The organism is Streptomyces sp. UF-297, from assembly GCF_058245575.1.
In genome coordinates, this window is sequence record NZ_JBSIBZ010000033.1 from 1 (window position 1) to 55,181 (window position 55,181).

52 protein-coding genes (1 of these 52 running past the window's edge) are annotated in these 55,181 nt (G+C 72.5%); 22 read left to right on the forward strand and 30 right to left on the reverse strand.

Going from position 1 to position 55,181, the window contains the following annotated elements; all coding sequences use genetic code 11:
• Positions 1 to 231: 231 nt before the first annotated feature.
• On the forward strand, positions 232 to 942 hold the full coding sequence (locus AC4IJH_RS20025) for a DUF4232 domain-containing protein (protein WP_490853142.1): 711 nt from the start codon (positions 232 to 234) through the stop codon (positions 940 to 942).
• Positions 943 to 1,023: 81 nt separating this feature from the next.
• Positions 1,024 to 1,254, forward strand: a complete 231-nt coding sequence (locus AC4IJH_RS20030; protein ID WP_490853143.1) for a DUF6458 family protein — start codon at positions 1,024 to 1,026, stop codon at positions 1,252 to 1,254.
• A gap of 46 nt (positions 1,255 to 1,300) precedes the next feature.
• On the opposite strand, the gene AC4IJH_RS20035 is transcribed toward AC4IJH_RS20030, so the two are convergent.
• Positions 1,301 to 3,106, reverse strand: a complete 1,806-nt coding sequence (locus AC4IJH_RS20035) for an NHL domain-containing thioredoxin family protein (RefSeq protein ID WP_490853144.1) — start codon at positions 3,104 to 3,106, stop codon at positions 1,301 to 1,303.
• A gap of 64 nt (positions 3,107 to 3,170) precedes the next feature.
• Between AC4IJH_RS20035 and AC4IJH_RS20040 the strand changes: the two genes are divergently transcribed.
• From AC4IJH_RS20040 to AC4IJH_RS20065, 6 genes are all read left to right on the forward strand, one after another.
• The gene (locus tag AC4IJH_RS20040) at positions 3,171 to 3,665 is read left to right on the forward strand and encodes an LURP-one-related/scramblase family protein (protein ID WP_490853145.1); all 495 of its coding nucleotides are present in this window, start codon (positions 3,171 to 3,173) and stop codon (positions 3,663 to 3,665) included.
• A 138-nt stretch (positions 3,666 to 3,803) separates the two neighbouring features.
• On the forward strand, positions 3,804 to 4,877 hold the full coding sequence (locus AC4IJH_RS20045) for a hypothetical protein (RefSeq protein ID WP_490853146.1): 1,074 nt from the start codon (positions 3,804 to 3,806) through the stop codon (positions 4,875 to 4,877).
• Between the two features lie 121 nt (positions 4,878 to 4,998).
• The gene (locus AC4IJH_RS20050) at positions 4,999 to 5,385 is read left to right on the forward strand and encodes a hypothetical protein (RefSeq protein WP_490853147.1); all 387 of its coding nucleotides are present in this window, start codon (positions 4,999 to 5,001) and stop codon (positions 5,383 to 5,385) included.
• A 1-nt stretch (position 5,386) separates the two neighbouring features.
• Positions 5,387 to 6,199: a hypothetical protein gene (locus tag AC4IJH_RS20055; RefSeq protein ID WP_490853148.1), complete on the forward strand. Its 813-nt coding sequence runs from the start codon at positions 5,387 to 5,389 to the stop codon at positions 6,197 to 6,199.
• 132 nt (positions 6,200 to 6,331) lie between these two features.
• Complete coding sequence (locus AC4IJH_RS20060) at positions 6,332 to 7,345, forward strand: hypothetical protein (RefSeq protein WP_490853149.1); 1,014 nt, start codon at positions 6,332 to 6,334, stop codon at positions 7,343 to 7,345.
• 159 nt (positions 7,346 to 7,504) lie between these two features.
• Entirely contained in the window at positions 7,505 to 8,500 is a 996-nt protein-coding gene (locus AC4IJH_RS20065) for an FKBP-type peptidyl-prolyl cis-trans isomerase (RefSeq protein ID WP_490853150.1), read from the forward strand.
• Between the two features lie 106 nt (positions 8,501 to 8,606).
• On the opposite strand, the gene AC4IJH_RS20070 is transcribed toward AC4IJH_RS20065, so the two are convergent.
• Together AC4IJH_RS20070 and AC4IJH_RS20075 are read right to left on the reverse strand one after the other, a co-directional pair.
• The gene (locus AC4IJH_RS20070; RefSeq protein WP_490853151.1) at positions 8,607 to 10,802 is read right to left on the reverse strand and encodes a hypothetical protein; all 2,196 of its coding nucleotides are present in this window, start codon (positions 10,800 to 10,802) and stop codon (positions 8,607 to 8,609) included.
• 418 nt (positions 10,803 to 11,220) lie between these two features.
• Positions 11,221 to 12,021: a carbon-nitrogen family hydrolase gene (locus tag AC4IJH_RS20075; protein WP_490853152.1), complete on the reverse strand. Its 801-nt coding sequence runs from the start codon at positions 12,019 to 12,021 to the stop codon at positions 11,221 to 11,223.
• 156 nt (positions 12,022 to 12,177) lie between these two features.
• Between AC4IJH_RS20075 and AC4IJH_RS20080 the strand changes: the two genes are divergently transcribed.
• Positions 12,178 to 12,999, forward strand: a complete 822-nt coding sequence (locus AC4IJH_RS20080; RefSeq protein WP_490853153.1) for a maleylpyruvate isomerase family mycothiol-dependent enzyme — start codon at positions 12,178 to 12,180, stop codon at positions 12,997 to 12,999.
• Positions 13,000 to 13,018: 19 nt separating this feature from the next.
• Here the strand turns inward: AC4IJH_RS20080 and AC4IJH_RS20085 are convergent, their stop codons facing one another.
• The 4 genes from AC4IJH_RS20085 to AC4IJH_RS20100 form a co-directional block, all read right to left on the reverse strand.
• Positions 13,019 to 14,335: an MFS transporter gene (locus AC4IJH_RS20085; protein ID WP_490853154.1), complete on the reverse strand. Its 1,317-nt coding sequence runs from the start codon at positions 14,333 to 14,335 to the stop codon at positions 13,019 to 13,021.
• Complete coding sequence (locus tag AC4IJH_RS20090; protein WP_490853155.1) at positions 14,332 to 15,030, reverse strand: GntR family transcriptional regulator; 699 nt, start codon at positions 15,028 to 15,030, stop codon at positions 14,332 to 14,334. The genes AC4IJH_RS20085 and AC4IJH_RS20090 overlap by 4 nt, the downstream gene beginning before the upstream one ends.
• 169 nt (positions 15,031 to 15,199) lie before the next feature.
• Positions 15,200 to 15,526, reverse strand: coding sequence for a hypothetical protein (locus AC4IJH_RS20095; RefSeq protein ID WP_490853156.1), 327 nt, complete (start codon positions 15,524 to 15,526; stop codon positions 15,200 to 15,202).
• 109 nt (positions 15,527 to 15,635) lie between these two features.
• The gene (locus tag AC4IJH_RS20100; RefSeq protein ID WP_490853157.1) at positions 15,636 to 16,064 is read right to left on the reverse strand and encodes an NUDIX hydrolase; all 429 of its coding nucleotides are present in this window, start codon (positions 16,062 to 16,064) and stop codon (positions 15,636 to 15,638) included.
• 335 nt (positions 16,065 to 16,399) lie between these two features.
• Here AC4IJH_RS20100 and AC4IJH_RS20105 point away from each other — a divergent pair, with 335 nt between their 5' ends.
• Positions 16,400 to 16,573, forward strand: a complete 174-nt coding sequence (locus tag AC4IJH_RS20105; protein WP_490853158.1) for a hypothetical protein — start codon at positions 16,400 to 16,402, stop codon at positions 16,571 to 16,573.
• A gap of 83 nt (positions 16,574 to 16,656) precedes the next feature.
• Here AC4IJH_RS20105 and AC4IJH_RS20110 read toward each other — a convergent pair whose 3' ends face one another.
• The 3 genes from AC4IJH_RS20110 to pdhA (AC4IJH_RS20120) are packed head-to-tail and all read right to left on the reverse strand — an operon-like array spanning position 16,657 to position 20,317.
• Positions 16,657 to 18,084 (reverse strand): dihydrolipoamide acetyltransferase family protein, encoded by a 1,428-nt coding sequence (locus AC4IJH_RS20110; protein WP_490853159.1) that lies wholly within the window; start codon positions 18,082 to 18,084, stop codon positions 16,657 to 16,659.
• 23 nt (positions 18,085 to 18,107) lie between these two features.
• Positions 18,108 to 19,091, reverse strand: a complete 984-nt coding sequence (locus tag AC4IJH_RS20115) for an alpha-ketoacid dehydrogenase subunit beta (protein WP_490853160.1) — start codon at positions 19,089 to 19,091, stop codon at positions 18,108 to 18,110.
• A 2-nt stretch (positions 19,092 to 19,093) separates the two neighbouring features.
• Positions 19,094 to 20,317 carry a pyruvate dehydrogenase (acetyl-transferring) E1 component subunit alpha gene (gene pdhA, locus AC4IJH_RS20120; protein WP_490853161.1) on the reverse strand — a complete coding sequence of 408 codons (1,224 nt, stop codon included), beginning with the start codon at positions 20,315 to 20,317 and terminating at the stop codon, positions 19,094 to 19,096.
• 328 nt (positions 20,318 to 20,645) lie between these two features.
• On the opposite strand from pdhA (AC4IJH_RS20120), the gene AC4IJH_RS20125 reads away from it, so the two are divergent.
• From AC4IJH_RS20125 to AC4IJH_RS20135, 3 genes are all read left to right on the forward strand, one after another.
• Positions 20,646 to 21,305 carry a response regulator gene (locus AC4IJH_RS20125; RefSeq protein ID WP_490853162.1) on the forward strand — a complete coding sequence of 220 codons (660 nt, stop codon included), beginning with the start codon at positions 20,646 to 20,648 and terminating at the stop codon, positions 21,303 to 21,305.
• Positions 21,306 to 21,476: 171 nt separating this feature from the next.
• A complete protein-coding gene (locus AC4IJH_RS20130; RefSeq protein WP_490853163.1) occupies positions 21,477 to 21,893 on the forward strand; it encodes a pyridoxamine 5'-phosphate oxidase family protein in 417 nt (138 codons plus the stop codon).
• A gap of 24 nt (positions 21,894 to 21,917) precedes the next feature.
• On the forward strand, positions 21,918 to 22,976 hold the full coding sequence (locus tag AC4IJH_RS20135) for a phosphotransferase (protein ID WP_490853164.1): 1,059 nt from the start codon (positions 21,918 to 21,920) through the stop codon (positions 22,974 to 22,976).
• A 60-nt stretch (positions 22,977 to 23,036) separates the two neighbouring features.
• Here the strand turns inward: AC4IJH_RS20135 and AC4IJH_RS20140 are convergent, their stop codons facing one another.
• Positions 23,037 to 24,653 (reverse strand): protein kinase domain-containing protein, encoded by a 1,617-nt coding sequence (locus AC4IJH_RS20140; RefSeq protein ID WP_490853165.1) that lies wholly within the window; start codon positions 24,651 to 24,653, stop codon positions 23,037 to 23,039.
• 404 nt (positions 24,654 to 25,057) lie between these two features.
• Between AC4IJH_RS20140 and AC4IJH_RS20145 the strand changes: the two genes are divergently transcribed.
• Entirely contained in the window at positions 25,058 to 26,755 is a 1,698-nt protein-coding gene (locus tag AC4IJH_RS20145; RefSeq protein ID WP_490853166.1) for a Stk1 family PASTA domain-containing Ser/Thr kinase, read from the forward strand.
• A gap of 88 nt (positions 26,756 to 26,843) precedes the next feature.
• Here the strand turns inward: AC4IJH_RS20145 and AC4IJH_RS20150 are convergent, their stop codons facing one another.
• The 12 genes from AC4IJH_RS20150 to pdhA (AC4IJH_RS20205) form a co-directional block, all read right to left on the reverse strand.
• Positions 26,844 to 27,410: a bacterial proteasome activator family protein gene (locus AC4IJH_RS20150; RefSeq protein WP_490853167.1), complete on the reverse strand. Its 567-nt coding sequence runs from the start codon at positions 27,408 to 27,410 to the stop codon at positions 26,844 to 26,846.
• 106 nt (positions 27,411 to 27,516) lie between these two features.
• On the reverse strand, positions 27,517 to 30,369 hold the full coding sequence (locus AC4IJH_RS20155; protein ID WP_490853168.1) for an ABC transporter permease family protein: 2,853 nt from the start codon (positions 30,367 to 30,369) through the stop codon (positions 27,517 to 27,519).
• Complete coding sequence (locus tag AC4IJH_RS20160; protein WP_490853169.1) at positions 30,366 to 31,121, reverse strand: ABC transporter ATP-binding protein; 756 nt, start codon at positions 31,119 to 31,121, stop codon at positions 30,366 to 30,368. Before AC4IJH_RS20160 ends, AC4IJH_RS20155 begins: the two co-directional genes overlap by 4 nt.
• Before the next feature lie 55 nt (positions 31,122 to 31,176).
• Positions 31,177 to 31,866 (reverse strand): PadR family transcriptional regulator, encoded by a 690-nt coding sequence (locus AC4IJH_RS20165; RefSeq protein ID WP_490853170.1) that lies wholly within the window; start codon positions 31,864 to 31,866, stop codon positions 31,177 to 31,179.
• Between the two features lie 87 nt (positions 31,867 to 31,953).
• Positions 31,954 to 32,766: a hypothetical protein gene (locus AC4IJH_RS20170; RefSeq protein ID WP_490853171.1), complete on the reverse strand. Its 813-nt coding sequence runs from the start codon at positions 32,764 to 32,766 to the stop codon at positions 31,954 to 31,956.
• Between the two features lie 134 nt (positions 32,767 to 32,900).
• Positions 32,901 to 33,881 carry an NAD(P)H-quinone oxidoreductase gene (locus AC4IJH_RS20175; RefSeq protein WP_490853172.1) on the reverse strand — a complete coding sequence of 327 codons (981 nt, stop codon included), beginning with the start codon at positions 33,879 to 33,881 and terminating at the stop codon, positions 32,901 to 32,903.
• A gap of 202 nt (positions 33,882 to 34,083) precedes the next feature.
• A complete protein-coding gene (locus AC4IJH_RS20180) occupies positions 34,084 to 35,220 on the reverse strand; it encodes a potassium channel family protein (protein WP_490853173.1) in 1,137 nt (378 codons plus the stop codon).
• The gene (locus tag AC4IJH_RS20185; protein WP_490853174.1) at positions 35,217 to 36,992 is read right to left on the reverse strand and encodes a molybdopterin molybdotransferase MoeA; all 1,776 of its coding nucleotides are present in this window, start codon (positions 36,990 to 36,992) and stop codon (positions 35,217 to 35,219) included. Before AC4IJH_RS20185 ends, AC4IJH_RS20180 begins: the two co-directional genes overlap by 4 nt.
• Positions 36,989 to 37,840 (reverse strand): DUF6457 domain-containing protein, encoded by an 852-nt coding sequence (locus tag AC4IJH_RS20190; RefSeq protein WP_490853213.1) that lies wholly within the window; start codon positions 37,838 to 37,840, stop codon positions 36,989 to 36,991. The genes AC4IJH_RS20185 and AC4IJH_RS20190 overlap by 4 nt, the downstream gene beginning before the upstream one ends.
• Positions 37,841 to 37,990: 150 nt before the next feature.
• Entirely contained in the window at positions 37,991 to 39,454 is a 1,464-nt protein-coding gene (locus AC4IJH_RS20195) for a dihydrolipoamide acetyltransferase family protein (protein WP_490853175.1), read from the reverse strand.
• On the reverse strand, positions 39,454 to 40,485 hold the full coding sequence (locus AC4IJH_RS20200; RefSeq protein ID WP_490853176.1) for an alpha-ketoacid dehydrogenase subunit beta: 1,032 nt from the start codon (positions 40,483 to 40,485) through the stop codon (positions 39,454 to 39,456). Before AC4IJH_RS20200 ends, AC4IJH_RS20195 begins: the two co-directional genes overlap by 1 nt.
• On the reverse strand, positions 40,482 to 41,657 hold the full coding sequence (gene pdhA, locus AC4IJH_RS20205; protein ID WP_490853177.1) for a pyruvate dehydrogenase (acetyl-transferring) E1 component subunit alpha: 1,176 nt from the start codon (positions 41,655 to 41,657) through the stop codon (positions 40,482 to 40,484). The genes AC4IJH_RS20200 and pdhA (AC4IJH_RS20205) overlap by 4 nt, the downstream gene beginning before the upstream one ends.
• A gap of 170 nt (positions 41,658 to 41,827) precedes the next feature.
• On the opposite strand from pdhA (AC4IJH_RS20205), the gene AC4IJH_RS20210 reads away from it, so the two are divergent.
• Entirely contained in the window at positions 41,828 to 42,328 is a 501-nt protein-coding gene (locus AC4IJH_RS20210; protein WP_490853178.1) for an Lrp/AsnC family transcriptional regulator, read from the forward strand.
• Positions 42,329 to 42,375: 47 nt separating this feature from the next.
• Here the strand turns inward: AC4IJH_RS20210 and AC4IJH_RS20215 are convergent, their stop codons facing one another.
• Positions 42,376 to 42,966 carry a TetR/AcrR family transcriptional regulator gene (locus tag AC4IJH_RS20215; protein ID WP_490853179.1) on the reverse strand — a complete coding sequence of 197 codons (591 nt, stop codon included), beginning with the start codon at positions 42,964 to 42,966 and terminating at the stop codon, positions 42,376 to 42,378.
• 2 nt (positions 42,967 to 42,968) lie between these two features.
• Complete coding sequence (locus AC4IJH_RS20220) at positions 42,969 to 44,489, reverse strand: 3-hydroxyacyl-CoA dehydrogenase (RefSeq protein ID WP_490853180.1); 1,521 nt, start codon at positions 44,487 to 44,489, stop codon at positions 42,969 to 42,971.
• A gap of 130 nt (positions 44,490 to 44,619) precedes the next feature.
• On the opposite strand from AC4IJH_RS20220, the gene paaN reads away from it, so the two are divergent.
• Entirely contained in the window at positions 44,620 to 46,302 is a 1,683-nt protein-coding gene (gene paaN / locus AC4IJH_RS20225; protein ID WP_490853181.1) for a phenylacetic acid degradation protein PaaN, read from the forward strand.
• A gap of 66 nt (positions 46,303 to 46,368) precedes the next feature.
• Here the strand turns inward: paaN and AC4IJH_RS20230 are convergent, their stop codons facing one another.
• The 3 genes from AC4IJH_RS20230 to AC4IJH_RS20240 all read right to left on the reverse strand — a co-directional run bounded on the left by AC4IJH_RS20230 (position 46,369) and on the right by AC4IJH_RS20240 (position 49,327).
• Positions 46,369 to 47,163, reverse strand: coding sequence for a TrmH family RNA methyltransferase (locus tag AC4IJH_RS20230; RefSeq protein WP_490853182.1), 795 nt, complete (start codon positions 47,161 to 47,163; stop codon positions 46,369 to 46,371).
• A 71-nt stretch (positions 47,164 to 47,234) separates the two neighbouring features.
• Positions 47,235 to 48,659 carry an HTTM domain-containing protein gene (locus AC4IJH_RS20235; protein ID WP_490853183.1) on the reverse strand — a complete coding sequence of 475 codons (1,425 nt, stop codon included), beginning with the start codon at positions 48,657 to 48,659 and terminating at the stop codon, positions 47,235 to 47,237.
• On the reverse strand, positions 48,656 to 49,327 hold the full coding sequence (locus AC4IJH_RS20240) for a DUF5819 family protein (protein ID WP_490853184.1): 672 nt from the start codon (positions 49,325 to 49,327) through the stop codon (positions 48,656 to 48,658). The genes AC4IJH_RS20235 and AC4IJH_RS20240 overlap by 4 nt, the downstream gene beginning before the upstream one ends.
• Before the next feature lie 169 nt (positions 49,328 to 49,496).
• On the opposite strand from AC4IJH_RS20240, the gene paaA reads away from it, so the two are divergent.
• From paaA to AC4IJH_RS20270, 6 genes are all read left to right on the forward strand, one after another.
• Positions 49,497 to 50,486, forward strand: coding sequence for a 1,2-phenylacetyl-CoA epoxidase subunit PaaA (gene paaA, locus AC4IJH_RS20245; RefSeq protein ID WP_490853185.1), 990 nt, complete (start codon positions 49,497 to 49,499; stop codon positions 50,484 to 50,486).
• Positions 50,483 to 50,776 (forward strand): 1,2-phenylacetyl-CoA epoxidase subunit PaaB, encoded by a 294-nt coding sequence (gene paaB / locus AC4IJH_RS20250; RefSeq protein ID WP_490853186.1) that lies wholly within the window; start codon positions 50,483 to 50,485, stop codon positions 50,774 to 50,776. The genes paaA and paaB overlap by 4 nt, the downstream gene beginning before the upstream one ends.
• Positions 50,773 to 51,504: a 1,2-phenylacetyl-CoA epoxidase subunit PaaC gene (gene paaC, locus AC4IJH_RS20255; RefSeq protein WP_490853187.1), complete on the forward strand. Its 732-nt coding sequence runs from the start codon at positions 50,773 to 50,775 to the stop codon at positions 51,502 to 51,504. Before paaB ends, paaC begins: the two co-directional genes overlap by 4 nt.
• Positions 51,498 to 52,037: a 1,2-phenylacetyl-CoA epoxidase subunit PaaD gene (gene paaD, locus AC4IJH_RS20260; protein WP_490853188.1), complete on the forward strand. Its 540-nt coding sequence runs from the start codon at positions 51,498 to 51,500 to the stop codon at positions 52,035 to 52,037. Before paaC ends, paaD begins: the two co-directional genes overlap by 7 nt.
• Entirely contained in the window at positions 52,037 to 53,089 is a 1,053-nt protein-coding gene (locus AC4IJH_RS20265) for a 2Fe-2S iron-sulfur cluster-binding protein (protein WP_490853189.1), read from the forward strand. The genes paaD and AC4IJH_RS20265 overlap by 1 nt, the downstream gene beginning before the upstream one ends.
• 145 nt (positions 53,090 to 53,234) lie before the next feature.
• The gene (locus tag AC4IJH_RS20270) at positions 53,235 to 54,368 is read left to right on the forward strand and encodes an acyl-CoA dehydrogenase family protein (protein WP_490853190.1); all 1,134 of its coding nucleotides are present in this window, start codon (positions 53,235 to 53,237) and stop codon (positions 54,366 to 54,368) included.
• A 113-nt stretch (positions 54,369 to 54,481) separates the two neighbouring features.
• Here AC4IJH_RS20270 and AC4IJH_RS20275 read toward each other — a convergent pair whose 3' ends face one another.
• Both AC4IJH_RS20275 and AC4IJH_RS20280 read right to left on the reverse strand, forming a co-directional pair.
• Positions 54,482 to 54,826: a rhodanese-like domain-containing protein gene (locus AC4IJH_RS20275; protein ID WP_490853191.1), complete on the reverse strand. Its 345-nt coding sequence runs from the start codon at positions 54,824 to 54,826 to the stop codon at positions 54,482 to 54,484.
• Between the two features lie 10 nt (positions 54,827 to 54,836).
• A protein-coding gene (locus tag AC4IJH_RS20280; RefSeq protein ID WP_490853192.1) for a hypothetical protein crosses the window boundary here: on the reverse strand, positions 54,837 to 55,181 show its 3' end. It continues 504 nt past the right edge of the window; only the last 345 of its 849 coding nucleotides appear in the window; its start codon lies off the right edge, out of view; its stop codon occupies positions 54,837 to 54,839.

Consider the following 55,181-nt stretch of genomic DNA (forward strand, 5'->3'; position numbering starts at 1 on the left):
GGTGCACGCGCCGACCGAGGAGACACCCCCCGGGGCGGCCCCGACCCCACGACGAAACCTCAGGCGACCACCCGAAACACTCCACACCCCCGCCGAAGGCGGAACAACAGGGCGACGGCCCGCCACCGCGTTAGTGAGGCGTTAGCAGGGCGTCAGCAGGGCACGGCAGGGTCTGGTGGTACGGACCGGGTGACCTCCGGCCGTCGACCGTACGAACGGGGGAGACCCGATATGCCGCGCCTTGCCGTCACCGCCGCCACCGCCGTGGCCACCGTGGTCGTCCTGAGCACCCTCACCGCGTGCGGATCGCGCAGCGAGGCACTGCAGACGAGTGCGAGCAAGCCGTTCAACCCGCGGATCTCGCAAGGGGTACTCGGGTCACCGACGGCGGAACAGCCCGCGCAGGGCGGGCGAGGCGGGACGGCGGGGACGGTGACGCCGCGGGCCGCGGAGGGGCACCGGGCGGAGGGCGGCCACGCCGAGCAGGCGCTGTCCGGCGGGCACGACGGTGAGCGCGACGGCGGCGCAAAGGGCCGCGAGAAGGTCACGGCCTGCGGCCCCGACCAGGTCCGCGTCGTCGCCGAGCGCCTGGCCCGGCCCGTCGATCACCTGCTGCTCAAGGCCGTGAACACCTCCGGCGCCGCCTGCGAGCTGCGCGGGCACCCCGAGGTGCGGTTCGGCGGTGCGCCGTTGGCCGCGTACGAGGACAGCAGGCCGCAGTCGGTGGTCCGGCTCGCGGCCGGAGGGACCGGGTACGCGGTGGTCATGACCTCGCGAGCGGACGGTGGCCCCCGCGGCGCCACCGTCCGCTCGCTGCGCGTCGCGCCCGCCGCGGGCCAGGCGGCGCGCGCGGTGCCGCTGCCGGGCGGCTCGGCGTACGTGGACGCCTCGGCGTGGGTCTCGTACTGGCAGGGCGACGTCGCGGACGCCGTGCGGTGGTGAGCCCGGACTGATTGGTGTGCGGGGGCGCGGGTACGCGTCCGTGAAGCGTTCCGGCACACACAGTCGAGGGAGGCAGGAACCATGGGCATGGGATGGTGCATCGGTCTGCTCGCGGTGGGGGCCATCCTCACCTTCGCGGTGGACTGGCAGCTGCCCGGCGTCAATGTGCACCTGGTCGGCCTGATCCTCATGGCCGTCGGCGTGATCGGCATCGCCGCGTACGTGAGCATCTTCAAACGGCGGCGGATGCAGCCGCCGCGGCCCGCGGCACCGGTGGTCGAGGAGACCCACCGGATGCACTACGACGACTGAGGCGGCCCACCGGTGAAGTGGCTGCCCGCCCGGGGCGGTTGACGGCTCAGGCGTCCAGTCCGGCCAGGACCAGGGCCAGGCGGGAGGTGCCGTCGTCGGTGACGCGGACCGGTACGCCCCAGTCCTGCTGGTGGACGTGGCAGGCGGGGTACTCGACGGCGGGGTCGTCGTCGCAGGACGCCGCCATCGCGGAGACGTGCAGGACGCCTTCGGTGACGCCCTCGGCCAGGGTCAGTTCGCGGGACAGGGCCGTATCGGCGCCGGACCCCGCGGCGAGCAGTTCGGGCGGGGTGGAGCTGACCAGGAGGCGGGTGGAGGGGCCGTAGCGCTCGTCCAGCTTCTGGCCGGCCGGGGCCTGGAAGACGACGTCCAACTGCAGGGTGCCGGGGGCCACTTCGGTGGCGGCGCGCTGGGTGCGGTGGGCGACGGACTCGACGCGTACGGCCTCCTCGGGCAGCCGCAGACGGGTCAGCCGGTGCCGGGCCGACTCCACGACGACGATGTCCTCCCCGGCCAGTACGGCGGCGGAGGGCTCGCGCAGGTCGGTGGCGAGGGTGGTGACCTGGCCGGTGGCGGGGTCGAAGCGGCGCAGGGCGTGGTTGTAGGTGTCGCTGACGGCCACGGAGCCGTCCGGGAGGGCGGTGACGCCCAACGGGTGCTGGAGCAGGGCCTGTCGGGCCGCTCCGTCGCGGTGCCCGAAGTCGAACAGGCCGGTGCCGACGGCGGTGTGCACCTGGCGGTCGCGGTCGATCCAGCGCAGGGCGCTGGTCTCGGAGTCGGCGATCCACAGGCGGTCGGGGGTGGCTGCCAGGCCGGAGGGCTGGGCGAACCAGGCCTCGGCGGCGGGGCCGTCCACCAGGCCCTCGTTGGTCGTTCCCGCGGCGGCGGCCACGGTGTTCGTCCGCGGGTCGTAGGTCCACAGCTGGTGGACGCCCGCCATCGCGATCCACACGGCGCCGTCGAAGCAGGCCACGTCCCAGGGCGAGGAGAGGTCCACCTCGCGGGCGGGGCCAGAGGCGGGGCTGCCCTGCCACCACTGGCGGCCGGTGCCGGCGAGGGTGGTGACCTCGCCGGTGGCGGGGTCGAAGGCGCGCAGGGCGTGGTTGACGGTGTCGGCGACGACGACGGTGTCGTCGGGCAGCAGGGCCAGTCCCTGCGGCTCGTTGAAGGCGGCTCGGCCGGCGGGGCCGTCGGTCAGGCCGCGGTCGCCGGTGCCGATGCGGCGCAGCACCCGCTCGCCGTCCTCGGCCAGCTCCACGAGCTGGTGGCGGGTGGTGTCGGAGACCAGGAACGTGCCGGTGGGCAGGCGCAGGGCCTTGCCGGGAAAGCGCAGGTCGGTGGCGATCGGCTCGGGGGGTACGTAGGGGCCGTCACCGCGGCGCAGCGTGCCCTTGGCCCCGTGCTCGGCCTCCAGCTCCTGGACCAGCTTCTCGATGGCGTGGGCGTGGCCTTCACCGGCGTGCTGGGCGACGACGTAGCCCTCGGGGTCGATGACGACGAGGGTGGGCCAGGCGCGGACCGCGTACTGCTTCCAGGTGGCCAGCTCGGGGTCGTCCAGGACGGGGTGCTCGACGCCGTAGCGCTCGACGGCGTCGACGACGGACTGGTGCTCGGCCTCGTGGACGAACTTCGGGGAGTGCACGCCGATGATCACGACGGTGTCGCGGTGGCGTTCCTCCAGCTCGCGCAGCTCGTCCAGGACGTGCAGGCAGTTGATGCAGCAGAACGTCCAGAAGTCGAGGATGACGATGCGCCCTCGCAGGTCGGTGAGGGTCAGGTTCTTTTCGCCGGTGTTGAGCCAGCCGCCTTTGCCGACCAGCTCGGGGGCCCGGACGCGCGCACGTGAAGCCATGCCCCCATTCAACGTCACTCCGGTGCCGGGGCATTCCGATGGGGCGGTGGGGAACTTCTTTGTCATGAAATATCTGGTGCGGGATCGGATCTTCGGGATCGGGGACGACTACTGGATCGAGGACGAGCGGGGGCGGCGCGCGTATCTCGTCGACGGGAAGGCGCTGCGGCTGCGGGAGACCTTCGAGCTGAAGGATCCGCAGGGGCGGGTGGTGGTGACCATCCGCAAGAAGGTGCTGGCGCTGCGGGACACGATGACGATCGAGCGCGATGACGCGCCGCTGGCGACGATTCGGCGCAAGCGGCTGTCGCTGTTGCGCAATCACTATCGCGTGGAGCTGGTGGACGGCACCGAGCTGGATGTCAGCGGAAAGATCCTGGACCGGGAATTCGCCGTCGAGTACGACGGGGAACTGCTGGCCGAGATCTCGCGGCGGTGGCTGACGGTGCGCGACACCTATGGGGTCAATGTCGTACGGGAGGACGCCGATCCGTCGCTGCTGATCGCGGTGGCGGTGTGTGTGATCCGGCTGGCCGAGCGGGAGCGCGGGGAGGACTGAGCCGCCCGTACGGTCGCCCCCGGCATGCGTGTCACCCAGTGCGGTGTTCCGATGACGGAGAGTGGCCGAGTTCCGGCCACTGCGATGCATCCCGATCGCCGGGTGTGCATCTCACTCGCACGAAAGGAGTGGGTGGCCATGACCCGGAAGGGAATCTGGCGCACCACTGGACCGCGGGCCGCCGCGGCGTTCGGTCTCGCCCTCGGCGCCGCTGTCGCCGGTACGGCGTCGTCCGCCTCGGCCGCCGCCGGTCCGCTGGACGACCGCGCGGTGGAGTGGGGCACCGTCGTCAAGACGGAGGACGGCCTGCAGGCCAATGCCTGGCAGGCGCGGCTGCGCGGCCTGGGCGGGGTGGTCGACGCCAGGCTCTTCGAGGCGGCCGACCCGGCGACGCCGCAGGGGCCGAAGACCCAGGCGGGCGGCGCCGGTCTGATCGACCTGGCGCCCGGCGGCCTCGGCATCGGCAAGGGCTCGGCGCTGGCCTCGCGCGCCTTCCGCAACGCCGTACCGCAGTCGGTGTCCGGCAAGGAGAAGGTCCCGGCGCCGGGCGTGGCGTACGCGGACGCGGGCGGCGCCTCGGTGGACGTCGGCCTGCCCTACGTCGGCAACCGCAAGGGCGGCACCCAGCTGTCCCCGATCGGTGTGCACGTGGACGCCTGCCGGGTCACCGCGGTCTCCCAGCCGGGCAAGGCCGTGAAGTTCGACGGCGGCGCGGCCCGCGGCTACATCTCCTCGTTCGGGCACAAGATCATCGACATCCCGCCGCTGTGGGCGGTCAACCTCGGTGCCCGTATCCCCGCCGACCAGAGTGTCGCTCCCTTCGCGCTGGTCACCACCAATGAGCAGGTGACCACGGACCAGCAGGGCCGGCCGACGCTGGACCCGAAGACCAAGCACTACCTGTACGACCCGAAGGCCACCAGCGGCTACGTCAACGGCATCCACGTCAGCGTGCTGGGCCCCGAGGTCGCCGACGCCACGGTCTGGCACGCGGCCGTGATCCGGGACCCGAAGAAGACGGACAGCCTGGCGCCGAAGCTGCCGAAGCTGCCCGGCTTCGTCCAGGACATCATCAGCGGCAAGAAGGCGGAGCAGGACGCCAAGAAGCCGATGCCGCAGTTCCCGCAGGACCAGACCTGGATCAAGGGCCAGACGTCGGGCGGAGCCCCGTTGTGGGGCAAGCTCCCGGCCTTCGACGAGGACGACAGCTGAGCCGCAGGGCACCGCTGAAGACCTGGCTGCCGCAGGCCACTTGGCGTGCGGCAGCCGGGTCGTCGCCGCGCGATCGGCCCGTGTACGCGAAGCCTTTGCGAGAACAGCGAAGAGGCACACCATGCCGCACCCCCTCCCCCACCCTCCGACCGGGAGCAGCACCGCACGGCGCGCCCGAGGGCTGGCCGCCTGTGCCGCTCTGACCGGCGCGCTGCTGCTCGGGCCCGCGGCACAGGCGGCCGCGGCCCCGGCCGAACCGCCGCCCTTCCCACCGCCCACCGGCATCGAGACGGACGAGAACGGAGCGCCCAAGGGCCCGCCGACCGACCAGCCCTGGGACATCGTCAAACCGTTCGTGAACGCGGCGGACGTCATGGTCCACGGCGCCGTGGCGATCGCCGAGGGGGTCTGGAAGTCCTTCTTCCCCGACCCCGACCAGCCCGATCCGAAGAAGAACCGATTCGATCCGAAGAAGAGAACCGTCGACACCGGTCGGGAAAGGCGCTGACATGCCGGTACGTACACAGCTGGCGCCGCTGGCCGCCGCCCTGGTGATGGCGGGCGCCGTCCCCGCCGCCGCCGAGCCCCCGCCGCGGAACTCCTCCACCCTCAACTGGGGCACGGTCGTCTCCACGAGCGAGGCCGTGCAGGCCAACGCCTGGACGGTGCGCCTGCTGGGCCTGGCGGGCAGGACGGACGTCCGGCTCGGCGAGGTGCACCACCCCGCCACTCCCGACGCGCCCCGCACACTGTCCGGCGCGCCGCTGCAGGCCGAGGAGCTGCGCTCCGATGGGCGCTCCTTCGGGCACATCAAGGACGTGCGCAACCGGACCATCGCCGAGGACGGCGAGATCGTGGCCCAGGCCAGGGTCGGCGAGCTGGAGCTCGGCCTGCCCTATGCCGCGGGGCCCGAGGGCGGCATCCAGCGCTCGCCGTTCGGGCTGCTGTTCAAGGACGCCGTCGCCACCGCGGTCGCCCGGCCCGGCAAGCCCGTCGCGCTGACCTCGTCGGTGGCGGGCGGCTATCTGTCCTCCTACGGCAAGAAGGCGTACTCCTTCACGGGCTCCACGCCGGTCAACCACGGCTTCCGCTTCCCGCCCGACCCCCTGAAGCCGCCGCAGCTGATGGTGACGCTCAACGAGCAGATCACCACCGACGGCCAGGGACACCCCACTACCGGGAGTGATGGCCTGTTCGCGCCCGACAAGAAGGCGCTGGGCGGCTATGTGAACGCCGCCCATGTCTCCGTACTCGCGCCCGAGGCAGCGGATGTGACGATCGGTCACGCCGCCGTGCTGCGCGCGCCGGGTCCGCGGGACTGAGCGCCGCACGCTCCGGGGCGACCACGGATGGCCGCCCCGGCGTGCGCCCATCGCCCTACGTAGCGAGTCTCTAACTAGGAGTGGTCGAACCTCTGGCCGCTTCCGGCATCCCCGTACGAATGGAAAGAGAGGGTGGCCATGGCCCCCTGGCGCACTTCCGGTACCCGCGCTCTGCTCACGGCGGGCCTCGCCCTGACGGCGATCACGACCGCCGCGATGCCCGCCGAGGCGACCGTCCCCGTCGGCGTCACCGACGACTGGGGCACCGTCGTCAAGACCGACGACTGCCTCCAGGCCGATGCCTGGGTGGCCCGGGTCAAGGGCCTGGGCGGGGTCGTCGACACCGCCCTGTTCGAGTCGCACTACCCGACCATGCCCAAGGCACCCAAGATGCACGCGGGCGGCACCAAGCTGATCGACCTCGCCCCCGTCGGAGTCGGCATCGGGCGGGCCTCGGCCCTCTACAGCCGCGCGATCGGCCACGGCCACCCGTCCTCGACGGCCGGCGGCACCGACGTACCGGTGCGCGGCCAGGTGTACGCGGACGCGGGCGGCGCCTCCGTCGACGTCGGCATCCCCTTCATCGCCAACCCCACCGGCGGCACCCAGCTCTCCCCGCTGGGCGTGCACGTCGAGGGCATCACCGTCTCGGCCTGGGGCCGGCCCGGCAAGCCCGTCGCCTTCACCGGCGGCGCGGCCCGCGGCTACATCTCCGTCGCCGGCGCGCGCATCATCGACATCCCGCCGCTGTGGGCCGTCAACCTGGGCCTGCGCATCCCCAACGACTACAGCAAGCCCCAGCTGGCCACCGCCACCACCAACGAGCAGGTGACCACGGACATCAAGGGCAACCCGACGCTCGGCCCGGACAAGCACTACAAGTACGACCCCAAGGCGGCCAGCGGGTACGTCAACGGCATCCACGCCAGCGTGCTGGGCACCGACGTCGCGGATGTGACGATCGCCCACGCCGCCGTCATCCGCGACCGGGCGCGCACCGACCAGTTCGCGCCGAAGCAGGCCGCCACGGGCGCCTCGAAGCGGGCGGCCACGCCGCGCGACCGCTTCTGCGCCCCGTTCGCGCCGCCGGCCAAGGTCGCCGGGGCCATGGAGCGCACGCTCTCCTCCGCCGGCAAGGCCTGCTGAGGGGCGTAACCGCCACAGGTTCCCCGCCATCGGGAGTCGCCGGGCTCCGTACGCCGTACGAGCGTACGGAGCCCGGCTTTTCGCGGGTGGTCCGCCGGGCGGGCGGCCCCCGGGGCGACGCTGGATCACCGGATCCCCGTCCCCCAAGGAGAACCGCCGGTGCCCCCCTCTTCCCGCCGCCCCGCCCTGTTCTTCCCCCACCGCCACACCCTGCGCGGCGCCTTCACGGCCCTGGCCGCGCTCGCGCTCGCGACCGTCGGCTGCTCGTCCCCTGAGCCCAAGAACATCCCGCAGGTAACAGGCGCCTTCGGGCAGCGCCCCGACATCGTCATCCCCTCCCAGCCGCCGCCCCAGCAGGCGCGGATGAAGGTCCTCAAGGAGGGCGACGGGCCGCTGACCCGGCCGGGGCAGGTCGTCGTCACCAACGTGGACATGCGGGTGTGGGAGCAGAACAAGCCGCTGTTGGACACCTACCGCCTCGAACAGCCCACCACCGCCGCGCTGGACGGCCAGCACGTCTCGCGCACCTGGGACCAGGCGCTGCTGAACCGCAAGGCGGGCAGCCGGGTGCTGCTGGTGACCCCGGCCACCCACGGCTTCGGGCCCTTCGGCATGGCGCCCGCCCAGGTCAGGCCGAGCGACCACATGGTGCTGGTCTTCGACGTGATCGGCGGCTACGACCCCAAGCAGCAGGTGCCGGAGGGGAGTTCGGACCCCGGGGCCGCCCAGGACTCCGCGGGCCGCAAGAACACCGCGCCGTCGGTGACGGTGCGGCCCGGGCAGGAGCCGGTGCTCGCCGCCTGGGGCCCGGCGCCCAGGAAGCCGGAGACGCGGACGCTGGTCGCGGGCAAGGGGGAGGCGGTACGCGACGGCGACACCTTCGTGGTGCAGTACACGGGCGTGGAGTGGGGCAAGAGCGCCCCCTTCAGCTCGACCTACCGGCGCAGCGGGCCCAACGGCTTCGTCCTGCGCAAGGGGGCGCTGCTGCCCGGCTGGTACGAGGCGCTCAAGGGCCAACGGGTGGGCAGCCGGGTGCTGATGACGGTGCCGGCCGACCTGGACCCGGCGTTCAAGATGACCAAGGGCGGGGTGGCGGCGCCGCCGCACAAGCCGGTCGCGTACGTGGTGGACGTGCTGGACCGGCGCGACCACTGAGGCGGGCGCCCGCAGACGTACGCAGACATACGCTGCCCCCGGGAGCGGCTGCTCCCGGGGGCCTCGCCTATGCGGTCACCTGGGGTGAGTCACCTCGACCCGCAGGTCACCTCTTGCACTTGTCCGAGCCGCTGGCTCCCGGGACGGCGATCCAGCCACCGCAGGAGATGTCCTGGTTCGGGTCCTTCTTGACGATGACGGTGTCGGTCACCTTGGCGCCGCTGTCCGGGTCGCCCTCGGTGCTCACCGACGTGGTGCCGTCCTTGGGGCCGACAGTGTTCTTGTCCACCGCGGTCTTGACGTTGATGGGCGGGAACTCCTTGCCCGGCTGGAGAACGTCGTTGCGGGTGCAGGTGACCTTCTGGCCGCTGATGGAGCACTTCCACCCGTCGCCGTCCGCCGCCTTGGGCACGATGCCGTCGGGGAAGGTCCGCTCGACCTTGATCGGGCCGCGGGTGGGGCCCGCGTCCTTGTCGTTGCCGACCTTGATCTCGAACTCGGCGGGCTTGCCGGAGATCACATCGCCCTTCGGCTTGACCTGGACGGAGACGTTGGGGTCCTTGACCGGGGCCGGCTTGACCTTGGTGGAGTCCTTGACCGGGCCGGTCTTCTTGTCGCCCGTGGTCACCTCGGTGGTACCGCCCTTGTCACCGGTGGCCTTCTCGTCCACCTTGGTGCCGATGTTGATCGGCGGGTAGCTCTTGCCGGGGTTGAGGACGTCCGCGCCGGTGCCGGGACGCTTGCAGGTCACGGTCTGGCCGTCGATCTTGCAGCCCCAGCCGTCACCGACCGCGCTGATCGGCACGATGCCCTTGTCGAAGGTCCGCTTGACCACGACCTCGTCGTCGGTCGGTCCGGCCTCCGGCTTGTTGGAGACGTCGATGCGGTATCCGGCGCCCTTGCCCGCCTCGACCGGGCCGGTGGGCGAGGTCTTGACGACGATCTGCGGGCCCTTGGCCGGGGTGACCTCGAACTTGTTCTGCGTGGGCGGCTGGTTCTCACCGCCCGGGGTCTCGACCTTGGAGGTGACCGTCTTGGGGCCGTCGGCCTTCGGGTCGACCTTGGTCTTGACGGTCACCGGCGGGTAGTCCTTGTCCGGCTGGAGCGCGTCCGCGCCCGTGCCGGGCCGCTTGCAGGTGACCTTCTGGCCCTCGACCGTGCACTTCCAGCCGTCGCCGGAGGCCGACACCGGGGTGACGCCCTCGGGGAAGACCTGCTCGGTGACGACTTCCTTGTGAGTGGGGCCGGCGAGCTTGTCGTTGTGGGTCACCATCTTGAAGGTGGCTTCCTTGCCGGCGGTGACCGGCCCCTCCGGGGTGACCTTGGTGCTCAGCTTCGGCTCCAGGGTCTCCAGCTTGCCGTTGAAGACCTCGTGGATGTTGGTCTTGGTGCCGGTGCTGGCCGCGATGCCGATGCGCAGCGTCTTGGGTACGGGCGGCTGGCCCTTGACGTCGAGCAGGTGGAAGGGCTTGACGACGTTGACGAAGCCCTTCTTGTCCTTGAAGTCGATGTCGACCTTCATGGTGCCCGCGGGGGACAGGTCGATACGGACCGTGCGCTCGGCGTCCTTCCAGTTCTGGGACTCCGGGACGCTGATGCGCTGTCCCTTGGGGAGCTTGTTGACGTCGACGAGCGGGTTGCCCACCTCGGAAGCGCCGCGCACGGCGACCGAGTTGGGGTTGCGCTCCTTGGTACCGCCCGCGCCGAAGGCGTTGGTGGAGAAGTTGCCGTACTCGTCCAGTCCGATACCGAGGTAGCCGCCCGCGATGTTGGTGTAGCCGAGGCCGCCGCCGTAGGTACCGGGCTTGGTCGGCATGGGCTTGGAGCCGTCCAGCAGGAAGAGGCTGATGCCGTCGGCGGGGGTCTCGACCGTCTTGGAGCCGTAGGACGAGACGCCGATGGTGAACCGCAGACCGGCGCCCGACGGGAACGCCTTCTTGGCCAGGATGAAGCCGTTCTGCCAGGTCTGGGCGTCGGTCAGGCGCAGCGAGCCGTCACCGGGCTTGTCGATGGGCCGTCCCTTGGTGCCCTTGCACGCCTGCAGGGCGCCCTCGGGCTTGGCGGCCGCGGTCAGACAGGCCCAGCCGGTGGGGTCGTCGGGCCCCTCGTTGTTGCTGTACCAGTCGTTGGGGTTCTTCAGAGTGGCCTGGTCGAAGGCCTCCTCCGCGATGACATCTGCCATGGCCGGCTGCGGAACCGCGAGGGACATGCCCAGCGCCACGGCTGTGGCGAGGCCCAGCGGAGCGGCGAGGCGGGATCTGATTCCCGCGGCCCGTCGCCGACGATGTCCGGTGTCCGTCATTGGGTGCCTCCTCGGGCGCACCACGCCCTGCATATCCGGATGATTACCGCTCGTGCGTGCACGACTGCACACAGTGATGAGCTTTTCGATCATCAGAACACCGGGCGGGAGCACTCGCGAGCGCCGAAGCCCATCAGGGTGAGAGAGGGCCCTCACCCTGGGGCGGACGTCACGCTGCGCGGGGCACGGACGGCTGCGCCGAAGCCGGGCACGGTGCGGCACCACCGGAAAGCGGTGTCGGACGTCTCGCCGTTGCGGCGGGGAACGATTGGCTTCGCCAAAAAGGCGCGACCGCGCCCCAAAGGGGCGCGGGGCTGTGGCGAGATGCGGCTCCGCCGCGTGGGCGCGAACGGCCACGACGTGCCCGCAGGCGAACGACCGGCCCGGAAGGTCGCGGCCGCGCCGGGGCGGCGGAGGCCTAGGGGGTGGCGAGGCCCAGGAGGCGGTCGCGTAGGACCGGGAAGTCGGTGCGGGTCTTGGCGACCCTGGCGGGGTCGAGGTCGGCGGTCAGCACCTGCTCGTGGGGGCCGGCCTCGGCGAGGACCTCGCCCCAGGGGTCGATGACGGCGCTGTGGCCCGCCTGTTCCACGTCTGCGTGGGTGCCGGCGGTGCCGCAGGCCAGGACGTAGCACTGGTTCTCCACCGCGCGGGCGCGGGCCAGCAGGGACCAGTGTGCGCGGCGCCGGGCGGGCCAGCCGGCCGGGATCACCAGGGCCTCGGCGCCGAGGTCCAGCAGTTGCCGGAAGAGCTCGGGGAAGCGCAGGTCGTAGCAGGTGGCCAGGCCGAGCGTCAGACCGGGCAGGTCCGCCGTCACGGGCCGCTCCCCCGCGCCCATCAGCACCGCCTCGCCCTTGTCGAAGCCGAAGCGGTGGATCTTGCGGTACGTGGCGGCCAGCTCGCCCTCGGGGGAGAAGACCAGCGAGGTGTTGTAGAGGGCGTCGGCGCCCTCGGGGGACTTCGCGCGCTCGACGACGGAGCCGGCGTGCAGCCAGACCCCCGCGTCGCGCGCGGCCGCCGACATCGCCTCGTACGTCGGCCCGCGCAGCGGCTCCGCCTCCGCCGCGAAGGAGTCGAAGGCGAAGGCGCCCACCGGCCACAGTTCGGGCAGGACCACCAGATCACTGGCTGACTGGTCCCGCACCATCGAACTCACGCGCTCCCGCCGTGCTTTGACCGATTCCTGAGGGTCTACACGGATCTGGATCAGCGAAGCGCGCACAGTACCACCGCCTAAGCTTTCGAGGCCGTCTGTCTTCAAAGCGTCGTCAAGAAACTGCCCACGATGGTCACCCGAAAGCACTGCCCAGGTGCCCGTGCGCAGCGTAACTTAACTGCACAGACAAGCAGCCCGCGTACGAACCGTCCGAGGGGTCCCGTGACCGTCCATCCCAGCCTTCAGCCCTCCATCGACGCCTGGACGCACTCCATCGAAGCGATATCCGAGCTGGTCACACCGCTCGTCGAGGGGGAGTGGAACAGGCCGACGGACCTTCCCGGTTGGTCGGTGCGCGATGTGGTCTCGCACATCATCGGCATCGAGTGCGAAATGCTCGGCGACCCCCGCCCCATCCACACCCTGCCGCGCGACCTTTACCACGTCCAGAGCGAGTTCGCCCGCTACATGGAGGTCCCGGTCGACGTCCGGCGGCACCACACCGCGCCGGAGATGACCTCCGAACTCGAATACACCGTCATCCGCCGCTCCCGCCAACTGCGCAACGAGACCCGCGAACCGGACGCCGTCATCCGCACCCCGCTCGGCGAGCAGAGCCTGGAAAAGGCCCTGCGGGTACGGGTCTTCGACGTCTGGCTGCACGAGCAGGACCTGCGCCGCGCCCTGGGCGCGCCGGGCAACCTCGAATCCCCCGGCGCCCACATCACCCGCGACATCTTCCTGTGGGCGCTGCCCAAGGTCGTGGCCAAGGACGCGGGCGCGCCCGCCGATTCGGCCGTCGTCATCGATGTGAGCGGCCCGGTGGAGTTCATGCGTACGGTCCGGGTGGACGCACAGGGCCGGGGCACGGTCGACGGCAGCGTCTCGCTCGGCCCGCAGGTCACCCTCTCCATGGACTGGGAGACCTATGTGCGCCTGGCGGCCGGCCGGGCCCGCCCCGCCGCCGTCGCCGAACAGGTCAAGGTCGACGGCGACCGCTCCCTGGCCGATGCCATCCTCAAGCACTTCGCGGTCACGCCGTAGCGCGCGGCCCGGCGGGCTCTCAGGCGGGTACGTGGACCGCCTCCACGCGGCTGGCCGAGACGCGTTCGCGCTCGCGGCGGACGGCGCGGTGGCGCAGGCGCAGGATCTGGCTCAGGCCGAGGGCTTCCAGGACGAAGACCGAGGCGAAGGCGATGCGGTAGTTGTCGCCGGTGGCGTCCAGGAGGATGCCGATGGCCAGGAGCGTGGTCATCGAGGCGGTGAAGCCGCCCATGTTGACGATGCCGGAGGCGGTGCCCTGGCGCTCGGGCGGGTTGGCGGGGCGGGCGAAGTCGAAGCCGATCATGGATGCCGGGCCGCAGGCGCCGAGCACGGCGCACAGCACGATCAGCAGCCACAGCGGCGCGTGCTGGGAGGGCCAGGCCACGGTGGCGGCCCACACCAGCGCCGTGGCGCCGACGGTGCCCAGCGCGAGCGGCGCGCGGGCCGCGTGGTGGCGGGCGATGACCTGCCCGAAGACCAGGCCCACCAGCATGTTGGAGAGCACGACCAGGGTGAGCAGCTCGCCCGCGGCGCCCCGCGTCAGGCCCTGGGCCTCCACCAGGAAGGGCAGCCCCCACAGCAGCAGGAAGACCATCGCCGGGAACTGGGTCGTGAAGTGCACCCACATCCCCAGCCGGGTGCCCGGCTCGCGCCAGGCGTCGGCTATCTGACGGCGTACGAACGCGCCGCCGCCGGGCCGCTCCCGCTCCGGGGCGGGCTCATGCCCCTTGGGGTGGTCCTTGAGGAAGAGCAGCACCAGCGCGAGGACCACGACGCCCGCCGCCGCGCTGCCCGCGAACGCCGGTGTCCAGCCCACCGAGTGCAGCAGCCGGGCCAGCAGGAGGGTGGAGACGAGGTTGCCCGCCATGCCCACCAGGGCGGCGATCTGCGCGATCAGCGGCCCGCGGCGGGCCGGGAACCAGCGCGCGCCCAGCCGCAGCACGCTGATGAACGTCATCGCGTCCCCGCAGCCCAGCAGCGCGCGCGAGCCCAGCGCCATGCCGTACGAGGAGGAGAACGCGAAGCCCAACTGGCCCAGGGTGTAGAGCACCACGCCCAGGATCAGCACCTTTTTCGTGCCGAGCCGGTCGACCAGCAGGCCGACGGGTATCTGCATCCCCGCGTACACCAGCAGCTGGAGGATGGAGAAGGTCGACAGGGCCGAGGCGTTGATGTGGAAGCGCTCGGCGGCGTCCAGGCCCGCCACGCCCAGGCTCGTACGGTAGGTGATCGCGACGAAGTAGACGGCGACGCCGATGCTCCACACGGCGACCGCTCTGCGGCCGCCGGGCGGATCGCCGGGCAGGGCGGGGGAGGCGCTTTCCGAGGTGCTCATCGCACGTCCCCCTGCGCGAGGTTGCGCACCCAGCTGACATGCCGGTGCACCGCCGCCGTCGCCGCCTCGGCGTCCCCGGCGCGCAAGGCGTCGAGGATCTCGCCGTGCTCGACGATGTTCTTGGCGATCCGGTCCGGGTGCGCGTGCATGACCGCCACGCCCATCCTCAACTGCCGGTCGCGCAGCTGCTCGTAGAGCCGGTCCAGGATCTGGTTGCCGGCGCTGCGCACGATGGCCGCGTGGAAGCAGCGGTCCGCGACCGAGACGGCGGCCAGGTCACCGGCCTTCGCCAGCTCCTTCATCCGCGCCAGCTGCTCCTCCAGCTCGGCGATCAGCGAGTCGCCCGCGGGTACGGCCTTGCGGGCCGCGTGCTCCTCCACCAGCAGCCGCGTCTCCACCACGTCGGCGATCTCCTGCGCGGACACCGGCAGGACCAGCGCGCCCTTCTTGGGGTAGAGCCGGATCAGCCCTTCGACCTCCAGCCGCAGCAGCGCTTCGCGTACGGGCGTGCGCGAGACCCCGACCGCCTCGGCCAGCTCGCCCTCGGTGAGCAGCATGCCGCCCTCGTAGTGGCGCTCCAGCACGGCCTGCTTGACGTAGGCGTAGACCCGCTCGGCGGCGGGCGGCTGTTTGGCGGGAGCGGCCGCGGGGGCCGCTGGGGGCGCAGGCGCCGGTGAGGCGGGAGCGGAAGGCATGCGCACAGCATAGATACAACAGGTATGCGTGCACCATGACGTCCCACGATGTGGGCGGGGCCGGTCTGCCGCCGAAAAGCAGAGTGCCGAGGCCCCCGGGACCGGGAACCTCGGCACACGTCAGTCCGGGCATGCGCACTGCTTACTGCATGCGCCCTGTTGCCGAGCGTCAGCGCTTCCACTCGGTGCCGGAGGACACCAGCTTGTCCTTGCCGCAGTCGCCACCGAAGCCCCAGGAGCCACGGCCGACCCAGGCACCGTTCTTCGAGTAGAGCTTCTTGCCCTTGTAGCGGTAGCACTCGGTGGTGGCGCGCGCCTTGCCGCTCCACACGATGCAGCTGGCGCTCCACTTGTGCGCGCTGGACTTCCAGTTGCCGCAGGCGTAGTCGTTGGCCTTCGCGCTGGCCGGGGACGCCGTACCCAGCACCATCCCGCCGACGAACACAGCGGCCGTCGCCGCGCTGACCAGACTGCCGCGCTTCTTCATGAAACCCATGCCCCGTTTTCTCCCCATCCACCGGACCCCCGGCCCGGACCTGCGATCAACAAAGACCGCAGCCTATCCGGGGCCACCCGCCCCCTCGGAGGCGGTCCGCCCTTCACCGTCAGGCGGCCATCCTGCCCTCGGCGGCGAGGCGGGCGATGACCTTGCGGTAGGCCGGCGCGCAGCGGTCCACGTCGGTGCGGTCCAGCCAGGCGTACTCGGCGATCTCGCGGCCGGGGGCGGGGGCGATGTCCTGGGGGCCGCCGGTGAAGCAGGTCATGTGCAGCGGGCGGTCGCCCTGGCCGTGGGCGGTGTCGTGGATGACGAAGGCCTCGCGCAGCTCGGCCGCCGGTATCAACAGGCCGAGTTCCTCGCCGAGTTCGCGCGAGAGGGCCTCGGGGGCGCTCTCGCCGGGCTCGTACTTGCCGCCGGGGAGGTAGAAGACGTCCCGCCCGCGGGTGCGGACGCTGAGCAGCCGGCCGTCACGGACGTGCAGCCAGGCGACGGACTCCAGGGGCTCTTGGGTACTGGTGTTGGCGTTCCGGGTCACGTGGTGAAGGGTAGGCGGCGGGGCGCGCGGGGTGAATGCGGGGGCCGGGCAGTCGGTCACGTCACGGCGGGCGGGAGGCTGCGAAGGCCGGGCTCGCGGGGCCTCTTTCGGGTACGGATCGTGCGGGCGGGTGACGGTCCGTGAGCCGGGGCGGCGGGCAAGAGCGCGCGGTCGGAGCTGGGTGTCAGCCCTGAGGGACACCCGCGAGGCGGATGTCCGACTTAAGTCTGACGTGAGATCCAGTACCTCGTGCGTACGGAACGGGCGGTTTTCCATGACGTAATGGAAGGGCAGGCGAACGCGCCGCACACCGTACGCAAGGGGAGTTGGAAGCAATGCAGCCCAAGCCGACCGCCGGCCGCCGCGCCCGAGCCGCTCTCATGGTGGCGCTGATCGTGGCCGGACTGTGGGCCGGTACGTCCTTCACCCGGGGCGCGGCCCATCCGGAGCAGGCGCCGACCGGGCCCGTGGCGCACATCAGCCGCGTGGTGGACGTGATCAAGAGCTGACGCGGGGGGCCAAGCGCCCATGAACGCCCGAAGGGGCCGCTGCCGGTACGTCCCGGCAGCGGCCCCTTCGTCTCTCGTGCGGGCTACGCCCAGGTGATCAGCCGCTTCGGGTGCTCCAGGACCGCCGCGAGGTCGGCGAGGACCTTGGAGCCCAGTTCGCCGTCGACCAGGCGGTGGTCGAAGGAGAGCGCCAGGGTGGTGACGTGGCGGGGCTTGACCTTGCCCTTGTGGACCCACGGCTGGAGCTTGATCGCGCCGAAGCCGAGGATGGCGGACTCGCCGGGGTTGAGCAGGGGCGTGCCGGTGTCGATGCCGAAGACGCCGATGTTGGTGATGGTGACGGTGCCGCCGGCCATCGCCGCCGGGGTGGTCTTTCCCTCGCGGGCGGTGGCGACCAGGTCGCCCAGCTCCTGCGCGAGCTGCGGCAGGGTCTTGGTGCCCGCGTCCTTGATGTTGGGGACGATCAGACCGCGCGGCGTGGCGGCCGCGATGCCCAGGTTCACGTAGTGCTTGAGGACGATCTCCTGGTTCTCCTCGTCCCAGGCCGCGTTCACCTCGGGGTTGCGCTTGATGGCGACCAGCAGGGCCTTGGCGACCAGCAGGAGGGGGTTGACCCGCAGCCCGGCCATGTCGGGGTCCTGCTTGAGCTGCTGGACGAGCTTCATCGTGCGGGTGACGTCGACGGTGACGAACTCCGTGACGTGCGGCGCGGTGAAGGCCGAGGCCACCATCGCCTGCGCGGTGGCCTTGCGTACGCCCTTGATCGGGATACGGGTCTCGCGCCCGCCCAGGACGGCGGGAGCGGGCGCGGGGGCCGCCACCGGCTCGGCGGCGGGCGCCGCGGGCGCCGGTGCGGCGGCCGCGTGCACGTCCTCGCGGGTGATGATCCCGTCGGGGCCGCTGGGGGTGACGGTGGCCAGGTCGATGCCGAGGTCCTTGGCGAGCTTGCGGACCGGGGGCTTGGCCAGCGGACGGCCCTCGACGGGCGCCTCAGGAGCCGGCGCGGCGGGGGCCGCAGGGGCGGGCGTGGCATGCCCGTTGAGCTCGGCCTGGACCGCGGCGACGGCCTTCTCCGGCTGGGCCGGGACGCCGGGCTGGGGCTTGCGCGGGCGGCGCTTGGTGGAGGACGGCGCGGCGCCGTAGCCGACCAGGACGGCCTGGCGGCCCTCGGGCTCGGCGTCCGGCTCCGGCTGCTCCTTGGGCTCGGCCTGCTCCGCGGCCGGCGCCGCGGCGGCCTGCGCCGGGCCCGCCGAGGGGTCGGTGTCCACCGAGATGATCACGGTGCCGACGTCCACGGTCGTGCCCTCGGGGAAGCGCAGCTCGCGCACCACACCGTCGAAGGGGCTGGGCAGCTCGACGGCCGCCTTGGCCGTCTCCACCTCACAGATGACCTGGCCGTCGGTGACGGTGTCGCCCTCGGCGACGTACCACTTGAGGATCTCGGCCTCGGTGAGTCCCTCGCCGACGTCCGGCATCTTGAACTCGCGGAAGCGCTGGTCGGTTGCAGTCATGGTCACGACTCTCCTCAGACCCTTCAGTACGCCAGCACGCGGTCGACGGCATCCAGCACCCGGTCCAGGCCCGGCAGGTACTCGTCCTCCAGCCGGGACGGCGGGTAGGGGGCGTGGAAGCCGCCGACCCGCAGCACCGGGGCCTCCAGGTGGTAGAAGCAGCGCTCGGTGATCCGCGCGGCGATCTCCGACCCGGAGCCGAGGAAGACCGGGGCCTCGTGGACGACGACCAGGCGGCGGGTCTTTTCCACCGAGGCCTGGAGCGTGTCGAAGTCGATGGGCGAGATCGAGCGCAGGTCCACGACCTCCACCGAACGGCCTTCCTCCGCCGCCACCTTGGCGACGTCCAGACAGACCTTGACCATCGGGCCGTACGCGGCGAGCGTCAGGTCCGTACCGCTGCTGAGCACCCGGGCCCTGTGCAGCGGGTCGGGGATCGCCTCGGTGTCCACCCGGCCCTTGTCGTGGTAGCGGCGCTTGGGCTCGAAGTAGATGACCGGGTCGTCGCCCTGGATGGCCTGCTTGAGCATCCAGTACGCGTCCGAGGAGTTGGAGGGCGAGACCACCTTGAGGCCCGCGACGTGCGCGAACAGCGCCTCGGGGGACTCGGAGTGGTGCTCGACCGCGCCGATGGCGCCGCCGTAGGGGATACGGATGACGACCGGCAGCTTGATCTTGCCGAGCGCACGGGCGTGCATCTTGGCGAGCTGGGTGACGATCTGGTCGTAGGCGGGGAAGACGAAACCGTCGAACTGGATCTCCACGACCGGGCGGTAGCCGCGCAGGGCCATGCCGATGGCGGTGCCGACGATGCCGGACTCCGCGAGCGGGGTGTCGATGACCCGCTCCTCGCCGAAGTCCTTCTGCAGGCCGTCGGTGACGCGGAAGACACCGCCGAGCTTGCCCACGTCCTCGCCCATGACCAGGACCTTGGGGTCGTGCTCCATCGTGTCGCGCAGCGCTGCGTTGATCGCCTTGGAGAGGGTGATCTTCTCGAGGACGGCCATGGTCAGTTCCCCTCCGCGGAAAGCTCGGCGTCGGCGAACGACGCCTGGTACGCGGCGAATTGCGCGCGCTCCTCGTCGACGAGCGCATGGCCGTCGGCGTAGATGTTCTCGAAGATCGCCATGGTGTCCGGGTCGGGCATGGACCGCACGACCTCGCGCACCCGCTTGCCCAGCGCCTCGCTCTCCTCCTCGACGGAGTCGAAGTAGGCCTGGTCGGCGAGGTTCTCGGCCTCCAGATAGGCCTTCAGACGCGCGATGGGGTCCTTGGCCTCCCACTCCTCGCGCTCCTCGTCCCTGCGGTACTTGGAGGGGTCGTCCGAGGTGGTGTGCGCGCCCATGCGGTAGGTGAAGGCCTCCACCAGCATCGGGCCCTGGCCGCTCCTGGCCCGCTCAAGTGCCGCGCGGGTCACGGCCATGCACGCCAGTACGTCGTTGCCGTCCACCCGTACGCCCGGGAAGCCGTAGCCGCGGGCGCGCTGGTAGAGCGGGACGCGGGTCTGCCGCTCGGTGGGCTCGGAGATCGCCCACTGGTTGTTCTGGCAGAAGAAGACCACGGGGGAGTTGTAGACCGCGGAGAAGGTGAAGGCCTCGGCAACATCGCCCTGGCTGGAGGCACCGTCGCCGAAGTAGGCGATGACGGCGGAGTCCGCGCCGTCCTTCTGCACGCCCATCGCGTAGCCGGTCGCGTGCAGCGTCTGCGAGCCGATGACGATGGTGTACAGGTGGAAGTTGTTGCTGTTGGGGTCCCAACCGCCGTTGTTGACACCGCGGAACATGCCCAGCAGGTTCGTCGGGTCCACCCCGCGGCACCAGGCGACGCCGTGCTCGCGGTAGGTGGGGAAGACGTAGTCGTCGTCGCGCAGCGCGCGGCCCGAGCCGATCTGGGCGGCCTCCTGGCCCAGCAGCGAGGCCCACAGGCCCAGTTCGCCCTGGCGCTGGAGCGTGGTGGCCTCCGCGTCGAACTTCCGGGTCAGCACCATGTCCCGGTACAGACCGCGCAGTTCCTCGGGCGACAGGTCGATGGAGTACTCGGGGTGCTCGACCCGCTTCCCTTCCGGGGTCAGCAGCTGTACGAGCTGGTCCTGCTCCGCCGAAGCCTCGGGCGCCGGGGCGTTCTTGGCTGCCTTGTCCGCCGTCTTCGCCGTCTTCGCCGTCGTCTTCTTCGCGGCGGTGCGCTTGCTGCCACCGCGGGCTGTTTTCCGCGCGGCAGTGCTCTCCACGGTCACGTGCTGCTCCTCCGTCTGTCCGGCCCCCGGGGTCCGCCGGTGGCCGTATTGCGGCTCACCCGGTATCCGATACGGCGCACGGGGTGTGTGCGAACGCGGCCGGTCCGGGTGGAACAAAGCGCCCCGGGCCATGGCCTGCTCAGTGCAAGGTACCCACTGCCGGAGCCTAAGCGAAAACGGCCCTGACCTGCGATTTTGCTTGGATTTCCAAGTAAAAGCGCGAAGGATGGGAACAACTCCTGGTCACAGCGTCGCAGGCCGCCGGGACAACGGCACGTTATATCGGTGACCTGGAGCACGGGAAGAGTTCGTATGTGAGTATGGGGATGTGCGCGAAGACGGAAAAATCACGGTATTCCTGCTCGATGACCACGAGGTTGTCCGGCGGGGCGTCCACGAAATGCTCTCGGTCGAGGAAGACATCGAGGTCGTCGGCGAAGCGGGTACGGCCGCAGATGCCCTGGTCAGGATCCCCGCGACGCGTCCGGACGTCGCCGTCCTGGACGTCCGGCTCCCCGACGGCAGCGGTGTGGAGGTCTGCCGCGAGATCCGTTCCCAGAACGAGGACATCAAATGCCTGATGCTCACCTCGTTCGCCGACGACGAGGCCCTCTTCGACGCGATCATGGCCGGTGCGGCCGGGTATGTCCTCAAGGCCATCCGCGGCAATGAACTCCTGTCCGCCGTACGGGACGTGGCGGCCGGAAAGTCCCTGCTCGACCCGGTGGCCACCGCCCGCGTCCTGGAGCGGCTGCGCGACGGCAACAGCGCGAAGGGGGACGACCGCCTGGCCAACCTCACCGAGCAGGAGCGCAAGATCCTCGACCTGATCGGCGAGGGCCTGACCAACCGCGCCATCGGCGAGCGCCTGCACCTCGCCGAGAAAACGATCAAGAATTACGTCTCCAGCCTGCTCTCCAAGCTCGGCATGGAACGCCGCTCGCAGGCCGCCGCTTATGTCGCACGTATGCAGGCGGAGAAACACTAAAGACGCCGAAATATCCCGCGGTTTCCCGAGCGGAAGCCGAGCGGATCTTGAACAAAGCTTGAACAAGGCAGGGCAGGTGGCGGCCCCCGCCGGGGTAATCGGGACCAACGTCCTCACATCACAGGGCGGGTGCCCCTACTTTCGGATGAGGCCGGCGGGCAGGCTGTACCTATGCCCTGCGACGAATACCGTGCCACCGAGCTGCTGAGCCGCGTTCCGTACGGCCGGGTGTCGGCCAGCCAGCGGGCGCTGCCCTTCACCACCGTCACACGGCATCTGGTGCTCGACGGCCGGCTCCTGCTGCGGCTGCACCGCGGGTACGGCTACCACCACGCCCTGGACGGCAGCGTGGTCGCCTACGAGGCCGACAACGTCAACAGCGGCGAGAAGGACACCTGGTCGGTCCAGTTCACCGGCACCGCACGGATCGTCGAGCCCACCCTGGCCGAGCGCGCACTCTTCGGCCGCACCCCCCGGCTCGCCGACGGCGTGCCCTTCGACCCGGTATTCCTGCGTATCGACCCGGAGTTCGTGAAGATGCACTGCCTCACCGACGTACCGGTGTTCCGATACGCCCACTCCGTGTGACCCAAGTGATCTAACATCTGGCGGGTGCTGCGCTCATCCGCTGTCCGGACGGCGACGACGCCCGACGGACACACCCTCGGCTCCCTGCTGCGCCGCTATGACGGCGCCGGGGAGCCGTTGTCGTGCGAGCCCGTCGCCGAGGGCCTGCTCAACCACAGCTACCGCCTCGCCACCACCCGCGGCCACTTCTTCCTCAAGCACCACCTGGACGCCTCCCAGGAGTCCGCCCGCGCCGCCATCGCCCGCCAGCACCGCGCGACCCTGCGCCTGGCCGGCCTGGGCCTGCCCGTCGCCCCTCCCCTGCCCGACGCGGACGGCTGCACCGTCGCCGTCATCGAGGGCCGCTGCTACGCCCTGCACCCCTGGGTCGAGGGGCACCACCTGGACGGGGCCTCGCTCACCCGCGCCCAGTGCCGGCGCCTGGGCGCCCTGCTGGGCCTGGTGCACATCTCCCTGGAGCGGGTCATAGCGCCCGCCCCGCCGCTCGGCGAGGCCGCCGCGCCCGAGCACGCCAGCGCCGACCCCGCGCAGACCTTCGAGGTCATCGAGGACCTGCTGTCGCGGGCGCGCGCCGCCCGGCCCCGGGACAGCTTCGACGAGCTGGCCGAGCACCGCCTGCTGGAGCGCAGGGCCCTGCTGGCACGGCACGCCCACCGGCGCCCGGCCCCCGGCGCCGAGCCCGCCACGGGCTGGGTGCACGGCGACTTCCACCCGCTGAACGTGCTCTACCGGGGCTCGGAGCCCGCCGCGATCGTGGACTGGGACCGGCTGGCCCGCCAGCCGCGCGCCGAGGAGACCGTCCGCGCCGCCGCGATCTTCTTCGTACGGCCCTCGGGGACGCTGGACCTGGCCAAGGTACGGGCCTACGCGGACGCCTACCGCCATGTCTCGCGGGCCGGCTGCGCCGAACTGGCCGCCGCCGTGCACCGGGTGTGGTGGGAGCGGCTGAACGACTTCTGGATGCTGACCTGGCACTACCGCCTCGGGGACCGGCGGGCCGACCCCCAGTTCCCGGCCGCCGCCGCGCTCGCGGTGTGGTGGACGCGCGAGTACGACGCGGTGCGCGCGGCCTTCACCGGCTGAAACGGCGCGCACCGGCCGCCCCTGGGGGCAGGCCGGTGCGCGCCGGAGTGAGGCGGTGGATCAGCTCTTCTGGTCGGCGCCCTCGCTGGTACCGGTGTTGGTGTTCCCGCCGTTGCCGCTACCGGTGTTGGTGTTCCCGCTGCTGGTGCCGCTGGTGTCGCCGTTGCCGCCCTCGGTGGTACCGCCGTTGCCGCTGGTGGGCGGGGCGGTCGGCGGGGTCGTCGGCGGAGTGGTGGGCGGGGTCGTCGGCGGGGTCGTCGGCGGAGTGGTGGGCGGGGTCGTCGGCGTGGTGGGCCGGTTCGTCCGCGTCGGGGGGCGGGTGTGGCCGCTGGTGCCGCCGGAGGTGCCCGGCTCCGTGTACGGGGTCGTGGGGTCCTGCGAGGGCGGCGGGGTGGTCTTGTCCTCGGTGGACTGCGAGACCGAGGGCGAGGGGCTCTTGGTGCCCGGTTCCTCGGTCTTCTTGCCGCCGGTGTTCTGCACGGCGATGGCCACACCGACCGCGATGGCGATCACCGCGAGCGCGGCGATCAGCCAGATCTTGCCGCGGCCGCCCTTGCCGGAGCGCTGCCCGCCGTCGTAACCGCCGTCGTCGTCACGCATGCCGGGCGGCAGGATCGGCTGGGCGGAGGTCTGGCCGTGGTCGGGGTGCGGCAGCGCGGTGGTGGCCGCCGTGCCCATGGCCGGGGTGTGGGCGCCCTCGTGGACGGCGACCGGGCCGGTGTTCCACGTACCGGTGTGGCCGCCCTGCTCGTGCAGCATCTGCAGGGCGTACTGGACCAGGCCGCGCATCTCCTCGGCGGTCTGGAAGCGGTCGTCGGGGTCCTTGGCCAGCGAGCGCATGACCAGGCCGTCCAGCTCGGGCGGGACCGAGCCGCCGGAGACCTCCGAGGGCGGCACCGGCATGTCCTGGACGTGCTGGTAGACCACCGACAGCGGGGTCTCGCCGGTGAACGGCGGGCGCAGCGCGAGGAGTTCGTAGAGCAGACAGCCGGTCGCGTACAGGTCGGAGCGGGTGTCCACGGTCTTGCCCAGGGCCTGCTCGGGCGAGAGGTACTGCGGGGTGCCCATGACCATGCCGGTCTGCGTCATCGTCGACTGCGCGCCGTGCAGCGCGCGGGCGATGCCGAAGTCCATCACCTTGACGGCGCCGCCGTGCGTGATGATGACGTTGGCGGGCTTGATGTCGCGGTGCACGATGCCGTGCTGGTGGCTGTAGGCGAGGGCCTCCAGCACACCGGAGACGATGATCAGCGCCTGGTCCGGCGGCGGCGCCTCGGCGTTGAGCAGCAGGTCGCGAATGGTGCGGCCTTCCACCAGCTCCATGACGATGTACGGGACGGTGCTGCCGCCCACGTAGTCCTCGCCGGAGTCGTAGACGGCGACCACCGCGTGGTGGTTCAGGCCCGCGACGGACTGTGCCTCGCGGGTGAACCGGGCCTTGGACACCGGGTCTTCGGCCAGATCGGCGCGCAGCAGCTTGACGGCGACGGTGCGCCCCAGGCGTACGTCCTCGGCGGCGAACACCTCGGCCATGCCACCGCGGCCGAGCCGGTGCGTGAGCCGGTAGCGGCCGTCGCCGACCAGGCCGCCGTTGCCCCACATCTCCGGTGCATCGGGGATATTGGAGCCGGTGGCCTCAGGATCGGACGGGCCCTGGGGGCTCTGCGGCTGTGCCATCGGTCCTCGCCGTCGAAATCGATCCGCGTGATAGCGGTAAGGTCTCGGTCTTCGCTAGAGCACGCTACAGGCTTCGCGGGGCCTGACGGCTCGCGATGGACCGGCCATCAAACCTTCCGCACGCAAAGCGGTGCAAGTTCACCGGCGGTAATCGCCGGAAAACTGCAGAAAGCAGCAGTTTCAGCCGTCTCTGCGCGATCCGGCGAAGATCATTCAAAGCTCATCGAGATCTCATGGCCGTGACGGGATCTTGCACATCTGGTCACGGAACGGGCACACAGCTTGACGTGTCGGTGCCCTGGGGCAAACTTGGCTGCGGAAATTCAGATCCTGATCTACCCACGCCTGAGCGCGGCGCAATCCCAGCGCACACGGACAGTGCGTGCCTAGGGGGAAGCGGAACCATGAGCCAGGACGGCGCTCAGGGCCAATACGAGGGCCGTTCGGTCGGCGCTGGGCGTTATCAGCTCCGCGACCTGCTGGGACAGGGCGGCATGGCCTCCGTGCATCTCGCCTACGACAGCGTGCTGGACCGCGAGGTCGCGATCAAGACCCTGCACACCGAACTCGGCCGGGAACAGGCCTTCCGCGAGCGCTTCCGCCGCGAGGCGCAGTCCGTCGCCAAGCTCGCGCACACCAACATCGTCTCGGTCTTCGACACCGGCGAGGACGAGCTGGACGGCGGCATGGTGCCGTACATCGTCATGGAGTACGTCTCCGGGCAGCCGCTCCGCTCCGAGCTGGACACCGACATCGCCCAGCACGGCGCGATGCCCACCGAGAAGGCCCTGAAGATCACCGCCGATGTGCTGGCGGCGCTAGAGGTCAGCCACGAAATGGGCCTGGTCCACCGGGACATCAAGCCCGGCAACGTGATGATGACCAAGCGCAACGTCGTCAAGGTCATGGACTTCGGCATCGCCCGCGCCATGCAGTCCGGCGTCACCTCCATGACGCAGACCGGCATGGTGGTCGGCACCCCGCAGTACCTCTCGCCCGAGCAGGCGCTGGGCCGCGGCGTGGACGCCCGCTCGGACCTGTACTCGGTCGGCATCATGCTCTTCGAGCTGCTGACCGGGCAGCTGCCCTTCGACGCCGACTCCCCCCTGGCCATCGCGTACGCGCATGTGCAGGAGGAGCCGCCGGTGCCCTCCGGCATCAACCGCTCGCTGCCGCCCGCGGTGGACGCGCTGGTCGCCCGGGCGCTGAAGAAGAACCCCAACGAGCGGTTCCCCACCGCCGAGGCCATGCGCGACGAGTGCCTGCGGGTGGCCGGCTCGGGCCAGTCCGGGGCGACGCCGCTGATCATCAGCGAGGGTCCGCGGGCGCGTACGAGCGGCTCCTCGGTCTCCTCGGCGGTCTTCCCCGCGGCCTCCGGCGCCCCCCAGACCACCCCGCCGCCGCCCAGCGTGCAGACGCCCTACCAGCCCACCCAGGCCGCCAACTTCGGCCCGGGACCTGTCGCCGGTGCCGGTGGGCCCGCGCCCGCCACGCCGCCGCCCATGAACGCCTACCAGCCGCCGGCGCCCGTTCCGGGCCCGGTGCCCGGCCCGGCGCCCGCGCCGTTCAACTCCGGCGGCTTCGCCACCCCGCCGCCCTACGCCACGCCCCCCGCGCCCAGCGTCCCGGGTCCGCGCGGCCCCGGCGGGCCCGGCGGCGGCCGCAAGAGCAACACCCCGGTCATCATCGTCTCGGCGGTGGTCGGCGTGATCGTGGTGACCGGTATCGCGGTCGCCATCGGGCTCAGCTCGGGCGGCTCCAAGCCCCGGCCGGGGCCGACGGGCTACTCCTACTCGGCCTCGCCCAGCGAGAGCGTCAGGCCCGAGGACAAGACGGCCACCGTCCCCACCGAGCGCTGCACCAACCCGGTCAAGAGCTACAGCCAGAAGGGCAAGATCCTGCCGCCCTACTTCGTGGGACGCAACCTCGACTCGGTCAAGGCGTGCCTGGACGCGGCCGGCTGGAAGTACGAGGTCACCGAGAAGCCCGACTACCTGTGGGGCAAGAACACCGTCACCGCGCAGACGCCCAAGAGCGACTGGTGGGACCCCAGCAGCGGGGAGAAGTTCCAGCTGACCGTCTCCACCGGGCGCCGTCCCTGAGGCAGTTGGGACGCGCCGCGTGAGCGCATGACGAAGGGGCCCGGCACGCGCCGGGCCCCTTCGTCGTCCTCGTCGTCCTTCAGGCCGCTCAGAGGTACGGGCCCGAGCGGGCGCCGCCGCCGTGGGTGGGGTGCTCCTCCGCGTCCTCCGCCGGGGCCACGCCGGGCGGCAGGGCGCGGCGCATCGACTCCAACTGGGCGCGGGCCGCCATCTGCTGGGCGAACAGCGCGGTCTGGATGCCGTGGAAGAGGCCCTCCAGCCAGCCCACCAACTGGGCCTGGGCGATGCGCAGTTCGGCCTCGGTGGGCACGGACTCCTCGGTGAAGGGCAGCGAGAGCCGCTCCAGCTCCTCCACCAGCTCCGGCGCCAGGCCGTCCTCCAGCTCCTTGACCGAGCTGGCGTGGATCTCCTTGAGCCGTACCCGGCTCGCCTCGTCCAAAGGCGCGGACTTAACCTCCTCCAGCAGCTGCTTGATCATGCTGCCGATGCGCATGACCTTCGCGGGCTGTTCGACCATGTCCGTCACCGGGACCTCGCGGGGCTCGTCGTCGCCGTCCCCGCCCGGGGATCCGGCGCTGCCGAGAGCCATGCCGTCCGGGCCGACAACCAGGACGTGCGGGCTCTCCTGCGACCGTTCGTTCATCGGCATATCCATGCCGCCATTCTCTCGTACATGTGACTAGGAACGGTTGTGCCCCCTGGAAAGGATGATCCAACCTTTCCAGGGGCACGATCTGCGGGGATTGCGCGCGCATCCCGCCTCAGCCCGACCGGCGGGGCAGCACGATGCGCGAGCGGGTGACCGCGGCGGCCAGCAGGCCCGCGAACAGCGGTACGCCCAGCGCCAATGCGGCCAGGGTGCCCCAGGGCAGCACGACGGGGGTGTACGCGGACCGCAGGGGCTGCTCCTTGAGCGCGGTGACCGCGTTGGTGAGGTCCACCAGGCGCAGCGCGACGGCCGGCACCACCCCCGCGGCGATGCCCAGCACCACGCCCGCACCGGCGACCACCGCGCACTGGAAGCCGGTCAGGCTGCGCCGTACCCGCGGCGGGGCGCCCACCCCGCTCAGCGTCACCAGGTCCGCCTCGGCGTCCGCCTTGGCCAGGCCGGTGGCGATGGCCGCGGCGCCGATGGTGACCACGCTCGCGAAGGCGCCCAGCACCAGCAGCGTCGCGCCCAGGCGGTCGGAATACCCCCGCTCGACCTCCAGCTGAGCGCCGCCGCCCGCCTCGTCCAGCGCGGCCAGCGCCCGCTGTTCCTCGACGTCGGAGGGGGTGTGGCCGACGCGGTAGAAGCTGCCGTACGCCTGGGTGTGCAGGCCCAGCCGGTCGGCCAGGGACTGCGGGAGGACGGCCCGCACGCCGGGGACGTGGGGCTGGCCGGCGGGGGCGACATAGGCGTCCACGGTGACGCGCCGCTCGGGCGGGGGCCGCTTGCCGTCCTCGTCCTCGGTGGCGTCCTCGGTGATGCCCAGGGTGGTGCGGCCGTCCTTGGCGTCGGCGGGGTTGAGCAGGACCGGGCGGCCCTGGGCCAGCGCCCGCCCGGCGGCCGGGTCGGCCAGGCCCGCATAGGAGCGCAGCAGGGCCGCGTCGCCCACCACGATGCCGTTGGAGCCGTCCAGGCCGTACAGGGTGCGGGAGTTGTCGCGGCACCGCGGCGAGTCCATCATCCGGTCGTGCTCGTCCACGGTCAGCCGCGCGGCCAGCTCGGCGGCGCCCTTCTTCTCCAGCGGGCACTCCTGTCCCTCGGGGCGCACGATGCTCACCTCGCCGCAGGGCTGTGCGCTGTTGCGCAGACAGTCAGCGCCCGCCCACACCCGTGAGAAGTCCGCGCGCTCGCCGGTGACGGGCAGCGTCCGCTCGGCGGCGGCACGCAGCCGGGGCAGGGCCGCCGCCGGGTCGCCGGGGCCCTGGTACAGGTCCGTGGTCAGGGCGACGCTCTGGGCGCGCAGCAGCGGCCGGTACGCGGCCCTGGACTCCTTCTCGGCGCTGGCCGCGTAGGTGGCGATGGCGACCGTACCGGCCACCGCCGCCATCACCGCGGCCACGGCGGGCGCGGTACGGCCCCGGTTGCGGGCCGCGTCGCGCAGCGCCAGGCGGGGGATCAGCGGCAGCCGGCGCCCCAGCCGGCCCAGCGCCCCCACCAGCAGCGGAATGCAGGCCAGTACGCCCAGTTCGGCGATGACCGAGCCGATGGCCACGGCCAGGAAGCCGAGCCCGGTCAGCGCCCCGGCCAGCGCCAGCACGATGCCGAAGAGGATCGCGGTCAGGCCCGCCATCGGCAGGGTGCGCGAGGAGTGGCGCAGGCCCCTGCGGCCGGTCAGCGACTCCAGTACGGACTGTCTGCCCGCCACGACGGCGGGCGCCAGCGCGGCCACCGCGCCCGTCAGCACCCCCAGCGCGCCGATGCCCAGCAGCTCCAGGGGGCGGATCTCCAGGGTGCCGAAGCGGACGCCCGTCCAGCTCTCGATGGCCGGCTGGAAGGCCACGACCGCCGCCACGCCGCCGGCCACCCCCAGCAGCGCGCCCGCACCGCCCAGGACCAGGCCGCCGCCCAGGACGACGGCGCGGATGTGGTGGTGGTCGCCGCCGCTGACGCCGATCAGCCCCAGGTGGCGGCGCGAGCGGCGGGCGCCGACCGCGAAGGCGGGCCCGGCCAGCAGCACGATCTCCAGCAGCGCCATGGCGACGACGGTGGCCACGGACACGGCGACGAAGCGGCTCTCGAAGCGGGCGTCGTAGTCCAGGTGGCTGCGCCGGGCCGCGGGGACCTGGCTTCTTGGGGGCGGATCGAGGCGTACGGCGCGGGAGTTGACCAGGACGCCGCGCTTGTTGGCGGCCAGCACCCGCTGCCAGTCGTAGCCGCCGGAGCCGGGCGGCAGGGCGACGAACAGCTCGGGGTCGGCGGGTCTGGGCGGCACGGTGCGGCGGTCCTGCTCCGCGGCCCGCCGCCAGGGCCCGATCACCGACCCGGGCAGCGCGAAGACCGCCTCCTCGTGCAGGGTGCCGGGCAGCTCCACCGACCCGACCACGCGGAACTGCTTGTCCAGGCCCTGGAAGGCGGTCAGCGAGCCGATGCGCAGCCCGGCGGAGTCCAGGAACGCGGTGCTGGCCACCACCTCGCCGCGGGTGCGGGCGAAGCGGCCCTCCTGGAGCTCGATACGGCCGCGCAGCATCGGGTCGCCCGCGGGCAGCTCCCACAGCGTCGTGCGCACCAGGCCGTGCGCGCTGCGCGCCAGCACGGGCACCTCCTGGGCGCGCACCGTCTGGGCGCCCCGCGGGACCGCCGCGGCCAGGTCGGCGGGGACGGGCTCGCCGCCGGGGCGCGCGGCGCGCGGGCGGGTGTCGGCCGGGGTGTAGGCGCTGCGGTCCGGCAGCTGCAGGACCTCTTTGCCGCCGGTGCCCGCGTCGCTCAGGACGGCGTCGGCGGCGCCCAGTTCGCGGGTGAGGCGCTCGGCGGTGGTCTGCGAGCCGCTGCGGTAGGTGATGTCGCCCGCCGTGACCGCGAGGACGGGCAGCGCGATCATCACGATCACCAGCAGGCTGCGGCCCTTGGCGCGCAGCGCGTCGCGGCGGGCGATGCGCAGCGCGGCGATCCAGGCGGCGGGACTCATCGGCCGGTGTTTCTGTGGGGGCGGCCGGGGGCGGGCGGGGCCGCCGGGTGGGCCGCCGGCGTACGGGGGGAGAGGGTCTGGTCGACCAGCAGGCCGTCGCGCAGATGGACCACGCGGTCCGCCCAGGAGGCGTAGCGCGGCTCGTGGGTGACCAGGACGCCCGCGGCGCCCGCGTCGCAGCGGGCGCGCAGCAGGGAGAGCACCGCCTCGCCGGTCGCGGAGTCCAGCGCGCCGGTCGGCTCGTCGGCCAGCACGAGCCGGCGGGTGCCGACCAGGGCGCGGGCGATGGCCACCCGCTGCTGCTGGCCGCCGGACATCTCGTCCGGGAAGCGGTCCGCGATCGCGGCCAACTCCATTTCGGCGAGGGCCTCCTGGGCCTCGCGGCGGGCCTTGCGGGCAAAGACGCCGTCCAGCTCGCGGGGCAGCGCCACGTTCTCGGCGGCGGTCAGCGCCGGGACGAGGTTGTAGTCCTGGAAGACGTAGCCGATGGCGCGGCGGCGCAGGGCGGCCAGTGCGGTACGGGAGAGCGTGGTCAGATCCGTACCCTCGACGATCACCGATCCGGAGGTGGGGGTGTCCAGGCCGCCGGCGAGGGTGAGCAGGGTGGATTTGCCGGAGCCGGACGGGCCCATGACCGCGACGAGTTCACCGGGGTGGACGGACAGGTCGACGCCGCGCAGCGCGTGCACCTCGGCGGCGCCCGTGCCGTGCACACGGGTCAGCTCCTTGACCTCGAGGACCGGGTCGGGCATGTGGTTCTTCCCCCTGGACGGATGCTGGGCGGTGCGGTGGGCTCCGGCTGCCCGCTCAGCGGCGGGCGCGGGAGCGCAGCCGCGGGCGCGGGACGGAGTGGGCGGGCGGCGCCGGGGGCCGGGGCGGCTGGGTGCCGGGGTGCGCGGGCTCCGTGCCCGCCCAGGTGTCCGCGGCGCGCTCACCGCGCTCAGCCTGCCCGGCCCCGGCCGCCTCGATGCCCAGGAGCCGGGCCTCGCACACCTCCAGCCAGCGCAGCTCCGCCTCGGCCCGGAAGAGGAGCTGGTCCAGGTGGAGGAGCCGGGCGAGGTCCTCGCGGTGCTCGCCCCCCGCGCCGCGCGCCTGCGCCGCGGCCTTGAGGCGGGTGTGCTCCTGCATGGCCTGCAGGGTGTGGTGGCGCTGGGCGTCGATGACGGCGCGCAGGTCCACGCCGGGGGCGCCGAGGGCCATGGCGAGCTTGATGGCCAGTTCGTCGCGGGGCGGGTCGGTACGGTCCACCGGGCTGCCGTACCAGGAGCGCAGCTCGGCGCGGCCCGCGTCGGTGATGGCGTACAGGGCGTGGCCCGCCCGGTCCGTGCCGTGCGCGGCGACCAGTCCGTCGCGTTCCAGGCGGGCCAGGGTCGTGTAGACCTGGCCGACGTTCAGCGGCCAGGCCGAGGAGGTGCGCGCCTCGAACTCGCAGCGCAGCTGGGCGCCGTAGCGCTGCCCGCCGTCCAGCAGCGCGAGAAGGCCGTGACGGATCGACATACTCAGTATGTATACCCCGTACGGAGCAAGGGGGGCGGATCGGGGGCGCGTACGGGTGGGCGGGGCGCGCCCGGGTCCGTCCGTGGCTCAGCCGCGGCGCAGGCGCAGGGCGAAGAAGGCCAGGCCCAGGCCGGTGAGGGCGAGTCCGGCGCCCAGCGGCAGGACGCGCTGCACCCCGCCGGCCGGATCGGCGGCGGCGTTCTGCGGGGAGGCGGTGGGGGTCGGGGCGAGGTAGCCGGCGGCGGGCGCGGTCTGGGGGCGGCGCAGCAGCTGCCACTCCGGTGCGTCGGGGGTCGGCGGCAGGTACGGGCGGCCGGCCGCCGGGCCCGCCACATCGGCGCCGCCGCGCGAACGCGACGGGGACGGCGTGAGCGAGGGAGAGTGCGAGGGGGAGTGCGAGGCCGAGGGGGAGTGTGACGTGGGGGCCGCCGGGCCGGAAGGGGTGCGGCTGGTGACCGGCGACGGGCTCGGGGAGCCGCTGGGGCGGGCGGTGCCCGTGGGGCCGGGCGTCATCGAGGAGCCGCGGCCCGGTACGGGGCTGACGGGGGTGAGGTCCGGGCTCGGGGTGATGGTGATGCGGTCCGGGCCCGGGGTGACGGCGGCGGACGGGCCCGCCGGGGTCTGCGGCACCGGGACCTGGACGCCAATGTCCCCTCGGGTGTCCGCCTCGCCCGGGTCCTTGCGGCCCGGGTGCCCGCGCCCCTCCCCCGCCTTGCTTCCGGCGCGGTCGGGGTCGGGCGGGATCGCGGGGCTCACCGCCGCAGCGGTCTGGGCCGTACGGAAGAGGGCCGACGTGTGCTCCAGGGGCGCGGCGGCGGCCACCGCGCCGGCGGGCAGGGGCAGCAGCGCGGCGAGCACCAGCAGACCGGCTGCCCTGCGCGGACCAACTCCTGGAGCCACGGCCTTGTCCCTCCCGTGCCGAGCCGTCGAGTGACGTCCTCAGCGTCACATGTCGCCACATTCCTGGCATCTTGGGCACATGCCCCGGATGACGGGAGGGGCGGGCGGCACGGGCGCACCGCGCCGCCCCGCGCTCACCCGACGGTCAGGACGACCTTGCCGACGTGGGTGCTCGCGTCCACCACCCGGTGGGCCTCGGCGGCCTGGTCGATCGGCAGGGTGCGGTCCACGACCGGCCGGACGCGGCCGTTGCCGATCAGCGGCCACACATGCTCCCGTACGGCGGCCACGATCGCCGCCTTCTCGGCCTGCGGGCGGCCGCGCAGCGAGGTGGCGGTGACCGCGGCGCGCTTGGCCAGCAGCGCGCCCAGGTTCAGCTCCGCCTTGACACCGCCCTGCAGACCGATGATCGCCAGGCGCCCGTTGGTGGCCAGCGCCTTGACGTTCCGCTCCAGGTACTTGGCGCCGATGATGTCGAGGATGACGTCCGCGCCGTTGCCGTCGGTGGCCTTGCGGATCTCCTCGACGAAGTCCTGCTCGCGGTAGTCGATGAGGATGTCCGCGCCCAGCTCGGCGCAGCGCGCCAGCTTGTCGGGCCCGCCCGCGGTGACCGCGACCCGCGCGCCCACCGCCTTGGCCAGCTGGATCGCCATGGTGCCGATGCCACTGGCACCGCCGTGCACCAGCAGCGTCTCGCCGGGGCGCAGGTGGGCGACCATGAAGACGTTGGACCACACGGTGCAGGCCACTTCGGGCAGCGCGGCCGCGCCGGTCATCTCCAGGCCCTCGGGTACGGGCAGCAGCTGACCGGCCGGCACCGCGACCTTCTGGGCGTACCCGCCGCCCGCCAGCAGCGCGCACACCTCGTCACCGACCGACCAGGCGCTCACGCCGGGGCCGACGGCCGCGACGCGGCCCGCGCACTCCAGGCCGGGGTAGGGGGAGGCGCCGGGCGGCGGGTCGTAGAAGCCCTGCCGCTGCAGGAGATCGGCGCGGTTGACGGCGGTGGCGGCCACCTCGATGAGGACTTCGCCCTCGGCGGGTACGGGATCGGGCACCTCGGCCCAGACGAGGGCCTCGGGTCCACCGGGTTCGGGGATTGTGATCGCTCGCATGGGGCCGACCGTACTCGCCCCATGGCCGTGCGCGTACCCGCCGGGGGCGTCGGCCACTCGCCGTGTACCTCTGCTCCCCACTGACCGGCCACGGCGTCGAACTCCCCTTGGGTGTACCGGGTCCACCGGGTCCCGCCGCGCCCTCCTACTCGCCGGCCCTCTTCATGCCTACCCGTCGGCTCTCTTCATGCCTACTTCATGCCTACTCGTCGGCCCTCTTCATGGTCTTCAGGCCCGTGCCGGGCCGGCCCGTCTTTCCCGGCTTCCCCGGCCCCTCCGGCTCGGGCGAGGAGGGTGCGCGGACGATGGTGATCAGCCGGTCGGCGGCCTGGAGGGGGCTGGCCGAGGGGTCGTCGTAACCCAGCAGGCGGTGTCCGCGCAGCACGGAGACCACCAGGTCGTCGGTCTCGCGTACGGACTTGCCGACCTCGGACTTGACCACCGGGCGCTCGACGATGTCCAGGCCGCTGCCCTGCTGGATCAGGTCCTCCATGACCGTGCTGGCGTTGGGGCTGTGGACCGACAGGCCCAGCAGGCGGCCCGCCGCGCTCGCGGAGGTGATCACGGAGTCGGCACCGGACTGGCGCAGCAGCGGGGCGTTCTCCTCCTCGCGCACGGCCGCGACGATGGTGGCCTTCTTGTTGAGCTGCCGGGCCGTCAGGGAGACGAGGACGGCGGTGTCGTCGCGCTGCGTGGCGATGATGATCTTGCGGGCGCGCTGGACCTCGGCGCGCAGCAGCACATCGCTGCGGGTGGCGTCGCCCATCACGCCGGCCAGCCCCTCGGCCACCGCGGCTTCGATCACCTTGGGGCTCGGGTCGACGATGACGATGCGCTCACGGCTGAGGCCCGTGGCGATGAGGGTCTGTACGGCAGAGCGGCCCTTGGTGCCGAAGCCGATGATGACGGCGTGGTCGCGCAAAGCGTTTCTCCAGCGCTTCAGCCGGAACTGCTCACGGGTGCGCTCGGTGAGGACCTCGAGAGTGGTACCGACCAGGATGATCAGGAACAGGACTCGCAGCGGCGTGATCAGGACGATGTTCAGCAGCCGGGCGGTGTCGCCGTAGGGGACGATGTCGCCGTAGCCGGTGGTGGAGAGCGTGACCGTGGCGTAGTAGACGCAGTCCAGGAAGTCGACCTTCCCGTCGGCGTTGTCGTGGTATTCGTCGCGGTCGACCCAGACGATGAGCACCGTCGCGCACATCACCAGCAGCGCCATCAGCAGCCTGCGCAGCACCTGGCGCAGCGGGTGCGCGGGCTGGCGGGTGGGCAGCTTCACCCGGCGCGAGAGGTCCTCGGGGACATCCCTGGCCGCGGCGTCGTGGGTGGGGAGCTTCACGCGGCGCCTCCTGCGAGCCGGGACGGGGAGTTCGGGGACAGGGGGTTCGGGAACGGGGGGTTAGAAGAGGGGGAGTTCGGGGGCCAGCCGCTCAACGCCCAGGGCAGATCGAGAAGTTCCGCCTCCTGGCCGCGCCCGGTGCCGCCGGGCGGGATGACGGCGAGCGCGTCGGCCCCGGCGATGCCGCGCAGCATGGCGGGTCCGTGGAAGTGCAGCGGGCGGGCCAGCTGGCCGCGCACCTCGTCCTCGCGGTAGGCGACGGGCACCAGGCGGGTGTCGCGCGGGTGGCCCTGCACGGCCTCGGTCAGCGGGATACGGCAGGGCTCGGCCTGCTCCTTGGCGCAGAGCGTGCGCAGCAGCGGCTCGGCCAGGGTGAGCAGGCCGGAGACCGCGGCGAGGGGGTTGCCCGGCAGGCCCACCAGGTGGCGGTGGTCGGTGAGGCGGGCCAGGAGCATGGGGTGCCCCGGGCGTACGGCCACGCCGTCCACGAGGAGTTCGGCGCCCATACGGCGCAGCGTGGGGTGGACGTGGTCGACGGGCCCCGCGGCCGTACCGCCGGTGGTGATGACGAGGTCGGCGGTGCAGGAGAGCAGGGCGCCGTGCAGCGCGTCGGCGTCGTCGCCCAGGTGGCGCGGCTCGGCGGCCTCGGCGCCCAGCGCGCGCAGCCAGGGCCCGAGCATCGGGCCGAGCGCGTCGCGGATCAGGCCGTCGTGGGGGAGCCCGGAGTGCAGCAACTCATCGCCCAGGACGAGGATTTCCACCCGAGGCGGGCGGTGGGTGGCCAGCTCGTCGTAGCCCGCGGCGGCGGCCAGGCCGAGGACGGCCGGGGTCACCAGGGCGCCGGCGGGCAGGAGGTGGTCGCCGCTGCGGCACTCCTGGCCGCGCGGGCGGATGTCCTGGCCGGGCGGGGCGGGCGCGGGGGCGTACAGCCGCACGCTGCCGTCGGGCTGTTCGCGGACCTCGCTGTGCTCGGTGCGCAGAACGGCGGTGGCGCCGGAGGGGATACGGGCGCCGGTGGCGATACGGATGGCGTGGCCGTCGGGGAGGGGGGCGGTGGGGGCGTGGCCGGCGAGGATGCCGGTGGGGGTGGTGGGGGTGGTGGGGTCTTCGGAGACCTTCGGGTCCGGGGAGGCCTTGGGGTCTACGGGGTCTACGGGGTCTACGGGGGCTTCGGGGCCTTCGGGGGCTTCGGGGTCTTTGAGGGTGGCTTCTGCCGGTGCCGCCTCGTGGGCCGCTTCGGCGGCGGGCCGGGGCGCTGTGCGCCAGGGGCCCGGGCCCGATACGGCCCAGCCGTCCATCGCGGAGGTGTCGAAGGAGGGCAGGTCGGTGAGGGCGGTGAGCGGTTCGCACAGGACGCGGCCGAGGGCGGCGGCGAGCGGGGTGCGGACCGGCTCCAGGGGGCCGGAAGCGGCCCGGGCCGCGGTGGCGCGGGCGGTGCGCCAGGAGGCGGCGGGGGCGGGGCGGGCGCCTTCGCCCGCGGAGGTCCGGGGCAGGGGCGGGTCCGTACCCGGATGGACGGCCGGCCTGGCGGTACGGTCCGGCGTACCGTCCCGGTCCTGGTCCGCCGGGGAGCCCTGCTCGCGCTGGGCGCCGGGGCCCTCGCATCCGGACGCGCGCGGCGGCTCGCCCGCACCGCGCGGGGACGGGCGCTCGCGGCCCGCGTTGGCCAGCGCCAGGGCGTCCTCGAACTCCCGGTCCGCCGCGCGCTCGACGCGGCCGGTACCGGGTACGCCGGGCGCCGCCTGCTCCTCGCTCCTGCCGCCCGGCATCATGGCGCGGGCTTCTCTTCCGCCTCGGCGGCCCAGCGGTTGGCCAGCGCCGCAGCGCGCTCCGCCAGCTCCGTGACGTCCGCGCCCTGCTGGGCGGCGGCGTAGCCGACCAGGAACGTCGTCAGCGGGGCGGCGGGCCGGGCCACGCCGTGCGCCGCGTCGCGCGCCAGGTCCAACAGAGCCGTGGTGTCGACATCGAGGTCGATGCCGAGTTCGGCCTTGACTGCGGTGATCCATTCGTCCAACACGCTTCCATGCTCCCTGATGCGCGCGCGTGCCGTGCCGATGTCCTCCCAGGTGTCGCAGTCGAAGGACGCGGTGGCGGTGGGGTCGGGGAGGTGGCGCAGGGTCAGTTCGGCGAGCAGGGCACGCAGCGGGAGGTGGGCCAGGCTGCCGTGTTCGGCGTAGAGCAGGCCCAGTTCGCGCCGCAGCGACTCGGCGCGGTAGGCGGCGACCAGCGGCTGGTCGCGGCCCTCGGCGTCGCGCAGCACGGCGCCGTCGACGGGCGTGGCGGGGGCGGCGTCCGGGTCCTCGGGAGCGTCCAGGGCGGCCGTCACCAGGGCGCGTACGGTCGGCGCGGTCAGGAAGGGCAGGTCGGCGGAGAGGACGAGGACGACCGGGGCGGTGGTCCGGCGCAGGCCCGCGTCCAGCGCGGCCAGCGGGCCGCCGCCGGGCGGGTCCTCCCGGGCGTACAGGACGGGGCGGGCGGTGGGCCGCCGGGGGCCGACGACGACGGTGGCCGCCGCGTCGGCGCAGGCCGCCAGCACCCTGTCCAGCAGCGGCCGGCCGCCGACGGACAGGGCGGGCTTGTCCGCGCCGCCCAGGCGGCGGGCCGCGCCCCCGGCCAGCACGACGGCGTCGTACCCGCCCGCGCCTTCGTCCCCGTCCGGGCCTTGGTGTCCGCCGGCTCCGTGGCCGTGCGCCGCGTGGTCGTGCCCCGCGTGGTCGTCGTGGTCCGTCACCCCACGAGTATCACCGGGAACGGCGCGGGTGTGACCGGGTCACAGCGCGCGCAGCAACAGCGCCGGGTGCTCCACGCAGTCGGCGACATAGCGCAGGAAGCCGCCTGCCGTGCCGCCGTCGCACACCCGGTGGTCGAAGGTGAGCGAGAGCTGTACGACCTGGCGCACGGCCAGTTCGCCCTCGTGCACCCAGGGCTTGGCGGCTATGCGGCCCACGCCCAGCATCGCGGCCTCGGGGTGGTTGATGATGGGCGTGGAGCCGTCGACCCCGAAGACGCCGTAGTTGTTGAGGGTGAAGGTGCCGTGGGTGAGTTCGTCCAGCGTCAGGGTGCCGCCGCGCGCCTTTTCGGTGAGCCGGGCGAACCCGTCGGACAGCTCCTCGACCGTACGCGCCTGGGCGTCGCGCAGGACCGGGACCATCAGCCCGCGGTCCGTCTGCGCGGCGAAGCCGAGGTGGACGGCGGGCAGCCGGACGATCTCGTTGGCCTGGGTGTCGACGGTGGCGTTCAGCTCGGGGAAGCGCGCGAGCGCGGCCGTACAGATACGGGCCAGCAGCGCGAGGACGGATATCTTCGGCGCGCCGGGGACGTTCATCTGGGCGCGTACGGCGAGGAGTTCGGTGGCGTCGGCGTCCACCCAGCAGGTGGCGTCGGGGATCTCCTGGCGGCTGCGGGTGAACTTCTCGGCTGCGGCTCCGCGCATGCCCCGCAGCGGGACGCGCTCGGCGTCGGCGGGGAACCTGCCCTGGGCGCGGCCCGGCGCGGCCGCCCGCACCGGTGCCGTACGCGCCCGGACGGCACGCTCGACATCGGAGCGCAGAATCAGCCCGCTGGGCCCCGACCCGGTCAACTCCCCCAGATCCAGGCCGTTTTCGCGGGCGAGGCGGCGCACGAGCGGCGAGATGACGGGGAGGGAGCCGGTCGCGGGGGCGGCGTCGGAGGCGGGTGCCGCAGTGGCGGCCCGTACGTCACCGGGCCGTCCTGCGCCCGCGCCCGCGGCGCCGTTGTCCTCCGCGTGTCCGGCGGGCCGTGTCCGCCCGGAGTGCGGTGCGGGCGCGGGCGGCCGGGGGACTCCGTCAAAGGGGCGGATCCGGCGGCGGCGCGCGGTCGGCTCGCTGGTGCCGTAGCCGACCAGCACATTGCCGGAGGTGCTGTCCGCGCCGCCGCTCTCCTCGGCCTGCCGGTCCGCGCCGCCGCTCTCCTCGGCCTGCCGGTCCGGGGCGCTCTGCGGCTCGGGCCCGGCGCCGGCCTCCGGCGCGCTGCCCACCGCGACGGTCACCAGCGGGGCTCCCACCGGCACTTCGGCGCCTTCGTCGCCGAACCGCGCGGTGACCACGCCGCCGTACGGACACGGCACGTCCACCATCGCCTTGGCGGTCTCGACCTCCACCACCGGCTGGTCCACGGCGACCACTTCGCCGACCTCGACCAGCCAGCGCACGATGGTCGCCTCGGTCAGCCCCTCGCCCAGGTCGGGCAGGGCGAATTCCCGGACCACGGCCATCACACACCGCTCCCCTCGGTCCACTGCGACTCCCACTGGAGCCGGGCGACGGTGTCCAGGATGCGGTCCACGCCCGGCAGATGGTGCCTCTCCAGCATGGGCGGCGGATAGGGGATGTCAAAGCCGGCCACCCGCAGCACCGGCGCCTCCAGGTGGTGGAAGCAGCGCTCGGTGATCCGGGCGGCCAGCTCGCCGCCCGGCCCGCCGAACCCGCCGGACTCGTGGACGACCACGGCCCGGCCCGTGCGCCGCACCGAAGCGCAGACCGTCTCGTCGTCCAGCGGCGTCAGCGAGCGCAGATCGATCACTTCCAGGTCCCAGCCCTCGGCGAGGGCCGCCTCGGCCGCCTCCATGCACACCGGCAGCGAGGGGCCGTAGGTGATGAGCGTGGCGCTGCTGCCGGGGCGCCGGATCTCGGCCCGCCCTATGGGGGCGACCGGCTCCGGGTCCTGGGCCGACCAGGGGGCCTTGGACCAGTACAGGCGCTTGGGTTCGAGGAAGACCACCGGGTCCTCGGAGGCGATGGCGGCCCGCAGCAGGCCGTAGGCGTCCGCGACCGTGGCCGGGGTGAGGACCGTCAGGCCCGGGGTGGCCATGTAGTACGCCTCGGAGGAGTCGCTGTGGTGCTCCACGCCGCCGATGCCGCCGCCGTAGGGGACGCGGATGGTCAGCGGCATCGGCATCGCGCCCCGGGTGCGGTTGCGCATCTTGGCGACATGGCTGATCAGCTGCTCCAGCGCGGGGAAGGCGAAGGCGTCGAACTGCATCTCCACCACGGGCCGCAGGCCGTACATCGCCATGCCGACGGCCGTGCCCAGGATGCCGGCCTCGGCCAGCGGGGTGTCCGAGCAGCGGTCCTCGCCGAACTCCTTGGCCAGCCCGTCGGTGACCCGGAAGACACCGCCCAGCTCGCCCACGTCCTCGCCCATGACGTGCACGGACGGGTCCTGGGCCATCGCGTCGCGCAGGGCCTGGTTCAGGGCCTGCGCCATGCTGGCGGGCTTGCGCCCGGCCGCCACCGGTGTCGTCATCGCTGCTCCCCTTCCCGGGCCGGCTCCGCCTCGGCCGCCAGCTCCTGGTGCAACCTGGCCTCCTGCTCGCGCAGTTGGGCCGTGCGCTCGGCGTAGACATGCGCGAACAGGTCCGTCGGGTCAAGCGCGGGGTCCTGGTTCATCCGCTCGCGCAGATCGGCGGCCATCTCCTCGGCGCCGTCCCGGGTGGCCTGCACGAAGGTCTCGCTCAGCAGGCCGCGGGCCTCCAACTCGCGCTCCATCAGCGCGATCGGGTCGTGCGCCCGCCACGCCTCGACCTCGGCGTCGGCCCGGTAGCGGGTGGCGTCGTCGGCGTTGGTGTGCGCCTCCAGGCGGTAGGTGACGGCCTCGATCAGGGTGGGGCCGCCGCCCCGGCGCGCCCGCCCGATGGCCTGCCCCAGGACCTCGTGGACCGCGGGGGCGTCGTTGCCGTCCACCAGACGGCCCGGCATGCCGTAACCGACGGCCTTGTGGGCCAGGGACGGTGCGGCGGTCTGCTTGGCCAGGGGGACGGAGATGGCGAATCCGTTGTTCTGCACGAGGAAGACGACCGGGGCCTGCCACACCGCGGCGAAGTTCAGCGCCTCGTGGAAGTCGCCCTCGCTGGTGCCGCCGTCGCCGACCAGCGCCAGCGCGACGATGTCGTCGCCCTTGAGGCGGGCGGCGTGCGCCAGGCCGACGGCGTGCGGGAGCTGGGTGGCCAGCGGGGTGCACAGCGGGGCCGTACGGTGCTCGCGCGGGTCGTATCCGGTGTGCCAGTCGCCGCGCAGCAGCGTCAGGGCCTGTACGGGGTCCAGGCCGCGGGCGACGGCGGCCAGGGTGTCGCGGTAGCTGGGGAAGAGCCAGTCCCGCTCGGTCAGGGCGAGCGCGGCGGCGACCTGGCAGGCCTCCTGGCCGGTGGAGGAGGGATAGACCGCGAGGCGTCCCTGCCGGGTCAGCGCCGTGGCCTGGGTGTTGTAGCGGCGGCCGCGCACCAGGTGTGCGTACAGGCGCTTGAGGAGGTCGGGGTCCAGCCGGCCGGCCGCGTCGGTGCCCAGCACGCGGTAGGGCTCGGTGTCGGGCAGGAGGGGCGCGGGGTCGACGCGGGGCCGCCAGGCGGGGGGCGCCGCGGGCCGGTCCTCCGCGTCCCCCTTGCCGCCGGGCCGTTTGCCTGGCTGCTCAAGGACCGTCACGACGAGCACCTCCTCGTGGGCAGGATGTTGGCGGTCGGGCGGGTAGCCCTTCCCTACCGATTGTTCGGTCGTCGGCACATTTTGGCTACAGGCGGGTCCGGCCTGTGGACAAACGGTTCTCCACAGCCTGAGATGAAGACAGGGCGTCCACGAAGGGGAGGCGTGAGGGTATGTCCGAGGAACAGATGGTCACTTCCGACGGGAGGCCGCCCGTACGCCCCCTGGACACCATCGACCGCGCGATTCTGCACATGCTGCAGGCCGACGGCCGCGCCTCGATACGGTCCGTGGCCGAGCGCGTACACGTCTCGCGCGCCAACGCCTACGCCCGCATCAACCGGCTGCTGGACGACGGCGTCATACGCGGCTTCAGCGCCCGCGTCGACCACGAGCGCGCCGGGCAGGGCGCGTCCGCGTACATCACCTTGAAGATCGTGCAGAACTCCTGGCGCACGGTCCGCGAAAAGCTCCAGGCCCTGCCGGGAGCCGCCCATATCGCCCTGGTCAGCGGCGACTTCGACGTACTGCTGCTGGTGCACACCAAGGACAACCGGGCGCTGCGGGAGCTGGTGCTCACCCGTATCCAGTCGATACCGGAAGTGCTCAGCACCCGCACGCTGCTGGTCTTCGAGGAGACCGACCTGGAGCCGGAGGGCGGGTCCGGGGTCTGAGCCCCCGGGCCCCGCTCCGGGCCCTCAGGTGCGGCCCGGAGACGCCCTCAGGTGGTGCGCAGCCCCGCGAAGGCCGTACGCACCACGGCCTCGGCGACCTCTTCGCTGCTGGCCGCGCCGCCGCGCCCGGGGCGGTACCACTCCACGATCGAGTTGATCATCCCGAAGAGCAGGCGGGTGGCGAGCCGCACATCCACGTCCGGGCGCAGATCGCCGTCGGCGGCGGCCTGCTTGAGCAGCTCGGCGACCTCGTTGTCGAACTCCCGGCGCCGCTCCATGGCCCAGCGCTCGGTGTCGGTGTTGCCGCGCACCCGCAGCAGCAGCGTCACGTACGGCAGCTCGGCCATCAGCACCTCGGCCTCGCGCCGGGTCACGTACTCCAGGCGCTCGATCGCCCGGCCCTCCTGGGCACCGGGCTCGCGCAGCACCCCGAACAGGCCGTCCAGGGCCCGGCTTATGGCGCGCCGCAGCAGCTCGTCCTTGCTGCGCACATGGTGGTAGATCGAGGACTTGGAGATGCCGGCTGCCTTGGAGAGGTGCTCCATGGAAGTGCCGTCGTAGCCGCGCTGGTTGAACACCTCCACGGCGACCGCGAGCAGCGAATCTGGCGTGTAGGTGTCGCGCTTGGCCATGGTCATGATTAGACCACCTGGTCTTCCGTCTCCCAACTGCGCCGCAAGGCCCAGGAGGGTCCGTACCGGCCGTCGGCGTACTGGTGGTGCATGGTGTCCAGCAGGTCCCACAGCCAGTGCAGGCCGACCTTCCCGGCCCATTCGAAGGGGCCGCCGGGGTAGTTCACGCCCAGCTTCATGGCGGTGTCGATGTCCTCCTTGGAGGCCAGGCCGCGGGCCTCGGCGTCCACGGCGAAGTCCACGATCATCGCGACGGTACGGGCCACGATCATGCCTGGCACGTCGTCGATCACGCTGACCTTCTTGCCCAGCGCCTGGAAGAGGCCGACCGCCTCGTTCACGTCGGCGGGGGTGGCGTCCTTGGAAGGCGCGAGCGCGACACGGGTGGCGGCGCGGTAGTCGAAGGCCAGGTCGAAGCGGACGGTGGGACCGGAGATACGGTCCGTGGCGGGATAGCCGTCGGTCAGCGCCAGCCTGGCGCCGCCCGGCAGCCGGATGAAGCCCTCGGACGCGCCGGGCGCGCGGTCGCGGGTGACCTTGATGCCCGCCTCCTCGATCAGCTCCCGCAGCACGGCGCTGGGCCCGGCGAGCCCGGCGTGCACCCCGACCGCCTCAGGGGCCGGGCAGGCCTCGGCGGTGTGCGGCTCGGGCGCCGCCGCGCCCTCGGTGTGGTCGAACCAGCCGCGGCCCGTCTTGCGCCCCAGCAGCCCCGCCTGCACCAGGCGGCGCTGGGCCAGGGACGGGGTGAACTTCGGGGAGTGGAAGAAGCCCTCCCACACCGAGCGGGTCACCGCCTCGTTCACGTCCTGGCCGATGAGGTCCATCAGCTCGAAGGGCCCCATCCGGAAGCCGAAGGACTCGCGCAGTACGGCGTCGATGGTGGCGGGGTCGGCGGCCCGCTCCTCATACAGGCGCAGGGCCTCGGCGTAGAAGGGGCGGGCGATGCGGTTGACGATGAAGCCGGGGGTGTCGGCGCTGCGTACGGGCGTCTTTCCCCAGGCCACGGCGGTGTCGTAGGCGGCGGTGGCCGTGGCGTCGTCCGTGGCGAAGCCGCTGACGACCTCGACCAGGGGGAGCAGCGGCGCGGGGTTGAAGAAGTGCAGCCCGACGAAGCGGCCGGGGTGGCGCAGGGCTCCGGCGACGGCGGTCACCGAGAGGGAGGAGGTGTTGGTCGCCAGCAGGCAGTCTTGGGAGACGGCCTCCTCCAGGGCGGTGAACAGCTCCTGTTTGGCGGTCAGTTCCTCCGCGATCGCCTCGACGGCCAAGGAGGCGTCGGAGAGTTCGGCGAGGGCGGCGGCGGGGGCGAGGCGGGCGCGCGCCGCGTCCCGCTCGTGCGCCGGGAGCCTTCCCTTGTCCACGAGGCGGTCCAGGCGGCGCCCGATCCCCTCGGCGGCCTCCTGGGCCCGGCCGGGGGCGGCGTCGTAGAGCCGTACGCGGTGTCCGGCGACCAGCGCGACCTGGGCGATTCCCTGCCCCATGGTGCCGGTGCCGACGACCGCGACGGTGCTGCCGGGCTCGATGGCTGTCATGGTCCTCGATCCTCCCCGAGAGAGTTGTCCACAGGTTCGCCGGATCCCCTTGCCCCGACCGATCGTTCGGTTACTCTAACTCCGTTGCCCCTCACGCTCCCAGCCCTGCTCGACGAGGAGTTGGTCATCCATGGCCGCCGAACTGACCGCAGCGCAATTGACCGAAAAGCACCGCCCGACGCTCGACAAGGCGCTGGAGGCCATCCGCACCCGCGAGTACTGGTCCCCGCACCCCGAGCACCCCAAGGCCTACGGCGAGAGCGCCGCGCCCGACGGGCTGGCGGCCTTCGAGGCGCTGCGCGGCACGCGCTTCGAGCTCGACCAGCCCGGCACGGACGACTGGACGGGCGCCGAAGTCTCCCCGTACGGCTTCGAGTTGGGCATCAGCTACCCGCATCCGGACGCCGATGTGCTGCTGCCGGCGATGCGCGCGGCGATGCCCGCCTGGCGGGACGCCGGGCCCGAGGCGCGGGCCGCGGCCTGCCTGGAGATCCTGGCGCGGATCAGCGCGCGCACCCATGAGTTCGCGCAGGCCGTGATGCACACCAGCGGCCAGGCGTTCATGATGGCCTTCCAGGCCGGCGGGCCGCACGCCCAGGACCGGGGCCTGGAGGCGGTGGCGTACGCCTACGCCGAGCAGGTGCGCACGCCCCGGCAGACCACCTGGTCCAAGCCGCAGGGCAAGCGGGACCCGCTGGAGCTGTCCAAGTCCTTCAAGGCCGTCCCGCGCGGCGTGGCCCTGGTCATCGGCTGCAACACCTTCCCCACCTGGAACGGCTACCCCGGCCTGTTCGCGTCCCTGGCCACCGGCAACGCCGTCCTGGTCAAGCCGCATCCGCGGGCCGTGCTGCCGCTGGCGCTGACCGTCAAGGTGGCGCGCGAGGTGCTGGCCGAGGCGGGCTTCGACCCCAACCTGGTGGCGCTGGCCGTGGACCGCCCCGACGAGGGCCTGGCCAAGACCCTGGCCGTGCGCCCCGAGATCCGCGTGATCGACTACACCGGCTCCACCGCCTTCGGCGACTGGCTGGAGGACAACGCCCGCCAGGCGCAGGTCTTCACCGAGAAGGCCGGGGTCAACACCGTCGTCATCGACTCCACCGACGACTACAAGGGCATGCTCGCCAACCTGGCCTTCTCCCTGTCCCTGTACAGCGGCCAGATGTGCACCACCCCGCAGAACCTCCTCATCCCCCGCGACGGCATCGCCACCGACGCCGGTGCCAAGTCCTACGACGAGGTGGTCGCCGACCTGGCGGGCGCGGTCGGCGGGCTGCTGGGCGATGACGCGCGGGCCAACGCGCTGCTCGGCGCGATCGTCAACCCGCAGGTCAGCGAGCGCATCGCGGCGGCCTCCGGGCTGGGCGAAGTCGCCCTGCCCTCACGGGAGGTGGCCAACCCCGACTTCCCCGGCGCCACCGTGCGCACCCCCGTCATCGTCAAGCTGGACGGCGCCAAGCCGGACGCCGAGGCGGCCTATATGTCCGAGTGCTTCGGGCCGGTGTCCTTCGCGGTGGCCGTCGACTCGGCGGCCGAGGCGGTGGAGCTGCTCAAGCGCACCGTGCGGGACAAGGGCGCGATGACGGTCGGCGCGTACACCACCTCGCCCGAGGTGGAGCGCCTGGTGGAGGAGGCCTGCTTCCAGGAGCCGGCCCAGCTCTCGCTGAATCTGACCGGCGGGGTCTATGTGAACCAGACCGCGGCGTTCTCCGACTTCCACGGCTCGGGCGGCAACCCCGCGGCCAACGCGGCGCTGTGCGACGGGGCGTTCGTGGCGAGCCGCTTCAGGACGGTGGAGGTGCGCAGGCCCGTCTGAAGCACCCCATCAGGGGCGCGGGGAAGTGCGCGAGCAGCCACGGGCGGCCCGCAGTGAAGCGCCCGCTCAGCCCGGCAGTGTGACTCCGGGCCGGGCGGGCGCACCCCGCGACATCCAGTGGAAAAGCCCCATGGCCACGCTGGTGGCCAGATTGAAGCTGGACACATTCGGCCGCATCGGCACCGCCACCAACTCGGTCGCGCGCTCGCGCAGTTGGGGAGAGATTCCCTGCCGCTCGGAGCCGAAGGCCAGCACCGCGTCGTCGGGCAGGGTCACCGAGCGGATGTCCCTGCCTTCCGGGTCCAGCGCGTAGACGGGCCCTGGCGGCAACTCCTCCAGGGCCACCCGCTCCACGGCGCTGGCGAAGTGCAGCCCGGCGCTGCCGCGCACCACGGTGGGGTGCCAGGGGTCCAGGGTGCCGGTGGTGATGACGCCGGTCGCGCCGAAGCCCGCGGCCAGCCGTACGACCGCGCCGACATTGCCCAGGTTGCGGGGGTTCTCCAGCAGCACCACGGGCGCGGTGCGGGGCCGCCGCGCAAGGGCGGCCAGGTTGGCGGCGGCGCTCGGCCGCAGCGCCAGCGCCGCGACGCCGGTGGGGTGTCCCCTGGGCACCAGCGCGCGCATCGCCTCCGCCGGCACCTGCACGGCCAGCTCTGCCAGGGACCCGGTGGTGTCCTGTGCGAGCTCCTCGGCCAGCGCCAGCAGCGCGGCCTTGTCGCCGGTGACGACATGCCGTACGTCCCCGCCGAAGCGCAGGGCGTGCTTGAGCGCGTGGAAGCCGTCCAGCAGCACCGCGTCCGGGCGCAGCGCCAGCTCGCGCCAGTCACGCAGAAGGCCGTCGACCGTGTCGTTCCCGTTCATGACCCCTACTATCCCAACCGCCCCGGACGCCCGGGGCGGCTCTCCCGCCGCGCGGCCCTCATGGGCCGCGCTCAGCCCACGAGTGCCTGGCCGCCGCCGGACTGCGGGTGCGGGGCCGCGGGCAGAGGAGGTGGCTGCGTACCGGCCTCGGTGCCGCCCGTCCCGGCGGTGGGCCCGGAGCGCCTGCCCAGCCGGCGGCGCGCGGCCGTGAGGCGGCCGCCCAGCCACTGCAGGAAGTTCGTCGGCAGGAAGACGGCGTCCGCGGCGATCATCGCGAGGGAGAAGAAGGGCAGGCCCAGCAGGAACGCGATCGAGAGGTGTTCACAGATCATCACGGCCAGCAGGACGTTCTTCAGACGCCGGTTGAAGAGTGTGAAGGGGAACGCCACCTGCACGATGACCGTGCCGTACGTGATCAGCATGACCATCAGGCCGCTGTCGCCCAGCAGCCTGGACAGCTCGGGCCAGGGCGAGAAGTAGTCCAGGTGCATCGGGTAGTACACAGCGGTGCCGTCCTGCCAGCGCGAACCCTGGATCTTGTACCAGCCGGCGGTGGCGTAGATCAGGCACACCTCGACGATGATCACCAGCAGGGCGCCGTTGTGCACGAGTTTGGCGACGGTGTCCAAAACGAGGCGCGGCTCGCCCGCTCCGTAGCGCCCAGCCAGCCACCAGGCGGCGTGCGCGCCCCACAGGAGCCACAGCGCCAGGCCCCAGCCCACGTACGGCAGGGGGCCGTTGCCGAACCAGCCGAGCCCGTAGAGCCCGAAGAGCTGGGCGGCGGCCAGGGCCAGGCCCAGCACCGCCCACAGGACCACGCCGGTCACATCGCGGCGCGGGGCATTCCCGCCCTGCGCGGCCGCCCGCTTCGCGCGCCGCGCGTCCAGCGACCACACCTGGCCGCAGCGGGTCAGCACCAGGTACATCGACATCAGGTGGATGACGTTGTCGCCGCCGTCACCGATGAAGATGCTGCGGTTCTGCAGCGAGAGCACGCCGACCATGAACAGCACGGACATGGTGCGGGTGCGCCAGCCCAGCATCAGCAGCGCGCTGGAGGCGATGGCCAGGAGGTAGACGAACTCGAACCAGCCGCGGGATCCGGACCAGGCCAGCACGGAGAAGGCGTGGTTGTCGTCCAGCAGCCGGCGTGCCATGTCCAGGCCCCAGGGGCTGCCGGGCCCGTACAGCTCGTCGCGGTGGGGCCACTCGCGCAGCAGGAAGAACAGCCAGGTGGCGGCGAAGCCGATGCGGATGACGGCGGTCTGGTACGGGGCCAGGGCCCGGCCGCAGACGCGCGCGAAGCCGCGGCCTATGGCGCGCTCTATACGGGTCTCGTCGGTGGCGGGCGCGCGGCGGGCCCCGTGGGTGGGGGCCTCGGGGGCGGGTGGCTGCGCGGCGGGCGGCTCGGGGGCGGCGGGCTGCTGTCCGGCGGGAGGCTGCGAGGCGGGCGACCGTCCGGCGGGAGGCTGCGAGGCGGGCGGCTGCGTGGTCACTTGATCTTCGCCCCCTCGGGCAGGTCACCGGCGCTCAGCTGCCACCAGGGCAGTACGCGGTACACGGGCTTGGTGCTGATCTTCTCGTTGCTCCAGGGCGGCGGCGCCACGGCCGTGGTCTGCGAGCGGAACTGGATCCGCTCGACCGCGCCCTGGGCCGCCCACTGCGCGCCCATCCGCTGCACGGCGATACGGCGGATGTAGCGCTCGGAGAGCTCACCGCGCATTCCGCTGGGGCGGTCCTGGGCGTCGTGGGAGTTGAGGTAGAACTCCCAGCCGCGGCGCAGCTCGTTCTGCTGGGTGTGGCTGGGGACGAGGTTGTGCAGTATGTCCTGGCCGTCGCGGGCGCTCAGGTCGCTCCAGCCGGTGGTGCGCGGGCCGCCGCCGTCCTTGGGGCGCACCTCGGCGCGTACCTGGACGGCGATGTTCTGCTGCAGCGGGTTGGGCGCGAACAGCTTCCAGTTCTGCTCGTACTCGGGGTAGATGTAGTCGCCGATCGCGGCGCCGTACTGCTTGGAGAGCGTGTTGGACGGCGCGACGTGCAGGAACACCATGCCGATGTGGATGGCGGCGGCCAGTGCCACGGCTCCGGCCGCGACCGCTATGACGATCCGCGAGGGCAGCGAGAGCGCGGCCGTTGGCCGCGTTTCGTCCCCGTATGACTGCATTCCTGCCCCGTTCCCAGTTCCCAGGCGGCTTCACTCCGCCCCGGAACCGTACCCACACCACACCAGTGGGCACAGTCGTCCCCGGGTTATCCACAGGCTTGACACCCGGCGGGCACCCGACCCACCATTGAACCGAACGATCGGTCGGTAGGGAGCGAGGGGGCACCACATGACGACGATCGCGCCGGGCAGCCGGGCCCACGAAGAGATCGCCGGGGCCGCGGACCTCGCAGGAGCCTTCGAGGCCACCGTCGCCGCGGACGAGCGCATCGAGCCACGCGACTGGATGCCGGAGGAATACCGCTCCTCACTGGTGCGGCAGATAGCGCAGCACGCCCACTCCGAGATCATCGGCATGCAGCCGGAGGCCAACTGGATCACCCGCGCCCCCTCCCTGCGCCGCAAGGCCATCCTGATGGCCAAGGTCCAGGACGAGGCGGGCCACGGCCTCTACCTCTACAGCGCCGCCGAGACCCTGGGCACCGGCCGCGAGGAGCTGCTCGACAAGCTGCACGCCGGCCGCCAGAAGTACTCCTCGATCTTCAACTACCCCACCCTGACCTGGGCCGACGTCGGCGCCATCGGATGGCTGGTGGACGGCGCCGCCATCACCAACCAGGTGCCGCTGTGCCGCTGCTCCTACGGCCCCTACGCCCGCGCCATGGTCCGTATCTGCAAGGAGGAGTCCTTCCACCAGCGCCAGGGCTACGAGCTCCTGCTGGCCCTGAGCCGGGGCACCCAAGCCCAGCACGCCATGGCCCAGGACGCCGTCGACCGGTGGTGGTGGCCCTCCCTGATGATGTTCGGCCCGCCGGACGACGAATCCGCCCACTCCGCCCAGTCCATGGCCTGGAAGATCAAGCGGCACTCCAACGACGAATTGCGCCAGCGCTTCGTGGACATCTGCGTCCCCCAGGCCGAGACCCTAGGCCTGAAGCTGCCCGACCCGGACCTGAAGTGGAACCAGGAGCGCGGCCACCACGACTTCGGCCCCATCGACTGGGAGGAGTTCCGCGCGGTGCTCAAGGGCAACGGCCCCTGCAACGAACAGCGCCTGACCCAGCGCAGGAAGGCCCACGAGGACGGCGCCTGGGTACGCGAGGCGGCCGCCGCGTACGCGACCAAGCACAGCGGCACACAAGGAGAGGCAGCGGCATGAGCAACAGCACACCGGACTGGCCGCTGTGGGAAGTCTTCGTCCGCAGCCGGCGCGGCCTGTCCCACACCCACGCCGGCAGCCTGCACGCCCCCGACGCCGAAATGGCCCTGCGCAACGCCCGCGACCTCTACACCCGCCGCTCCGAAGGCGTCTCGATCTGGGTGGTGCCCTCCAGTGAGGTCACCGCCTCCTCCCCGGACGAGAAGGACCCCTTCTTCGAGCCCGCCGCCGACAAGCCCTACCGCCACCCCACCTTCTACGACATCCCCGAGGGGGTGCGGCACCTGTGACCCAGGCAGCAGGCGAGCCGTCCACGGCGGCAGCGGCCCTCGCGCTCGGCGACGACGCCCTGATCCTGTCCCACCGGCTGGGGGAGTGGGCGGGCCACGCCCCCGTCCTGGAGGAGGAAGTCGCGCTCGCCAACATCGCGCTGGACCTGCTCGGCCAGGCCCGCGTCCTGCTCTCCCTGGCGGGCGACGAGGACGAACTGGCCTATCTGCGCGAGGAGCGCGCCTTTCGCAACGTCCAGCTCGTCGAACAGCCCAACGGCGACTTCGCCCACACCATCGCCCGCCAGCTCTACTTCTCCGTCTACCAAGAACTCCTCTACGGACAACTCTCCGAGTCCGAGGGCGAGTTGGCCCCCTTGGCGGCCAAAGCGGTCAAGGAGGTCGCCTACCACCGCGACCACGCCGAGCACTGGACCCTGCGCCTGGGCGACGGCACCGACGAGAGCCGCCAGCGCATGCAGCGCGGCCTGGACGCGCTCTGGCGGTTCACCGACGAGCTGTTCGCACCAGTCCAGGGGCTGGACGTGGACCGGGCGGCCCTGCGCAGCGGCTGGACCTGGCGCATCACCGACGTACTGGAGCGCGCCACCCTCACCGTCCCGCAAGGCCCGCAGCGCGGCGGCTGGAGCGCGGGCGCCGGGCGGCAGGGCCTGCACACCGAGCCCTTCGGCAGGATGCTCGCCGAGATGCAGCACCTGCACCGCAGCCACCCGGGGGCCACATGGTGACCACCACGCCGCTGGAGGAGGAGCTGCGCCGCCTGGCCGGCGCCGTCCCCGACCCCGAGCTGCCAGTACTGACCCTGGCCGACCTGGGCGTACTGCGCGGGCTGCAGATCGTGGCACCCGGCCGGGTGGAGGTCCAGCTCACCCCCACCTACACCGGCTGCCCCGCCATCGAGACCATGTCCGCCGACATAGAGCGCGTCCTGCACGAGAACGGCATGGCCGAGGTCGAGGTCCGCACCGTCCTCTCGCCGCCCTGGACGACGGACGACATCAGCGCCGAAGGCCGCAGAAAACTCACCGAGTTCGGCATCGCTCCACCGCGCACCACCGCTCAACGAGGCGGGCCCGTGACGGTGTCCCTGGGACCCACCCGGCGGGCGGACGCCGCGGAGACGACGGACGAACCGGTGCGCTGCCCGCACTGCGGATCGGCCGACACCACCCTGCTGAGCCGCTTCTCCTCCACCGCCTGCAAGGCGCTGCGCCGCTGCGAGTCCTGCCGCGAACCCTTCGACCACTTCAAGGAGTTGTGATGTTCCACCCGCTCCAGGTCCGCGCGGTCGAGCGGCTCACGGACGACGCGGTGGCCGTCACCTTCACCGTGCCGCCCGAGCTGCGCGAGACCTTCCGGCACACCCCCGGCCAGCACATCGCGGTGCGCCGGGTGGTGGACGGACAAGAGATCCGGCGCACGTACTCCATCTGCGCCCCGGCCCAGGACGACCCCGTACTGCGCGTGGGCATCCGGCTGGTCCAGGACGGCGCGTTCTCCACCTACGCCCTCAAGGAGCTCACCGCCGGGGACACCGTCGAGGTCATGGCACCCGCGGGCCGGTTCGTACTGGAGCCCGAGCCCGGCCACTTCGTGGGCATCGTCGGCGGCAGCGGCATCACCCCCGTCCTCTCCATCGCCGCCACCCTCCTGGCGCGGCAGACAGATGCCCGTTTCTGCCTGGTGCGCAGCGACCGTACGGCGGCCTCGACGATGTTCCTGGAGGAGGTCGCCGACCTCAAGGACCGCTACCCCGACCGCTTCCAGCTGATCACCGTGCTCTCCCGCGAGGAGCAGCAGGCCGGGCTGCCCTCCGGGCGGCTGGACCAGGAGCGGCTGCGCTCGCTGCTCCCCGCGCTGCTGCCGGTGGGCTCGGTGGACGGCTGGTTCCTGTGCGGCCCCCATGGACTGGTGCAGGGCGCTGAGCGGGCACTGCGCGCGCTGGAGGTTCCGCGCTCCCGTATCCACCAGGAGATCTTCCACGTCGACAGCGGCCCGGCGAGCGGCCCCGCCCTGCCCTCCGTCACGGCGCCCGCGCACAGCACCGTCACCGCGACGCTGGACGGCCGCTCGGGCAACTGGCCCGTTCAGGAGGGCGAATCGCTGCTGGAGACGGTGCTGCGCAACCGCGCGGACGCGCCGTACGCCTGCAAGGGCGGGGTGTGCGGCACCTGCCGCGCCTTCCTGGTGTCCGGCGAGATACGCATGGACCGCAACTTCGCGCTGGAGGAGGAAGAGGTCCAGGCGGGCTATGTGCTGGCCTGCCAGTCGCATCCGGTGACCGAGCGGGTGGAGCTGGACTTCGACCGGTGAGGGAGGGCCGGCGCGTGGAGGCAGAGCGGGTGTGAGCGCACCCGCCCATTCCAAATTCCTGGAACCTGTTCTACCTTGACGGTTCGTCAGATCCACCGGCCCCCGGACCGGGCGGAGCGAACGCGGCGCGCGGGAGGACAGCACAGTGGACTTCACCTTCACCGAGGAACAGCAGGCCGCCGTCGAAGCGGCGAAGGCCGTCTTCTCCGGGGTCGCGCCCGACAGCGTGCCCAGCCCCGCGCACAGCACGAAGGCCGTCGCCGACGACTTCGACCGGCCCCTGTGGCAGCGGCTGGCCCGCGCCGACCTGCTGAGCCTGCCGATCGCGCCCGAGCACGGCGGCGCCGGACTGGACCCCATCGCCCTGTGCCTGGTCCTGCGCGAGTCGGCCAAGGTCCTGGCCCGGGTCCCGCTCCTGGAGCACAGCGCCGCAGCACTGGCCGTACAGACCTATGGCGAAGGGGAGTTGAGGTCGCGGATGCTGCCCGCCGTCGGCCGCGGCGAGCTGGTCCTGACCGTCGCCTCCAGCGGGCGCACAGGACACGACCCGGCCGAACTCGCCGTGGACGCCCACCAAGAGGGCGCCCTCTGCGTCCTGGACGGCGTCCAGAGCGCGGTGCCCTGGGCCCATGGCGCCGACCGCATCCTGATCCCCGCCCACAGCGGCGACGGCCGCAGCCTGGTGGCCCTCGTCCCCCGCGACCACGAAGGCGTCACCCTGGAGGAGCAGGTCTCCACCAGCGGGGAGCGCTATGCGCAGGTCCGGCTGGACTCCGTACGCATCCCCGCCGACGAAACGCTCACGCACCCCGAGGCCTGGGAGTTCCTACGGCATCTTCTGACGGTGGGGACCTGTGCGCTGGCGCTGGGCCTTGGCGACGGAGTGCTCGCCATGACCAGCGAATACACCGGAAAGCGGGAGCAGTTCGGCCACCCGGTCGCCACGTTCCAGGCAGTCGCCGTGCAGACCGCCGACCGCTATATCGACCTGCGCGCCATGGAGGCCACCCTGTGGCAGGCCGCCTGGCGCATCAGCGAGCGGGCGGGCGGCGCGCTGCCGCCCGCAGGGGACGTGGCCGTCGCCAAGATCTGGGCCTCGGACGGCGTGCGACGCGTCGTACAGACCGCGCAGCACCTGCACGGCGGCTTCGGCGCGGACATCGACTACCCCCTGCACCGCTACCACGCCTGGGCCAAGCAGCTGGAGCTCTCCCTGGGCCCGGCGGCGGCCCACGAGGAGGCACTCGGCGACCTGCTGGCCGCGCATCCGCTGGGGTGAGCGGGCGGGGCGGCCTTCGTGCGGGGCGTACAGGGGGTGTGCGGGGGTATGCAGGAGGTGTGCAGGGGGCGTACGGGAAAGCCGTACGGGAAGGCCGTACGGGGGATTCGTCCTCAGATGACCGTTCCGGCGCCGCCGCGGCCGTCCGTCACCGGGCGTCCCGCGGCCTCCCAGGCCTGCATGCCGCCGTCGACGTTCACCGCGTCGACGCCCTGCTGGATCAAGTACTGCGCGACCTGCGCGGAGCGGCCGCCGACCCGGCAGAGTACATAGACCTTGCCGTCCTGCGGCGCCTTGTCCGTCAACTCCCCGTAGCGGGCGACGAATTCACTCATCGGGATGTGCAGCGCGCCCTCGGCGTGCCCCGCCTCCCACTCGTCGTCCTCCCGTACGTCCAGGAGGAAGTCCTCGGGCGTGAGAGCGTCGACACCGACCGTGGGCAGAGAACCAAAATGCATGGGAACGACGCTACCCGACCAGCTGGGCGAGGTATGCCTCGCGTTCGGCGACATCCGCGAGCAGCTTCTCGGCGATCTCCTCGAGCAGCGCATCCGGGTCCTCGGGCGCCATCTTGATCATCGAGCCGATCGCGCTGTCCTCCAGCTCGGCGGCGACGGCGGCGAGGAGTTCCTTGCGCTCGGCCAGCCACTCCAGGCGCGCGTACAGCTCCTCGCTCGCGCTGAGCTGCGGCTCCTGCGGCGCGGGCCCGGCCTCCCACTCCTGGGCCAACTCCCGCAGCAGCGCCTCGTTACCGGCCGCGTAGGCGGCGTTGACCCGCACGATGAACGCGTCCCGCCGCCCCCGCTCCGCCTC

What these genes read in the sequence shown, in the direction of transcription:
- paaB (WP_490853186.1), top strand. Translation starts at nt 50,483, where the DNA reads ATGAGCAACAGCACACCGGACTGGCCGCTGTGGGAAGTCTTCGTCCGC.
- AC4IJH_RS20220 (WP_490853180.1), bottom strand. Translation starts at nt 44,489, where the DNA reads ATGACAGCCATCGAGCCCGGCAGCACCGTCGCGGTCGTCGGCACCGGC.
- AC4IJH_RS20210 (WP_490853178.1), top strand. Translation starts at nt 41,828, where the DNA reads ATGTCCGAGGAACAGATGGTCACTTCCGACGGGAGGCCGCCCGTACGC.
- AC4IJH_RS20230 (WP_490853182.1), bottom strand. Translation starts at nt 47,163, where the DNA reads ATGAACGGGAACGACACGGTCGACGGCCTTCTGCGTGACTGGCGCGAG.
- AC4IJH_RS20095 (WP_490853156.1), bottom strand. Translation starts at nt 15,526, where the DNA reads ATGGGTTTCATGAAGAAGCGCGGCAGTCTGGTCAGCGCGGCGACGGCC.
- AC4IJH_RS20110 (WP_490853159.1), bottom strand. Translation starts at nt 18,084, where the DNA reads ATGACTGCAACCGACCAGCGCTTCCGCGAGTTCAAGATGCCGGACGTC.
- AC4IJH_RS20160 (WP_490853169.1), bottom strand. Translation starts at nt 31,121, where the DNA reads ATGCCCGACCCGGTCCTCGAGGTCAAGGAGCTGACCCGTGTGCACGGC.
- AC4IJH_RS20145 (WP_490853166.1), top strand. Translation starts at nt 25,058, where the DNA reads ATGAGCCAGGACGGCGCTCAGGGCCAATACGAGGGCCGTTCGGTCGGC.
- AC4IJH_RS20130 (WP_490853163.1), top strand. Translation starts at nt 21,477, where the DNA reads ATGCCCTGCGACGAATACCGTGCCACCGAGCTGCTGAGCCGCGTTCCG.
- AC4IJH_RS20175 (WP_490853172.1), bottom strand. Translation starts at nt 33,881, where the DNA reads ATGCGAGCGATCACAATCCCCGAACCCGGTGGACCCGAGGCCCTCGTC.
- AC4IJH_RS20215 (WP_490853179.1), bottom strand. Translation starts at nt 42,966, where the DNA reads ATGACCATGGCCAAGCGCGACACCTACACGCCAGATTCGCTGCTCGCG.
- AC4IJH_RS20040 (WP_490853145.1), top strand. Translation starts at nt 3,171, where the DNA reads ATGAAATATCTGGTGCGGGATCGGATCTTCGGGATCGGGGACGACTAC.
- AC4IJH_RS20090 (WP_490853155.1), bottom strand. Translation starts at nt 15,030, where the DNA reads ATGCCTTCCGCTCCCGCCTCACCGGCGCCTGCGCCCCCAGCGGCCCCC.
- AC4IJH_RS20085 (WP_490853154.1), bottom strand. Translation starts at nt 14,335, where the DNA reads ATGAGCACCTCGGAAAGCGCCTCCCCCGCCCTGCCCGGCGATCCGCCC.
- AC4IJH_RS20150 (WP_490853167.1), bottom strand. Translation starts at nt 27,410, where the DNA reads ATGGATATGCCGATGAACGAACGGTCGCAGGAGAGCCCGCACGTCCTG.
- AC4IJH_RS20045 (WP_490853146.1), top strand. Translation starts at nt 3,804, where the DNA reads ATGACCCGGAAGGGAATCTGGCGCACCACTGGACCGCGGGCCGCCGCG.
- AC4IJH_RS20275 (WP_490853191.1), bottom strand. Translation starts at nt 54,826, where the DNA reads ATGCATTTTGGTTCTCTGCCCACGGTCGGTGTCGACGCTCTCACGCCC.
- AC4IJH_RS20240 (WP_490853184.1), bottom strand. Translation starts at nt 49,327, where the DNA reads ATGCAGTCATACGGGGACGAAACGCGGCCAACGGCCGCGCTCTCGCTG.
- AC4IJH_RS20055 (WP_490853148.1), top strand. Translation starts at nt 5,387, where the DNA reads ATGCCGGTACGTACACAGCTGGCGCCGCTGGCCGCCGCCCTGGTGATG.
- AC4IJH_RS20155 (WP_490853168.1), bottom strand. Translation starts at nt 30,369, where the DNA reads ATGAGTCCCGCCGCCTGGATCGCCGCGCTGCGCATCGCCCGCCGCGAC.
- AC4IJH_RS20050 (WP_490853147.1), top strand. Translation starts at nt 4,999, where the DNA reads ATGCCGCACCCCCTCCCCCACCCTCCGACCGGGAGCAGCACCGCACGG.
- AC4IJH_RS20030 (WP_490853143.1), top strand. Translation starts at nt 1,024, where the DNA reads ATGGGCATGGGATGGTGCATCGGTCTGCTCGCGGTGGGGGCCATCCTC.
- AC4IJH_RS20070 (WP_490853151.1), bottom strand. Translation starts at nt 10,802, where the DNA reads ATGACGGACACCGGACATCGTCGGCGACGGGCCGCGGGAATCAGATCC.
- AC4IJH_RS20035 (WP_490853144.1), bottom strand. Translation starts at nt 3,106, where the DNA reads ATGGCTTCACGTGCGCGCGTCCGGGCCCCCGAGCTGGTCGGCAAAGGC.
- AC4IJH_RS20105 (WP_490853158.1), top strand. Translation starts at nt 16,400, where the DNA reads ATGCAGCCCAAGCCGACCGCCGGCCGCCGCGCCCGAGCCGCTCTCATG.
- AC4IJH_RS20165 (WP_490853170.1), bottom strand. Translation starts at nt 31,866, where the DNA reads ATGTCGATCCGTCACGGCCTTCTCGCGCTGCTGGACGGCGGGCAGCGC.
- AC4IJH_RS20140 (WP_490853165.1), bottom strand. Translation starts at nt 24,653, where the DNA reads ATGGCACAGCCGCAGAGCCCCCAGGGCCCGTCCGATCCTGAGGCCACC.
- AC4IJH_RS20200 (WP_490853176.1), bottom strand. Translation starts at nt 40,485, where the DNA reads ATGACGACACCGGTGGCGGCCGGGCGCAAGCCCGCCAGCATGGCGCAG.
- paaD (WP_490853188.1), top strand. Translation starts at nt 51,498, where the DNA reads ATGGTGACCACCACGCCGCTGGAGGAGGAGCTGCGCCGCCTGGCCGGC.
- AC4IJH_RS20025 (WP_490853142.1), top strand. Translation starts at nt 232, where the DNA reads ATGCCGCGCCTTGCCGTCACCGCCGCCACCGCCGTGGCCACCGTGGTC.
- AC4IJH_RS20195 (WP_490853175.1), bottom strand. Translation starts at nt 39,454, where the DNA reads ATGGCCGTGGTCCGGGAATTCGCCCTGCCCGACCTGGGCGAGGGGCTG.
- AC4IJH_RS20115 (WP_490853160.1), bottom strand. Translation starts at nt 19,091, where the DNA reads ATGGCCGTCCTCGAGAAGATCACCCTCTCCAAGGCGATCAACGCAGCG.
- AC4IJH_RS20185 (WP_490853174.1), bottom strand. Translation starts at nt 36,992, where the DNA reads ATGATGCCGGGCGGCAGGAGCGAGGAGCAGGCGGCGCCCGGCGTACCC.
- paaA (WP_490853185.1), top strand. Translation starts at nt 49,497, where the DNA reads ATGACGACGATCGCGCCGGGCAGCCGGGCCCACGAAGAGATCGCCGGG.
- paaN (WP_490853181.1), top strand. Translation starts at nt 44,620, where the DNA reads ATGGCCGCCGAACTGACCGCAGCGCAATTGACCGAAAAGCACCGCCCG.
- AC4IJH_RS20265 (WP_490853189.1), top strand. Translation starts at nt 52,037, where the DNA reads ATGTTCCACCCGCTCCAGGTCCGCGCGGTCGAGCGGCTCACGGACGAC.